This window comes from Streptomyces sp. NPDC051051, from assembly GCF_040682975.1.
Taxonomy (GTDB): Bacteria; Actinomycetota; Actinomycetes; order Streptomycetales; family Streptomycetaceae; genus Streptomyces.
The window spans coordinates 1-56,652 of the sequence record NZ_JBFBCB010000012.1; the positions used below are offsets into that span (position 1 = coordinate 1).

Genomic DNA, 56,652 nt, shown 5'->3' on the forward strand with positions numbered 1-56,652 from the left:
CGCCCGCGCCCCCCGGCCCCCCCGCGCCGGCCGCCCGCCGGGGGGGGCCGGGGGCGCCCCCCCCCCCCCGGCCCCGCGCCGGAGTTCACACCACTGGGACATCTCTCCATGCGCAAGAAGACGTTCGCCGCGGCCGCGCTGCTCGCCGCGGCTACCCTGACCCTCTCCGCCTGCGGCGGTGACGACAGCGGTTCCAGCCCTGTCGCGGTCGTCTCCGAGGACTCCTCGCAGCAGGCCGCGACCGTGCTCGACCAGCCCTTCCCCAAGCCGGACCTGGTCCTGACCGACACCCAGGGCAAGCCCTACGACCTCCGCAAGGAGACCGCGGGCCGCCCGACGCTGGTGTACTTCGGCTACACCCACTGCCCGGACGTCTGCCCGCTGACGATGAACAACATCGCCGTCGCGAAGAAGCAGCTGCCCAAGGCGGACCAGGACGCCCTGCGGGTCGTGTTCGTCACCACCGACCCGGACCGCGACACCCCGGCCGCGCTCGGCGCCTGGCTCAAGGGCATCGACTCCCAGGTGATCGGCCTGACCGGCGACTTCACCACCATCCAGACCGCCGCACGCGCCCTCGGCATCTCCATCGAGCCGCCGCACAAGGACAAGAACGGCAAGGTCGTCTCCACCCACGGCACCCAGGTCATCGCCTTCTCCCCGAAGACCGACGGCGGGTACCTCCTCTACGGCGAGGACGCCAAGGTCGACGACTACATCAAGGACCTGCCCAGGATCGTCAAGGGACAGAACCCGTGAAGCGGCCCGCCGCCCGCGTCGCGGCGCTGACCGGTGCCCTGACCGCCGCCCTGGTCCTCGCGGGCTGCGGTTCCGGCTCCGGCGACTCGGCGGCCGAGCTGTCCGTCAGTGCCGCCTACATGCCGCAGCCGGTCTCCGCGTCCATGGCCGCGGGCTTCCTGACCATCACCAACAAGGGCGGCACGAAGGACGAGCTGACCTCCGTCACCAGCGATGCCGCCGACAGCGTGACCGTCCACGAGACCGTCGGCGGAGCCATGCGGGAGGTCGACTCCCTGGAGGTGCCGGCGGGCGGCCGGCTCCAGCTCTCCAGCGGCGGGAACCACCTGATGTTCGAAAAGCTGAAGCGGAAGCCGCTGCAGGGCGAGAAGGTGACCGTGGAACTGCACTTCGCCGACTCCGGGACCGTCGAGGTCGAGATGCCGGTGGAATCCGCCACCTACACCCCGAACACCGGAAGCTGAGGGAGGGACCGCCTTGCCCACGACCATCGCCCCCAGGATCCGGACGCTGGTGCTGCTGTTCCTGGCCGTCACCGGCGCGCTCCTCGCCGGCGCCGGGCAGGCCTCTGCGCACGCCGCGCTGACCGGCAGCGACCCCGCGCAGGGGACGGTGGTCGAGAAGGCGCCCGCGCAGGTCTCGCTGACCTTCTCCGAGCAGGTCTCCACGGGCGTCGACTCCGTGCGCGTGCTCGACCCGAAGGGCCGACGCGTCGACACCGGCGAGCCGTCCGCCGTCGGCGGCACCACCCACGCCGTCCGGCTGCACTCGGGGCTGCCCGACGGCACGTACACGGTGACCTACCAGGTGGTGTCCGCGGACAGCCATCCCGTCGCCGGCGCCTACACCTTCTCCATCGGTGCTCCCTCCGCGACCAGCGTCTCGGCGACCGCGCGGGAGGCCGGCGGAGGAGTCGTCGGCAGACTGTACGGCTTCGGGCGGTACCTGTCGTACGCCGGATTCATCGTCCTGACCGGCGGGGCCGCCTTCGTCCTGGGCTGCTGGCCGGGCGGTGCGGGTGTGCGGGCCGTGCAGCGGCTCGTCGTCTCCGGCTGGCTCGCGCTCACCTCCGCCACGCTCCTCCTGCTGCTCCTGCGCGGCTCCTACACCGGCTCCGGCAGGATCGGCGACGTCTTCGACCTCGACCTGCTCGGGCAGGTCCTGCAGACCAAGCCGGGCGCCGCGCTCGTCTCCCGGCTGCTGCTGCTCGCCGCGGCCGCCCTGTTCATCGCGGTGCTCTTCGGCGCGTACGACAAGCGGGAGGGCGAGGAGAAGCGGGACCTGACCTTCGGACTCGCCATCGGCGGAACCGTCGTGGCGGCCGGGCTCGCGGCGAGCTGGGCGATGGCCGAGCACGCGTCCACCGGGCTCCAGCCGGGCATCGCGATGCCGGTGGACGTCGTCCACCTGCTGGCCGTCGCCGGCTGGCTCGGCGGACTGTGCGCGCTCCTCGTGGCGCTGTACCGGGGCGACACCCCGGTGGAGGCGTCGGTCGTCCGCCGGTTCTCACGGGTCGCCTTCGGCAGTGTCGTCACCCTCGTCACGACCGGCGCCTACCAGTCGTGGCGCCAACTCGGCTCCTGGTCCGCCTTCACCGAGACCCGCTACGGGCAGCTCCTGCTCGTCAAGATCGGGCTGGTGGCGCTGCTCGTCGGCGTCGCCTGGATCTCGCGACGGTGGACCAACCGGCTGGGGGAGACGGCGGGGGCCGGGGCGGCGACCACGGAGACGACCGCTACGGAGGCGGCAGCCACGGGGACGGCGACCGCGAAGACGGCATCTGTGGAAACGGCATCCGTGGAAACGGCGGGAGCCGGGGCGGCAGGGGCTGCGGCGAAGACGGGTGCCGGGAAGGCGTCCGGGCCCGCGGCCGGGTCAGGGTCCGGTTCCGCGTCGGGGGCCGGGGCCGATGACGCCGAACGGGCCGTCCAGCTCGCGCGACAGCGGGCCGCCGTGGACGCGACGCGGCAGAAGCGGCTGCGTGACGCCGATCCCCACCGGCTCGGCCTGCGCCGTTCGGTGCTCGCCGAGGCGGGCGTCGCCGTCGTCCTGCTCGTCGTCGCCACGGCACTGACCTCCACCGAACCCGGCCGTACGGAACAGGCCGCCACGGCGGCCACGGCGGCCTCGTCGTCCTCACCGGCCACTTCCGGAGCCGTGACCCTCGACATGTCCTTCGACACCGGCGGTACCGACGGCAAGGGCGTCGTCAGCGTCGACATCGATCCCGCGCGAACCGGCGCCAACGAGATGCACGTCTATGTGACCCGGCCCAACGGGCGCGCCTTCGACGTGCCCGAGGTGAAGGTCGCCTTCACCCTCGAGAGCAAGGAGATCGGGCCGCTGCCCGTCACCCCCGACCACATCACCACCGGCCACTGGTCGGCGAACGCGGTCCAGATTCCCATGGCCGGCGAATGGCAGGTCGCCGTGACCGTTCGGACCTCCGACATCGACCAGGTGACCGTCTCCAAGAACGCGCAGATCGGCTGAACGACCCATGTCTGACCAGACCCTTCCGAAGGCCCCGACCCTTCCGGAGGCCCCGGAGAAGCCCCTGTCCCCCGATGCACCCCGGGCGGGCCTGACCCGGCGCAAGCTGCTCGGCACCGCCGGAGCCACCGGACTCGTGGTGGGCGCCGCGGGTGGGGCAGCCGGTTATGCCGCGGCGCCCGCGCAGGCCACCCCGCTGTCCTCGATCGGCTCCGGCCAGGCGATGTTCCACGTGAAACATCAGCCCGGCATCACCCAGGGACTCCAGGCCCGCGGCCATCTCGTCGCCTTCGACCTCGCGGCGGGCGCAGGACGCAAGGAAGCCGCGGCACTGCTGCGCCGCTGGTCGGAGACGGCCCGACGACTGATGGCTGGTGAGGCGGCGGCCCACGACGACACGGACATCGCGCGGGACGCGGGCCCGTCCTCGCTGACGATCACCTTCGGCTTCGGCCACAGCTTCTTCGCGCGCACCGGCCTGGAGAAGCAGCGTCCGGTAGCCCTGGACCCCCTGCCCGACTTCTCCTCCGACCGGCTCGACAAGTCCCGCAGCAACGGCGACCTGTGGGTGCAGATCGGCGCGAACGACGCCCTGGTGGCCTTCCACGCCCTGCGCGCGATCCAGAAGGACGCGGGCAGGGCGGCGAAGGTCCGCTGGCAGATGAACGGCTTCAACCGCACGCCGGGTGCGACCGCCCACCCCATGACGGCCAGGAACCTGATGGGCCAGATGGACGGCACCCGCAATCCGAAACCGGCGGACACCGACTTCGACCGGCGGATCTTCGTACCGGAGTCGGGGTCGAACGACCCGGCGTGGATGGCCAACGGCTCCTACGCCGTCGTACGCCGGATCCGCATGCTTCTCGACGACTGGGAGCAGTTGTCGGTCAAGGCGCAGGAGCAGGTCATCGGGCGCCGCAAGTCCGACGGGGCACCGCTGTCCGGCGGGACCGAGACGACCGAGATGGACCTGGAGAAGACGGACGCCAACGGCGATCTGGTCGTCCCGATCAACGCCCACGCCCGGATCACCCGCCCCGACCAGAACGGGGGCGCGGCGATGCTGCGCCGGCCGTTCTCGTACCACGACGGCATCGATGCCGACGGGGTGCCGGACGCGGGACTGCTGTTCGTCTGCTGGCAGGCCGATCCGTTGCGCGGATTCGTCACCGTGCAGCGCAAGCTGGACCGCGGGGACGCGCTGTCCCCGTACGTCCGCCACGAGTCGAGCGGCCTGTTCGCGGTGCCGGGCGGGGCGCCGGAGGGCGAGTACGTGGGGCAGCGGTTGCTGGAGGGGTGAGACACGCCGGAGGGGTGGGTCACGCCGGTTCACTCGCGTGAGGGGCGCCCATGGGACGTCGGCTCCTCGTTCCGCAAGGCCCATTAGGGTGAGGTCATGCCAGCGAGCTATGCATATCTCGGCCCCGAGGGCACCTTCACGGAGGTCGCCCTGCGCACGCTTCCGGAGGCAGCCACCCGGCAGTTGATTCCGTACGTGTCCGTGCAGTCCGCCCTCGACGCGGTCCGGACCGGCGAGGCCGAAGCCGCGTTCGTGCCGATCGAGAACTCGGTCGAGGGCGGCATCACCACGACCCTCGACGAGCTGGTCGCGGGTACGCCGTTGATGATCTACCGCGAGGTACTGCTGTCGATCACCTTCGCGCTGCTGGTCAGGCCGGGCACGAAGCTGGCCGGGATCAAGACGGTCTCGGCCCACCCGGCCGCGCAGCCGCAGGTGCGCAACTGGCTCAAGGCCCATCTCCCCGACGCCGTATGGGAGTCGGCCGCCTCGAACGCGGACGCCGCTCGCCTGGTCCGCGAGGGCCGTTACGACGCCGCCTTCGCGGGTGAGTTCGCGGCCGCCCGGTACGGCCTCGAGGCGCTGGAGACGGAGATCCACGACGCGGAGAACGCGCAGACGCGTTTCGTGCTGGTGGGCCGTCCGGCCCGGCCCGCCGCGCCGACCGGCGCCGACAAGACGTCCGTCGTGCTGTGGCAGCGTGACGACCATCCGGGCGGGCTGCGTGACCTGCTGGGCGAGTTCGCCACCCGTGGCATCAACCTCATGGTGCTCCAGTCGCGGCCGACCGGCGCCGGAATCGGCAACTACTGCTTCTGCATCGACGCGGCCGGTCACATCTCCGAGCGCAGGATGGCGGAGGCGCTCATGGGCCTGAAGCGCATCTGCCGAGATGTGCGCTTCCTCGGCTCGTACCCGCGTGCGGACGTGACCGCGGCGCAGGTGCGGGCACCGCTGCCGGGTACCTCGGAGGGCGAGTTCATGGCGGCGGCGGAATGGGTCACGCGCTGCCAGGACGGCCGGTTCTGAACCACGTCGGACCGGTCCTACCTGCATATCGTCGTTATCCACAGGGGTTATCCACAGGAAGCCATCTCGACCTGGGGACAAGTCGACACCGAAGCGGCATTCAGTCGATAAATCACCCTGGAGCCTCCCGGCGGGCTCCCCGCGCATCACGCCACTCTCCGTCCACCCGCTTCCTTCGATCAACCCTTTGGGGCGACCTTTTTCCACCCGAAAGTGAGCGCGGAAGGGGTTTGACCAAGGAATTCACCCCGCCGTGACACTTCCTTGGAATGATCGATTCCGATGTCCACAGATCTTTCGCACAGCCTGTGGATAACTTTCCGAGAACACACGCCCCTGTGGACAACCGCCCTCAAGTGCCGCTCCGCAGAAGGAAGTCGAGTCATCCCCAGCCACGGCGCCGCAGCGCCGACCCGTTCGGCCGATACGCGGAAATACACAGGGCATTCGCCTCATAGCGGACCATGAGGCAGGTTCCGCAATAGTGAGTCGTGAGCCGTCACCCCACACCGGTAGCCTTGACCACGTGATTGACCTTCGCCTGCTCCGTGAGGACCCCGACCGTGTGCGCGCGTCCCAGCGCGCCCGTGGAGAGGACGTCGCGCTCGTCGACGCTCTCCTGTCTGCCGACGAGCGGCGCAGGTCGTCCGGCGTCCGCTTCGACGAGCTGCGTGCCGAGCAGAAGGCGCTCGGCAAGCTCATCCCCAAGGCCTCCCCGGACGAGAAGGCCGAGCTCCTGAAGAAGGCGAGCCAGCTCGCCGCCGACGTCAAGGCCGCCGACGCCGAGCGCGACGCGGCCGACACCGAGACCCAGGAACTCGTCCTCCAGCTCAGCAACCTCGTGCACCCCGAGGTGCCCGTGGGCGGCGAGGAGGACTTCGTCGAGCTGGAGACGCACGGCACGATCCGCGACTTCGGCGCCGAGGGCTTCGAGCCCAAGGACCACCTGGAGCTGGGCCAGCTGCTGGGCGCCATCGACGTCGAGCGCGGCGCCAAGGTCTCCGGTTCGCGGTTCTACTTCCTCACCGGCATCGGCGCACTGCTGGAGCTGGCCCTGGTCAACGCGGCGATCGCCCAGGCCACGGCGGCCGGTTTCACGCCGATGCTGACCCCCGCCCTGGTCCGTCCGCAGTCCATGGCGGGCACCGGCTTCCTCGGCCAGGCGGCCCAGGACGTCTACCACCTCGACAAGGACGATCTCTACCTCGTCGGCACCTCCGAGGTCGCCCTCGCCGCGTACCACATGGACGAGATCATCGACGCCGAGCGGCTGCCGCTGCGCTACGCCGGCTTCTCCCCGTGCTTCCGCCGCGAGGCCGGCTCGCACGGCAAGGACACCAAGGGCATCTTCCGTGTCCACCAGTTCGACAAGGTGGAGATGTTCACCTACGTCACTCCGGAGGACTCGCAGGCCGAGCACCAGCGCCTGCTGGAGTGGGAGAAGCAGTGGCTGACCTCGCTGGAGCTGCCGTTCCGCGTGATCGACGTCGCTTCCGGTGACCTCGGTTCCTCGGCCGCCCGCAAGTTCGACTGCGAGGCCTGGATCCCGACCCAGGGCAAGTACCGCGAGCTGACCTCGACGTCGGACTGCACCGAGTTCCAGTCCCGCCGCCTGTCGATCCGCGTCCGCGAGGGGAAGCAGGTCCGCCCGCTGGCCACGCTCAACGGCACCCTGTGCGCCGTCCCGCGCACCATCGTGGCGATCCTGGAGAACCACCAGCAGGCCGACGGCTCCGTGCGCGTGCCCGAGGTGCTGCGGCCCTACCTCGGCGGCCGGGAAGTCCTGGAGCCGGTGGCCAAGTGAGCGACGCCGCCCCGGGGTTCCCGTACCGGCTGATCGCGACCGACCTCGACGGGACGCTGTTGCGCTCCGACGAGTCGATCTCGCTCCGCACCCGTGACGCCCTCGCCGCGGCCACCGCGGCGGGCGCGTCCCACATCGTGGTGACCGGCCGCGGCGTCCCGTGGACCCGGCACATCCTCGACGACCTCGGCTACGACGGCCTCGCGGTCTGCGGTCAGGGCGCCCAGGTCTACGACGCCGGCGCGCACCGCCTGCTGACCTCGGTGACCCTGGACCGGCAGCTGGCCGGGGTGGCACTGGCCAAGATCGAGGCCGAGGTCGGCCCGCTGTACCTGGCGGCGAGCCGGGACGGACTGGACGGGGAGGTGCTGGTCGGCCCCGGTTACGCGGTCACCGAAACACTCCCCTCGACGCCGTTCACCGACGCGTCGGACCTCTGGTCGGCCCCGCTGAACAAGATCTACATACAGCATCCCGAGCTGTCGGACGACGAACTGGCAGAGGCGGCCCGTCAGGCCGCGGGCGGCTTCGTCTCGGTCGCGATGGCCGGCGCGGGGATCGTGGAACTGCTCCCCCTCGGCCTGTCCAAGGCCACCGGCCTCTCCCTGGCGGCCCGCCGCCTGGGCCTGAAGGCCGCCGACACGATCGCCTTCGGCGACATGCCCAACGACATCCCCATGTTCGCCTGGTCCGCCAGGAGCGTGGCCATGGCCAACGCCCACCCGGACCTGAAAGCGGTGGCCGACGAACTGACCACCTCCAACGAGGAGGACGGCATCGCGGTAGTGCTGGAAAGACTCCTGGCGTAGACACGGCAGAGCACCCGACGGGCCGACGGGCCGACGGCAAGGCTCCGTCACACGGAGGCTGCGAGGGGGATCGCCGCAGGCGATCAGGGGCGCGGGGAACTGCGCGACCGGCCACCCCCTACCCGCACCCGACCGGACCACCCGCCCGGCAGCGGCGGTTACGGACTGACCGGGCTGCGAGGCGGCAGCCCACCGAGCTTCCCGGCGTACCCCGGCCCAATCCCTCGGCCCGGTCAAGGTGACAACGTCCTGCGGAGGATGCACGGATCGAACGTGCGCGGGGTTGCCCCCGACCACGGCTTAGCAAGCCGGTGCCTTACCACTCGGCCAATCCTCCGGGTGGGCGGCCCACGCGAGAGCGACATCGCGTGCTCGAAGCGGCCGCCCCGGGCAGCTCCCCGTGTGGGGCGGACTCCATGGAGGGGTAACTACTCCGGAGACCGCCGTCGGCTGCCCTGTCGGGAGCTGGACGTACTGCCGTGCATGGGCATCGCCCCGCTCCTCTCCCAGCGTGTGGCGCCGTTTCCCCCGGCGCTGCGGACGACAACCATCCTGCCCGCACACCGAGTTGAACGCCACCGAATAAAACAACTGTGCGAGCGATGGGATGCGCCGGGACCGGCATCCGGCCGAGCCGTCTCGTCCGGATGTCGCCCTACCGGCGGCGCCACCTGCGCCGGCGCACCTTGCTGAAGAACCACCCCGCCGGTGGCTCGTCCGAGCGCCACGGTTGGGGCTCGGGCTCCTCCGCGCGCCAGCGCGCGGCAAGCATCCGGGCACGGGCGGACGGCTCGGAGGTCTCGGCGGCCCGTATGAAGTCCTCGTCGAGAACGACCTCGCCCCAGTCTCCGTCCGGCCCCTGCTGCACAGCCGGGCCCGAAGCCCGGTCCCGAGGGTGCTGGTCCGACGGGGGTCGCTCCGAGGGCTGGTCCGCAGTCCGGTCGGGCATCCCGCCCTCCGACCGCCCGCGGCCGTCCCCGTGCTCACGACCGCCGAACCGCGCCGACTCGTCCGTCATTCCGACCTCCTGCCGTCCTCACGGCCGTATCCGTCCGCCCAGTGTGCCCGGGCACAGGTCAGGCCCCCGTCAGAGTCCCTTCACGGGCCCTGCGAAGGGCCCGCCGCCTACTCCTCCCCCGCCAGCGTCAGCGCCCGCAGCTTCTGTCCCGCGTACCAGGTGGCCAGCACCGTCACCGCGACCAACAGGACGGTCGCCGTGGTCAGTCCGACGTCCGAGGTGATCAGGTCACCGCCGGCGACCTTGTCGGCGACGGCCAGCGACCACTGCTGGACGCTGAGCGTGCGCGCGCCCGGCACCAGCGAACCGAACAGCGCCTCCCACACCAGGGCGTAGACGAGGCCGAAGACCACCGCGTGCCGGGACACCGTGCCCAGCAGCAGGAACAGCGCCGCGTAGGCGATGGAGGACACCAGCGCGGCGACCGTGTAGGCGACGGCGATCTGCTGTCCGTTGCCGTTGAGGATGAACCCGGCGATCAGAGTGGGCAGTGCCGAGAACACCATCGTCACCGCGATGGCGACGATGAGCTTGGTGAAGATGATCGTCGGCCGCTTCAACGGCTTGGACAAGAGGTACACCACGGAACCGTCGTCGATCTCGGGCCCGATCGCGCCCGTGCCGGCGATGACGCCGATGATCGGCACCATGGTGGCGAGCGCGAGCCCGCCGAGCAGGTCGGACGCGGTCTGGTCATCGGCGCCGGCGAGGCCGCGCACCACCACCGAGATCGCGATCAGCAGCAGGGGCAGCGCGCCCAGGATGAGGGCCCGGCGCCGGCCGAGCAGGGCCCGGTACGTGAGTCGGGCGACTGTGGGGTCGTACATCTTCGGCCTCCTACGCCGCGACCAGGTACGAGAACACGGACTCGAGGGACTCGTCGGACGGCGAGACCGTGAGCAGCCTGATGCCGTGGTCCCTGGCGACGCGCGGCAGCAGCGAGGTGAAGCGGCCGAAGTCGACGGCCTGGATGCGCAACGCCCCCTCGGCGAGATCGACCTCGATGCCGGAGGTCGACGGGTCGGCGATCAGCGCGGCCGCGAGTGCGCGGTCGTCGCTGGAACGCACGAGGTAGCGGTGCGGGCGGTCGGTCATCAGCCGGCGGATCTTGCGGAAGTCGCCGCTGGCCGCGTGGCGTCCGGCGACGACGACTTCGATGTGCCAGGCCAGTTGCTCGACCTCTTCGAGGATGTGCGAGGAGAACAGCACGGTGCGGCCCTCGTCGCCCATGCGCCGCAGCAGGTCCATGAGCTGCATGCGCTGGCGCGGGTCCATGCCGTTGAAGGGTTCGTCCAGCAGCAGCAGCGACGGGTCGTGGACGAGGGCGCTGGCCATCTTCACGCGCTGGCGCATGCCCTTGGAGTACGTCTCGATCTTGCGGTCCTGCGCGTACTCCATCTCGACCGTGGCCAGGGCCTTCTGGGCGGCCTTGGCGCCGAGGCCGTGCAGCTCGGCGTTGGCGACGACGAACTCGCGGCCGGTGAGGAAGTCGTACATCGCCTCCCGCTCGGGGACGATGCCGATGTGCCGGTAGATGTCCTCGTTGCGCCAGACCTGCCGGCCGTCGAGGGTGACGGTGCCGGTGGAGGGCGCGAGGAAGCCGCCCATCATGTTGATCAGGGTGGACTTTCCGGCGCCGTTGGGGCCGAGCAGGCCGGTGACTCCGGGGCCGACGGTCATGGTGATGTCGTTGACGGCGACCACGTTGCCGAACCAGCGGGAGACGTGGTCGAGGGAGAGCGTGGTCACAGTCCCACCTTCTTGTAGCGGCGCATCAGGAGGCCGTAGCACGCGGCGATCAGGCCCAGGCAGACGAGGACGTGGACCGCGCCCTCCGCCTGGGAGGGGCCGATCCCGCCCGGAGCGGCGGAAGCGGCGCCGAGGAACGCCGACTGCACGCCGTCGATGAGGGTGACCGGCGAGAACAGCCCGATCCAGGGGATGGCGCCCGTGCTGCCCTGAGCGTCGGCGATGGCCTGGAGCGTGGAGACGGCACCGTAGGAGATGGTCAGGACGGCGATGACGGCCGCGATGCCGAAGCCGCGGCGCGGGGTGACCGCCGCGATCACCAGCCCCAGGCCGGCGAAGAGCAGCGAGAGCAGTGCCACGGAGACGAGTCCCTGGGCGAATCCCTCGGTCTGGTCGGCGAAGTCGAGCTTGGCCAGCAGGGCGCCCGCGTAGAGCACCAGCAGGGGTGCGGCGGTGAGGATGAACAGGGCCGAGGCGAGCGCGGCGAACTTGGCGCGGACGTAGTCGGCGGTCTCGATCGGCCGGGAGAAGTACAGCGGCACGGTCTTGAAGCGCAGGTCGCGCGAGACGGACTGGGGTGCCTGCGAGGCGACGTAGAGGCTGATGACGGCCTGCATGACGATCGCGTAGCGGGTGTAGTCCAGCGGGAGTTCCTTGGCCTTCGTGGCGACGGCGACGGCGACCATGATGGCCGCGGGCACGCACATCACCACGAACAACAGCATCGGCAGCACCTTGGACTTCACCGAACGGCCGAGGCCGTAGGCGCCGCGCAGGGACTGCGAGTAGAGGGAACGGCGGGCGTAGGCGCGGCCCAGACGGGGGCCGTCGTAACTGCGGTAGCCGATGTTGTGGATGCGGGTCTGGTCGCCCGAGGGGGTGGTCACCGGGTGCTCAACTGCCATGGCCGACGGCCTCCTTCCGCTGCTCGTCACTGTCGTGGAAGACCTCGGAGATGTGGTGCCGGCGCTGTTCCATGCGCACCAGGCCGAGGCCCAGGTCGGCGACCACGTCCCGTACGACGTCGTAGGTGTCCTCGCCCTGCGCGGTCAGCAGCAGGATGTGTCCCGCGCCGGGCAGCCCGCTCTCGGCGTCGAGGACGTCGACCCCGCGCGCGTGCAGCGCCTGGCGGACCGCGCGGGTGCCGTCCGGGTGCTCGTCGGTGTCGGTGACCTCGATCGCGAGGGTGGTGGTGGTCTGGGTGAAGTCGGTGGTGGAGCTGGAGCGCAGGAGCTTGCCGCCGTCGACGACGACCACGTGGTCGCAGGTGCGCTCGAGTTCGCCCAGCAGGTGGGAGGTGACCAGGACCGAGATGCCGAAGTCGGTGTGGATGCGGCGGATGAGGCCGAGCATCTCGTCGCGGCCGACCGGGTCGAGGCCGTTGGTCGGCTCGTCGAGGAAGACCAGTTGCGGGTCGTGGACCAGGGCCTGGGCGAGTTTGACGCGCTGCTTCATGCCCGTGGAGTAGCCGCCGATGGGACGGTAGCGCTCCTCGTACAGCCCGACGTGGCGCAGGGTGTCGGCGGTGCGCTCGCGCGCGGCGGTCGGCGGCAGGCCGGACATGCGGGCCATGTGCACGACGAACTCGGTGGCCGAGACGTCGGGCGGCAGGCAGTCGTGCTCCGGCATGTACCCGACGCGCTCCCGGATGGCGGCGCCCTTGGTCGCGACGTCGAGTCCGAGCACTTCGGCGCGGCCCTCGGAAGCGGGGGACAGACCCAGCAGGATCTTGATCAGTGTGGACTTGCCGGCCCCGTTGGCACCGACGAGTCCGGTCACACCGGGCCCGACGTCCACGGAGAGCCGGTCAAGAGCGGTCACCCGGGGGAACCGCTTGCTCAGGCTTTCGGTCGCGATCACAGTCACGTCTTCGACGATAGTGACGCGGACCACGCCAGTCGTCAGACCGCAGAGCTGTCCTCGTCTCAGACTCGAGATGTACGGGCCCGTAGGGGTTCCCCATCCTGAGGTCTAGACGACACGGGGCCCGGGCGTCCCGTCCACCCTATTGACGCTTTCTCTAACAAGTGCCAGATTCGGCGGGGTCGCGCTACGGACACGTACCGCAGCCGGCGTGAACCGACGGGACGAGGTGGCATGGCGACGGCACGGGCCCGTGGGTCCTACCGTGAGCTGCCGGGATCCCGACGGGTGCAGCGCCCGGCGGACGGGTGCGCCCGGGCCGTGACGGGCCGGTCGGGCCGGTCGGGCCGGGAGTCACGGAGCGTGAGGCCGTGCGGATACGGCGTGGGCGACCGCGCGCGGGGCCGCTCCAGGACGAGCCGACGGAAGTGGAGCGGGTACCGGAACGATCTGCCGCAGGTGCGGCGCCGGACGCAGGGGAAGGCGGAGGCGGAGTGACGATGCTGGAGGGCGCGCGCGAGCGCCGGGTGCGGACCGGCGGGATCGAACTGTGCGTGGTCGAACTGGGGGATCCCGGACGGCCGACGGTCGTCCTGGTGCACGGTTATCCGGACAGCAAGGAGGTGTGGTCCGAAGTCGCGTCCCGGCTGGCCGACCACTTCCACGTCGTCCTCTACGACGTCCGGGGCCATGGCCGGTCCAGCACGCCGCGGCCGCTGCGGGGCGGCTTCACCCTGGAGAAGCTGACGGACGACTTCCTGGCGGTGGCGGACGCGGTCAGCCCGGACCGTCCGGTGCATCTGGTCGGGCACGACTGGGGCTCGGTGCAGTCCTGGGAGTTCGTCACGGTCGAACGCACCAAGGGCAGGATCGCGTCCTTCACGTCGATGTCCGGCCCGTCCCTCGACCACTTCGGTCACTGGATCAACAAGCGTCTCACCCGGCCCACTCCGCGCCGCATCGGCCAACTCCTGGGCCAGGGCGCGAAGTCCTGGTACGTGTATCTGCTCCACACCCCCGCGCTGCCCGAACTCGCCTGGCGGGGACCTCTCGGCAGGCGCTGGCCGGGAATCCTGCGGCGGCTGGAGAAGGTGCCCGGTGGCGAGTACCCCACGCCGTCACTGCCCTCCGACGCCGCCCACGGCGCCTGGCTGTACCGCGACAACGTCCGCTCCCGGCTGCGGCGTCCGCGCCCGGACGCCCACGCGCACGCGCCCGTGCAGCTCATCACTCCCCTGGGGGACGCCTTCCTGTCCGAGCGGCTGTACGACGAACTGGAGCTGTGGGCACCCCGGTTGACGCGCCGGACGCTTCCGGCGAAGCACTGGGTGCCGCGCACCCGCCCCGATCAGCTGGCCTCCTGGATCACGGAGTTCGTGAACTCGACGGAGAGCGGCAGGAACACGCGGGAGGGGGCACCGCGGTCGAGGGCGGCCGGTCAGTACGCCGAGCGCTTCGGTGGGCAGTTGGTGCTGGTCACCGGTGCGGGAAGCGGCATCGGACGGGCGACGGCACTCGCGTTCGCCGAGGCGGGCGCCCGGGTGATCGCGGTCGACCGTGATACCGAAAGTGCCCTCCACACGGCGGAGACTGCCCGTCTCATGGGGGCCGCGGGTGCCTGGGCGGAGACCGTGGACGTCTCCGACGAACAGGCCATGGAGAAGCTGGCGGCGAAAGTGCTCGCCGAACACGGCGTGGTGGACGTCCTGGTGAACAATGCGGGCGTAGGGCTGGCGGGTTCGTTCTTCGACACCACTCCGGAGGACTGGCGCAGAGTCCTGGACGTCAACCTGTGGGGAGTCATTCACGGTTGCCGCCTGTTCGGCAGGCAGATGGCGGAGCGTGGCCAGGGTGGCCACATCGTCAACACCGCCTCCGCGGCGGCCTTCCAGCCCTCCGGATCGCTTCCCGCCTACAGCACGTCGAAAGCCGCGGTGCTGATGCTGAGCGAATGCCTGCGTGCCGAACTCGCCCGACAGGACATCGGAGTGACGGCGGTCTGCCCCGGTCTGGTCAACACCAACATCACCGCGACGGCGACGTTCGTCGGTGTCGACGCGGAGGAAGAGAAGCGTCGGCAGAAGCGTTCGACCCGCTGGTACGCGCTGCGCAACTACCCTCCGGAGAAGGTCGCCGGGGCGATTCTTCGTGCGGTGGCCCGCAACGAGGCGGTGGTCCCGGTGACACCGGAGGCGAGGGTTTCCCACGCTCTGTCGCGTCTCTCCCCAGGGGTGTTGAGGCGACTCGCACGTGTGGAGCCTCGACTTTAAGGGACTTGTCGGCCGGTCACCGTGATGGCGCCGAAGTCGATCGGGATGTCGCCTCGTTCGGGCTCGGCGCATCGAGTCCTTTGGCGTCCGACGATGTTGACGAAATGCCCTCACTGGCAAGGTGGTTGTCCACAGATTCGTCAAGTTGCCTGTGGATAAACGCAGTTGCTTGTGGATCAAACATCGGGTGCAAAACTCCGTGCGTGATCCCCGTCTCTCCCGTCATGCTGACCGGATGGACGAAAGACGCACCGTAAAGGTGTCGAAGTACCTCTCCAAGCACCTGCGCCACCAGCCCGAGCGCATCGGCCTCACCCTCGACGAGGCCGGCTGGGTCGAGATCGAGGCACTCATCGCGGCAGCCGCGGCCCACGGTTTCCCCTTCACGCGGGACGAACTGGATCACGTCGTGGCCACGAACGACAAGAAGCGCTTCGCGGTCGAGGGCACACGGATTCGCGCCAGCCAGGGCCACAGCATCGACGTGGACCTCGCTCTCCCGGCGGCGACCCCACCCCCGTACCTCTACCACGGCACCGTGGCCCGGTATCTGAAGTCGATCCGGACCGAGGGACTGCGACCCATGAACCGGCACGACGTGCACCTCTCCGCCGACCGGGAGACCGCGACCCGGGTGGGCGCGCGCCGGGGACGGCCGGTGGTGCTCGCCGTGGATGCGACAGCCATGCACCGCGACGGACATGTCTTTCACGTGAGCGCGAACGGAGTCTGGCTGACGAAGGCCGTACCACCGCGTTACCTGCGTTTTCCCGGCCCGCACTGAGCTTCGCCGGTCCCTGATCACGCCGCTGCCGCGCGATCACGTGCCGAAGGCCGAGTGAGGACTCACGCTGTGGCTCGTCCGGCACGCACGGTGACGGTTTCACGTGAAACACCGTCGGCCGCATACGCTCGGCGACATGAGTCTGCGACTGAGCACCGTGATCCTCCCGTACCGCCGCTGGCATGAGGGCGGCCGTTCGGCCTGGACACGCGCCGAGCAGCTCGGCTTCCACACCGGGTACACCTACGACCACCTGTCCTGGCGCAGTTTCCGGGACGGCCCTTGGTTCGGCGCGATCCCGACACTGACCGCCGCCGCGTCCGCCACCGAGCGACTGCGCCTGGGCACCCTGGTGACCTCGCCGAACTTCCGACATCCGGTGACCCTCGCCAAGGACCTGATCTCCCTGGACGACATCTCCGGCGGCCGGGTCACCCTCGGGATCGGCGCGGGCGGCACGGGCTTCGATGCCACCGCCCTCGGCCAGGAGCCGTGGACGCCCCGCGAGCGGGCCGACCGGTTCGGCGAGTTCGTGCCTCTCCTGGACCGGCTGCTCACCGAGGACTCGGTGTCCTACGAGGGCAACTTCTACTCGGCTCACGAGGCGCGCAACATCCCCGGCTGCGTGCAGCGCCCCCGACTGCCCTTCGCCGTCGCCGCGACCGGCCCGCGTGGACTGAGGCTCGCCGCACGCCACGGCCAGGCCTGGGTGACCACCGGCGATCCCAAGCTGTACGAGAACGGCACCCCCGAGCAGTCGGTCGAGGCCATCCGCGGACAGGTCGAGAAACTCACGGACGCCTGCGTGGCACTCGGCCGGGACGTGATTACCCTGGACAAAATCCTGCTCACCGGATTCACCCCGGACCGCGGCCGGCCGCTGGAGTCCCTGGACGCCTTCGTGGACTTCGCGGGCCGCCACCAGGCGCTCGGCTTCACGGAGATCGTCATCCACTGGCCCATCCCGGAGTCCGACTTCGCCGCGGACCAGAAGGTCTTCGAGCGGATCGCCATGGAGGCCCCGACGCAGTTGCGCTGACCTCGGTACCGGTCGCCCCCGCCGACCTGCGGTGTCGGTCGGTGTGACTCATCTGTGCGGGCTCTCGCACGGCCGTGCGCATCGATACGGGAGAATGACCGGGTGACCTCAGCGACTCGACAGCCCGAGAACCCGGCCGCCGCCACTCCGCCGCGGCTGATCGCCACCGATCTCGACGGGACCCTGCTGCGCGACGACAAGTCGGTGTCCCCACGCACCGTCGAGGCCCTCGCCGCCGCCGAGGAGGCGGGCATCGAGGTCTTCTTCGTCACCGGCCGCCCCGCCCGCTGGATGGACGTCGTCAGCGACCACGTCCACGGGCACGGCCTGGCGATCTGCGGTAACGGCGCCGCCGTGGTCGATCTGCACGGCGGTCCCGGCACCCACCAGTTCGTGAAGGTACGCGAGCTGGCCCGCGAGAACGCAATGGACGCCGTACGGTTGCTGCGCGAGGCGGCGCCCGGGACCATGTACGCGATCGAGCAGACGTACGGCTTCTACCAGGAGCCGGAGTATCCCAAGATGCATCTGGAGATCCCCGACTCCCTCGCGACCGCCGAGCAGCTACTGGCACCGGACGCCCCGGGAGCAGGTGAGCCGGTCCTGAAGATCCTGGCGTTCCATCCCACGCTCGACCCCGACGCCTTCCTCACGCTGGCCCGGCTGGCCATCGGCGACCGCGCCAACGTCACCCGCTCCAGCCCCAGCGCACTGCTGGAGATCAGCGGTCCCGGCGTCTCCAAGGCCAGCACGCTCGCCCTGTGCTGCGCGGAGCGCGGCATCTCGCACGAGGAGGTCGTCGCGTTCGGGGACATGCCGAACGACGTCGAGATGCTCACCTGGGCGGGCCGTTCGTACGCCATGGGCAACGCGCACCCGGAGGTGATCGCGGCAGCCTCGGGGCAGACGGTGGCCAACAACGACGACGGGGTCGCCGTCGTCATCGAGCGCCTGATCGCCGAGCGGCTCCAGGCCTCCGGCTGAACCAGGTCCCGCGGTGCTACCTCACGGGCGCCCCGCGTGCCGCCAGCCACGGCACCGGGTCGACGGCCGACCCCATGTCCGGGGTGACCCGCACCTCGAAATGCAGGTGCGGGCCGGAGGAGTTGCCGCTGGTGCCCGACTGACCGATCCACTGTCCGGCCGACACGCTCTCGCCCTGGTCGACGGCCACCGACGCCAGGTGGGCGTACTGCGTGTAGTAGCCGCCTGGGTGCTGGAGCACGACCTCGATACCGAAGGCCCCACCGCACGACACCCGCACCACACGGCCCGCGCCGGCCGCCTTCACCGGCGTGCCGATCGGCACCGCGAAGTCCTGACCGGTGTGCCGGCTGGCCCAGCGGGCGCCGCCACTGCCGAAACTCGCGGACAGGGTGTAGCCGTCGACCGGCACGACCCACTCCCGCGGGTCATGGGTCGGCGGCCGGTCGAACCGCTCGGCGCCACGACAGGCACCGGCGGCGACCGAGGCGTCCGCCTGCCCCTGCAACTGCCACCGCGCCTGTTCCAGCTTCTGCTCGATGCCCGTCTTCAGAACGGCGAGTTCGGTGTTGCGCCGCTCCAGCGCCTGCCGTACCCGCGCCGCCCTCGCCTCGTCGGCGGCCAGCCGGGTCTCGGCCCGCCGGCTCTTGCCGATCGCGTTGTCCACCACCAGGTTCGTCCGCGAGAGGATGTGCTGGCCCCGCATCAACGCGTCGGGGCTGCTGGACAGGACGAGCTGCGCGGCGACGGGCAGCCCGCCGCTGCCGCGGTACTGGGCGCGCGCGATCCGGCCCAGGTCCTCGTGCAGCACGGTGATCTCCTGCCGCTCGAGGGCGAGGAGTTGCTCCAGCCGCTGAGCCTTCGCCCGCTGTTTCCCGGCCTCGACGCGCCCCTCCTGGTACCGCTGGGTGGCCACGGCCGCCTCCTCGTACAGCCGCGCCACCTGCGCGCTGAGTCCGGAGCCGGGTCCGCCGGGGCCGTCACCGCCCGGCTCCCCGTCGGCGGTCGTGGGCCGCGCCACCAGCACCAGGGCCGCGCACAGCAGGGCCGGAACCAGCAGCGGAAGACGGCGAGATGAGCGCATGTCAGCGATCCTGTCCCGGCCGACCGCCCCAGGTCTTGTTCTGGTCATACGCCTGGGGGACCAGCGACTCCGAATGGCCGAGTGCGGGCTGTGCCGGGCGCTCGCTCAGGACGGGCAGCCCGCGGCCGCCGCGCCGGCCGCGGGAAGGGGCCGGGGGGTCACCCCACCCGCACCAGCAGCTCCGCCGCCTCCTCGCGCTCGACCATCTCGCGCAGCGGTCCCTCCACGGAGGCCAGTTCCGCGTACGCGCCGCGTTGCACGATCCGTCCCTCGCCCAGGACGACCACCTCGTCCACCGCTTCGAGTCCGGCGAGCCGGTGGGTGATGAGAAGCGTGGTACGGCCTTCGGTGGCGGCCAGCAGGTCCGTCGTGAGCGCGTCAGCGGTCGGCAGGTCGAGATGCTCGGCGGGCTCGTCGAGCACCAGGACGGGGAAGTCGGCGAGGAGCGCGCGGGCGAGGGCGAGCCGCTGGCGCTGCCCGCCGGAGAGCCGGGCACCGTGCTCGCCGACGAGCGTGTCGAGCCCGTCGGGCAGTTCGTCCGCCCACTCCAGCAGCCGGGCTCGCGCCAGCGCGTCGCGCAGGTCGTCCTCGGTGGCGTCCTTCTTCGCCAGCAGCAGGTTCTCGCGGACCGAGCTGTCGAAGAGGTGGGCGTCCTGTGCGCACAGCCCGACCAGTCGCCGCACGTCGTCCCCGTCCAGGGCGTACGCGTCCACCCCTCCGAGCGTGTACGAGCCCGCTCCGGAGTCCAGGAAGCGCAGCAGCACCTGTGCGAGCGTCGTCTTGCCGGACCCGGAGGCTCCGACGACGGCGATCCTCCGACCCTGCTCCACGGTGAGGTCGACGCCGGCGAGCGCGTCCCGATCCTGCCCCGCGTGGCGGGCGGACAGTCCCTTGAGGACGAGCGGGAACGGCGATGCGGGCGCCCGGCGGGGCAACTCCGGCTCCCGTACCGGTTCGGGAAGGTCCAGGACCTCGTACACGCGCTCCGCGCTTCTGCGCACCCGCTGGCGGTACTGGACCGCGAGCGGCAGACCCATGACCGCCTCGAAGGCGGCGAGCGGGGTGAGGACGACCACGGCCATGGTCACTCCGCTCAGCCGTCCCGCATCGACGGCCTGCGCACCCACGAGGGCGGCGCCGGCCACCGTCAGTCCGGAGACGAGCGCGGTCAGCCCGCCGCCGAGCGCGGTGGCGGTCGCGGCGCGCGAGGCGATCCGGGTGAGCGCGGAGTCCGCCGCCCGGACCGCGGCCGTACGGGCGGGCAGGGCGCCCGCGACGGTCAGTTCGGCGGTGCCGGTGAGCAGGTCGGCGGCGCGGACGGCAAGCACCCCTCGTGCCGGGGCGAGCCGGTGCTCGGCCCGGCGTGCCACGGCACCGGTGACCAGCGGGACGCCCACCCCGGCCGCGAGCAACCCCGCGGCGAGCACGGCCCCCGCCTCCGGCAGCAGCCACGCCGTGAACGCGACGGACCCCGCGCTGACGACAGCTGCGGACGCGGCGGGCAGCAGCCAGCGCAGCCAGTAGTCCTGGAGGGCGTCCACGTCGGCGACGAGCCGCGTCAGCAGGTCGCCGCGACGCGTGGTGCGCAGCCCGGCGGGGGCAAGCCGCTCCAGCCGCCGGTAGACGGCGACCCGGGTGTCGGCGAGCATCCGCAGCACGGCGTCGTGCGACACCAGCCGCTCGGCGTACCGGAAGACTGCCCGTCCGATGCCGAAGGCCCTGGTCGCGGTCACGGCCACCATCAGATAGAGAACCGGCGGCTGTTGCGAGGCACGTGAGATGAGCCAGCCGGAGGTGGCCATGAGGCCGACGGCGCTGCCGAGGGCCAGGCTGCCGAGGAGCAGCGCGAGACCGAGGCGTCCACGCCGGGCACCCGCCATGCCCCGGACCCGGGCGAGGACCCCGCCCTCGGCCGGGCCGGTCCGCGTCTCCTCCGGCGCCTGGACGGCGGGCACGGCGTCTTCCCGGACGGCTCGGGAGCCCTGACGTGGAACCGTCACGGGTCCTCGTGTCACCGTGCCCTTCGCCTCGAGCCGCACCACCCGGTCCGCCACCGCGAGCAGCGCCGGGCGGTGCACCACCAGCAGGACCGTCCGGCCGATGGCCAGCCGTCGTACGGCCGCCACGACCTCCGCCTCGGTCTCCCCGTCGAGGGCGGCCGTGGGCTCGTCCAGCAGCAGCACGGGCCGGTCCGCGAGGAACGCCCGTGCCAGCGCGAGCCGCTGACGCTGGCCGGCGGACAACCCGGCCCCGTCCTCGCCCAGCACCGTCTCGGCGCCGTCCGGCAGCGCGTCCACGAACTCCAGCGCACCCGCGTCCCCGAGCGCCCGGCGTACGGCGGCGTCATCGGCGTCGGGACGCGCCAGCCGTACGTTCTCGGCGATCGTGCCGGCGCAGAGGTGCGGGTGCTGGGGCACCCAGGCGATCCGGGACCGCCATTGCTCCAGGTCGATGTCCGCGAGGTCGGCTCCCCCGACACGCACCCGGCCCTCGGCCGGCCGGACGAAGCCCAGGAGGGCGTTCAGCAAGGTCGACTTGCCCGCGCCGCTGGGCCCGACGAGTGCCACCGTCTCTCCGGGAGCGACGGTGAAGGACACGTCCGAGAGGGCATCGACGGAGCGTCCGGCGTAGCGGACCGTCACGCTCTCGAAGGCCACGCCGCCCGTCGGTACCGCGCCCGTGCCCGACACCGGCACCGGGGTCTCCAGGACCTCGAAGATCTCCTCTGCTGCGGCGAGCCCTTCGGCGGCCGCGTGGAACTGGGCCCCGACCTGCCGCAGCGGAAGATACGCCTCGGGCGCGAGCACCAGAATGACCAGGCCGGTGTACAGGTCCATCTCGCCGTGCACGAGCCGCATGCCGATCGTCACGGCGACGAGGGCCACCGAGAGCGTCGCCAGCAACTCCAGGGCGAACGACGAGAGGAAAGCGATCCGCAATGTCCGCATGGTCGCCTGCCGGTACTCACCGGTGATCCGACGGATCGACTCGGCCTGCGCCTTGGCCCGCCCGAACACCTTGAGCGTGGGCAGTCCCGCGACGACGTCCAGGAAGTGCCCGGACAGCCGGGACAGCAGTCGCCACTGGCGGTCCATCCGTGACTGCGTGGCCCAGCCGATCAGCACCATGAAGACGGGAATCAGCGGCAAAGTACCGGCGATGATCGCGGCCGACACCCAGTCCTCGGTCACGATCCGCGCCAGTACCGCCACCGGCACCACCACCGCGAGACCCAACTGCGGCAGATACCGCGAGAAATAGTCGTCGAGGGCGTCCACGCCCCGGGTGGCGAGCGCGACCAGTGAACCGGTCCGCTGCCCGCTCAGCCACCCCGGACCCAGCAGGGCCGCCCGCTCCAGCAGCCGCCCCCGCAACTCCGACTTCACCGCGGCGCTCGCACGGTGTGCGGAGAGTTCGGTGAGCCAGGAGACCACCGCCCGGCCGACCGCCACCGCCACCAACCACATCAGTGGCGTGCGAAGGTCCCCGACCGGCCGGCCCTGCTCGAACGCGCCGACCACCACCTCGGCGATGAGCATCGCCTGGGCGATCACCAGCACCGCTCCGACGGCGCCCAGGCCGACGACCGCCATCAGGAAGAGGCGGGTGGCGCGGGCGTATCGGAGGAGACGCGGGTCGATCGGTTTCACGTGGAACACACCCTTTTCGTCAAGAGGCATGTTTCACGTGAAACGCGCGTTTCACGTGAAACATGCCTCAATTCGGTCTCAGTGCGCGGCCTCAGCGATGTGCTGCGTACCGATCCGCTTGCGGAACACCCAGTAGGTCCACCCCTGGTACACCAGGACGACCGGCGTGGCGAGTCCCGCACACCAGGTCATGATCTTCAGGGTGTACGGGCTCGACGAGGCGTTGGTCACCGTGAGGCTCCAGTCCGCATCGAGCGAGGACGGCATGACGTTCGGGAAGAGCGTCAGGAAGAGCATCGCGACGGCGGCCACGATGGTGAGGCCGGAGAGGGCGAACGACCAGCCCTCACGACCCGCCTGGTTCGCCACGAGTGCCGCGACCAGGGCGGCGACGGCCACCACCAGGGCCACGAGGCTCTTGCCGTCACCACTCTCGATCTGCGTCCACAGCAGGAAGACCAGAGCGGACACGGCGGTCGCCAGACCGACCTTGGTCGCGAGCTGCCGCGCCCGTTCCCGGATGTCACCGACGGTCTTGAGGGCCGTGAACACCGCGCCGTGGAAGGTGAACAGCGTCAGGGTCACCAGACCGCCGAGCAGCGCATACGGGTTGAGCAGGTCTCCGACGCCACCGACGTACTCGAAGTCCTGGTCGATCTTCACGCCGCGCACGATGTTGCCGAAGGCCACGCCCCACAGGAACGCGGGAAGGAGCGAGGTCCAGAAAATGGCGTGCTCCCAGTTGCGCTGCCAGTTCTCCTCGGGCCGCTTGGCCCGGTACTCGAAGGCGACGCCCCGCACGATGAGACAGACAAGGATGAGCAGAAGCGGCAGGTAGAAGCCGGAGAAGAGGGTGGCGTACCACTCGGGGAAGGCGGCGAAGGTCGCGCCGCCCGCAGTGAGAAGCCACACCTCGTTACCGTCCCAGACGGGTCCGACGGTGTTGATGAGCACCCGCCGCTCGGGGCGGTCGCGGGCGAGCAGCTTGGTGAGGATACCGACTCCGAAGTCGAAGCCTTCCAGGAAGAAGTAGCCGATCCACAGGACGGCGATGAGGACGAACCAGACGTCGTGCAGTTCCATGACTGTGCAGCTCCCTCGGCCTAGTAGGAAAAGGCCATCGGCTTGTCGGCGTCACGGGAGTCGCCGCCGATCTTCGTGGGCGGGTTGAGGTCGGCCTCGGTCAGCTCGGGCGGGCCGGCCTTCACGTACTTCACGAGCAGTTTGACCTCGACGACGGCGAGGACGGCGTAGAGCACGGTGAAGGTGATCATCGAAGTGAGGACCTCGGCCTGGGAGACACCGGGGGAGACGGCGTCCCGGGTCTGCATCACGCCGTACACGACCCAGGGCTGGCGGCCCATCTCGGTGAAGATCCAACCCCAGGAGTTGGCGATCAGCGGGAACGCCATGGTCCACAGCGCCAGGAGCCAGTAGAGCCGGGTGAGCCTCGAACCGAGAGGATTCTTCAGCAGGACCAGATGCGGCACCTCGTCCTCCCCGGTCCGCAGGGCGGCCGGCATCAGGAACCGCTTGCGGGTGAGCCACAGCCCGGCCAGGCCGAGGGAGAACGACGCCATGCCGAAGCCGATCATCCAGCGGAAGCCCCAGTAGGCCACCGGGACGATGGGCTTGTAGTCGCCGGGTCCGAACTGCTGCTGGAGCGCTTCGTTGGTGTCGTTGATACCCGGCACGTACGACTCGAAGTCGCTGTGGGCCAGGAAGGACAGCAGGCCGGGGATCTCCAGGGCGACCTTGTTGTGGCCCTCGTCGACGTCCCCGTACGCGAACACGGAGAAGGGTGCGGGCTCCTCCCCGTCCCACAGTGCCTCGGCCGCGGCCATCTTCATCGGCTGCTGTTCGTACATGACCTTGCCGAGGGTGTCGCCGCTGACCGCGGTGAGCAGTCCGCCGACCGCCAGGGTGACCAGGCCGAGCCGCAGGGAGGTCCGCATCTCGGGGATGTGCTTCTTGCGCATCAGGTGGAAGGCGGCGATGCCCACCATGAAGGCACCACCGGTAAGGAAGGCCGCCGAGAAGCTGTGGAAGACCTGGTTGAGAGCGGTGTTCTGCGTGAGGACGCGCCAGAAGTCGGTGAGCTCCGCGCGGCCCTTCGCCTCGTTGATGCGGTAACCGACGGGGTGCTGCATCCAGGAGTTGGCCGCGAGGATGAAGTACGCCGACAACAGCGTGCCGATCGAGACCATCCAGATGCAGGCCAGGTGGATCTTCTTGGGCAACTTGTCCCAGCCGAAGATCCACAGACCGATGAAGGTGGACTCGAAGAAGAAGGCTATGAGGGCCTCGAACGCCAGGGGAGCGCCGAAGACGTCGCCGACGAAGCGGGAGTAGTCCGACCAGTTCATGCCGAACTGGAACTCCTGCACGATGCCGGTGACGACACCCATCGCAATGTTGATCAGAAAGAGCTTGCCCCAGAATTTCGTCGCCCTGAGGTACTTCTCCTTGTCGGTACGCACCCAGGCGGTCTGCAACCCGGCGGTGAGTGCCGCGAGCGAGATCGTCAGGGGGACGAAAAGGAAGTGGTAGACAGTGGTGATGCCGAACTGCCAGCGCGCCAGCGTCTCCGGCGCCAGAGCCAGGTCCACGTCGTCAGTCTCCTTACGTAGCCGCGCGAGCGGCGATTTGCCCCTTGTGTCACACGCACCGTCGGAGCAACCGGACACGCTTGTGAACGCGTTCACATTCACAAGCAATTATGCCGCATGCCCGTTCGATCTCGGATGGGCGGGGGTCCCTAACGTGGACCGGCGGGCCCGCCAGAGGTGGACCACTCGGCCCCTGGCGCAAAAAGGCGTCCCGGTTTCACGTGAAACCGGGACGCCAAACGCTGCGACCTGGGCCGGAGCCTTCCTCCACGCCTCCAGGTAATCCTTCGTGCCTACACGTACGCCTCAGCGCTCGGTCCTAAAAGTGATCCTCGCGGAACGCCTCGGCCGCCTTGAGGAAGATGTCGTTGGCCTCGGTCTCCCCGATCGTGACCCGAACACCCTCGCCCACGAACGGCCGGATCACGACACCCGCCTGCTCGCATGCCGACGCGAAGGCGGCCGTGTGCTCGCCCAGCCTCAGCCACACGAAGTTGGCCTGCGTCTCCGGCACCGTCCAGCCCTGGGCGCGCAGCCCCTCGACCACCCGGTTGCGCTCGCAGACCAGGGAGCCGACCCGGCCGAGCAGCTCGTCCTCGGCCTGCAGCGAGGCGATCGCCGCCTCCTGCGCGATCTGGCTCACCCCGAACGGCACAGCCGTCTTGCGCAGCGCCGCCGCCACCGGCTCATGGGCGATCGCGAAACCGACCCGCAGCCCGGCGAGCCCGTACGCCTTCGAGAACGTCCGCAGGACACAGACGTTCGGCCGCTCCCGGTACAGCACGACACCGTCCGGCACCTCTGCGTCGCGGACGAACTCCCGGTAGGCCTCGTCGAGTACGACCAGGACATCACCCGGCACCCGGTCCAGGAACCGCTCCAGCTCGGCCCGCCGCACTACGGTCCCCGTGGGGTTGTTGGGGTTGCAGACGAAGATCAGCCGGGTCCGCTCGGTGATGGCGTCGGCCATCGCGTCCAGGTCGTGCACATCGCCGGCCGTCAGCGGCACCCGTACCGAGGTCGCACCGCTGATCTGCGTGATGATCGGGTACGCCTCGAAGGACCGCCACGCGTAGATGACCTCGTCGCCCGGCCCCGCCGTCGACTGGATCAGCTGCTGGGCGACGCCGACCGAGCCCGTACCCGTGGCGATGTGCGAGGCCGGCACGCCGAAGCGCTCGGACAACTCCTCCACCAGGCCCGAGCACGCCATGTCCGGGTAGCGGTTGAATGACCCGGCGAGGGCCGTGACGCGCTCCAGCACGCCCGGCAGCGGCGGATAGGGGTTCTCGTTGGAGGACAGCTTGTAGGCCACGGGACCGCCCGCCGCGGCCGGCTTGCCCGGCTTGTAGGTGGGGATCCCCTCCAGCTCGGCGCGCAGCTTGGGGCTTGTCTCGCTCACCGCAGTCCTCCTCGTGACCACCACCGGCTCAATGCTGCTCACCTTATGAGGATTCGGCCCGCATGCGTACAGCTGGAGACGGGCCTCCCTCGGCGAAACCCGTGCGGGGCCACCACGCCCCCTCCACATCAGCGGCATCCCCGCACGAAGGCGGACGAAGGCGTACACGCTGGGGGCGCGCCGTACATATATCTACGCGCCGGTGGCTCGCGCCGTGGCGCGCATCCCTCGTGCAGGTGAGTTGAGACCTCTTCGAAACATCGGTGCCTTGGCAGGTTCATCCCCTCCCACGCGCCGCGTCTTGGCGCAGGAGAAGCCAACTACCTTACTTTCCAAGGCAGTTGACCCCTTCCCGCCATGCAGAAACGTGCCTGTCAATGCGTGCATATGCGTCCGCCCTACCCCACCGGATGAGCCCTACTATCGGCTCGCTATGACAGCAGCAGGGAAGCACCAGGTGAGCCGCGCGGAAACCTCACGCCGAGGCAACCGGCCGGGCCGAGCGGGCATCAGGGACGTGGCCGCCGCCGCCGGAGTCTCCATCACGACCGTCTCCGATGCCCTCAACGGCAAGGGCAGACTCCCGGACGCCACCCGACGCCACGTCCGCGAGGTCGCCGAACGACTGGGCTATCGCCCCTCGGCCGCGGCCCGAACCCTCCGTACCGGCAAGTCGGGCCTCATCGGTCTGACCGTGACCACCTACGGGAATGAACCTTTCACCTTCACCGAGTTCGCGTACTTCGCCGAGATGGCGCGGGCCGCCACCTCCGCCGCGCTCGCCCGTGGCTACGCCCTCGTCATCCTCCCCGCGACCTCGCGCCACGACGTGTGGTCGAACGTCGCCCTGGACGGCACGGTCGTCATCGACCCGTCCGACCAGGATCCGGTGGTCGGGGAACTCGTCCGGCAGGGATTACCCGTCGTCTCCGACGGCCGTCCGGCCGGCCCGCTCCCGGTCACCGCGTGGGTGGACAACGACCACGAGGCGGCCGTCCTCGACATCCTCGACCATCTGGCCGCCGCCGGCGCCCGCCGTATCGGCCTCCTCACCGGCACCACCACCGACACCTACACCCATCTGTCGACCAGCGCGTATCTGCACTGGTGCGAGCGCGTCGGACAGGACCCGGTCTACGAGGCCTACCCCGCCCACGATCCGTGCGCGGGCGCCGTCGCCGCCGACCGGCTGCTGGCCCGGCCGGACCGCCCCGACGCCGTCTACGGCCTGTTCGACCCCAACGGCACCGATCTCCTCGCCGCCGCCCGCCGCTACGGCCTGCGCGTACCGGAGGACCTGCTGCTGGTGTGCTGCAGCGAGTCCACCGTCTACGCCAACACCGAACCGCCCATCACCACGCTGTCGCTGAAGCCCCGGCGCATCGGCACCGCGGTGGTGCAGCTCCTCATCGACGCGATCGAGGGCGTCGAATCCGACCGGCCGGTCGAGCAGGTGATACCGACGGAACTGATCGTGCGTACCTCGTCCCAGCGACGTTCGCCGCGCACGACGGTCAGCCCGCCCCGGGTACCGGACGAGAAATAGGAACATGCGGGCGACCAGCGGGGTGTACGGGCCGGGGAGCCAGGACAGGTCGGACGACCTGATTCCGGTTCTGAACAGGGACCGTAAGGGCGATCTTGCGGTGGCCCCGCCGGCCGGGCGGCCACGAAGGATCCTCGGGCCGCGCGGCCCGTGGAGACAGGGGCGGATGGGATCGACCGCGACCGGCCGGGGCTTGCGGAGGCCGCCGGGGGCGAGCCCGCCGAAGGGACCTGTTCCGCCGGTGGCTGCTTCCCGGCTCGTCGGCCCCGGAACCGGCCGGCGGCAGCCGGGTGAGGTCGATCGGTGCCACCCGGAATCCTTCGGACGGGTGATCGCACCGGGCTCGCGGCCCCACCCCGCTCCGCCACGCAACACGCTCCCGGACGGCGCGGCGACGCCGACGCCACGTGGGCCGAGGGTGTAAGCACGGTGTGCACTGGGTGAGCGAGTACTGCCGAAGCCCGACCCAATCGGGGCGAAAGCCGCGGTGAACAGGAGCCTTGCTCCGATTCACCACCCCTGGGTCATCACACGGCACGATCCGCATTCCTATGATGGGCGCACGGCACCGCGGGCCGTTGCGACCATGCAGTCCGAAGCGGTGCAGATGCGGCGCGATGGTGGAGGGGTCTGATGACTCAGGGGGCCGGTCAGGGACCCGAGGTGGAGCGTACGGCGACGGTGCGCGACTTCCGAGTGCCCGCGTACGTCCACGAGACCGGTCCGTACGCTCACAGCGCGCATCCAGGGAACGCGGTACCACCCCTCGACGACCCCCTCGAACCCCCCGAGGGCTACACGCCCACCCAGCGCGACCTGCCCGTCATCAACCGGGGCGACACCCTTCAGGTGACCGTCGACCCGGCCGCCGCGCAGGCTCCGCAGGCCGCGACCGGTCCCGGTCCGCTGTTCGTCGTGGGCGACGTGCACGGCTATCTCGAAGAACTGGTCGCCGCCCTCCGGGAGAAGGGCCTGGTCGACGCGGCGGGCAACTGGTGCGCGGGCACCGCCCGGCTGTGGTTCCTCGGCGACTTCACCGACCGCGGTCCCGACGGTATCGGGGTGATCGACCTCGTGATGCGGCTGTCCGCCGAGGCCGCCGCGGCCGGCGGCTACTGCAAGGCCCTCATGGGCAACCACGAGCTGCTCCTGCTCGGGGCCAAGCGATTCGGCGACACCCCCGTCAACTCCGGTGCGGGCACCGCCACCTTCCAGGCGGCCTGGCTGCTCAACGGCGGCCAGAAGTCCGACATGGACCGCCTCCAGGACCACCACCTCCAGTGGATGGCCCGCCTCGACGCCATGGAGGAGGTCGACGGCCATCTGCTCGTGCACTCCGACACCACCGCCTACCTCGACTACGGCGACTCGATCGAGGCGGTCAACGACACCGTCCGCGAGACGATCACGCGTAACGACGCGGACGAGGTGTGGGACCTGTTCCGCAAGTTCACCAAGCGCTTCTCCTTCCGCGACGAGGGGGGCTCCGACGCCGTTCGCTCCCTGCTCGATACGTACGGCGGCACCCGCATCGTTCACGGCCACAGCCCGATTCCGTATCTGCTGGGCGAAGTCGGCTCCGAGGACGACGAGGAATCGACCCGTCCCGTGGTCGAAGGGCCGCACGTCTACGCCGACGGGCTGGCCATCGCGATGGACGGTGGCGTGACGATGGCCGGAAAACTGCTGGTCCAGCAACTGCCGCTGCCCGTCTGACCGTTCCCGGGTCCGTCGCCGCCCGCGTCGGACCCGCTCGGCGGCACCGTGGGCCAGGGGCCAATTTCGGCGAACCCCCTGTTACCCCGGGCCGTCGCCGCTCTACCATCGGTTCATCCGTAGCAGGCTCCCCTCCGTTTCTGCCCGACGGCTCGTTGGCATGCGAGCCCCAAGCCCTACGGAGCATCGGGGGATGCACATGAACAGCGTTCCGCAGCACCTGCACAGCGAGGACCGCCAGGAGTACGAGCGGATCCTCGACGAGGCGCTGCGCTCCGCACCACACCACCCGGAACCGATCGCTGCGGGACAGCGGCTCAACTCCGAACAACTGCGCACCATGGCACTCAACGCCTCCGCGCTCATCACGGCGGCCGCGGCGACCGAGTACCAGCACTACGTGAAGGTCCGCGAGGAACTTCGCCATCCGGCGCCGTCCAGCCCCTCCTCGGCCGGCCATGCGCCCGGCTCCGGTGAGCCGGGCGTCACCGGAATGGGATTCGCCACCACCGTGGGGGAGGCGGCCCAGGCCGCCGAGGCCGCCGGAGCGGGCGCCGTCGCCGTCGCCGCCGTCCTCACCCCCGTCCTCGCCGGCACCGCCGCGGTGATCTTCCTGCTCGTCGGCTACATCCTGCGGATGCTCGATCCCGAGCCGGCGTTCGCCACGACGATGCTCACCACCGGATGGACGTTCGGGGCGGTGGCCGCGGCCGCGATCCTCGTCGCGACCGTCGGCCTCCTGCTCACCGCCCTGCGCAACCGCCCCTCCCTGGAGGCCGGCCCGTACGGCGAACTGAGCGAGGAGGTGAACCGCGCCAAGGAGGCCTGGCGGGAAGCCCTGCTGGAGCGGGGCATCCTGCCCTTCCTGCGCGAGGCCCTCGCCGACCCGGGCACGAGCGCCGTGCTCGACCCCGCACCGGCCCCGCAGGCGCCCACCGGCCGTCTACCGAAGATCGGCTACGGCCGTCCGGGCTTCAGCAGCCCGGACGAGGGGACGTCGGGCAGCTCCCGCCCGAGCTTCAGCAGCCCGGACTACACCAGCCCGGACTTCGGAGGCCCCGAGCACCAGCCGGAATAGGCCCTCGGCTTGCGCCCCCGGCCTGGGGAGCGCAAGCCGTACGGAGCAGGGGCGAAGCCCCTGCCGGTCCGCCGATCAGAGGATGCCCGCCTGCCCCGCGGCCGTGAGCCAACGCGGGAACTCGGACAGGAGCCGGTCGTAGAGCTCGGGGTCCGGGACCGTGCTGATGTCGTCGACGGCGAAGAAGCCCACGTTGTCCACGCGTCGGTCGGGCAGCGTGTCGAACCGCTCGAGGACGCCGTAGTTGGAGCGGCCGAGTCCGACGAACTGCCAGAAGATCGGCTCTTCCACCGCGGCGCGCAGTTCCTTCTCGATCGCGGCGTCGCGGTAGACACCTCCGTCGGAGAAGAACAGCACCAGCGTCGGGGCTGCCGCCGGATTCGCCCGGACGAAGTCTCTGACCTGGGCGATGACTTTCTGTTCCTCGTTCTGGATGCCGACCGAGCGCATGTCGACCTGGCCCGGTTGCAGCCCCTTCTGCGGCTTCTTGCTCCGCCGGAACAGGCTGATCTCCCCCACCCGTACATGCAGCCGCAGCCACTCGGGAAGCTCCCCCAGGCGCAGATCCGGCAGCCGGGCCGGGTTCGAGGCGAACGTCCAGGCCTGCATCTCGCCGTCGTCGTCGAGCTGTGCCGCCACCGCGGCCATGCGCTCGACCACGTCCGCCACCACACCGCCGGAGTACAGGAACGACATGGACCCCGATGCGTCGAGCACCAGAACGACCCGCGCGCTGACCCCGGCCGCACCACGCTTGCTCAGGCTGACGGCCACCTGTTGCTTGCGCAGGGACAGCCGCTTGCGCATGTCGACGGGAAGGCGTTCTTCTCCTTTGGTCAGCCGGGCGCCCCCGGAGGACGACGCGGACACGGCGGTGGAGGAAGCCGGAGCGGGAGGCGGCGACGTGGGCACGACCGGAGAGGGCCAGGGCGCGGCCGACGGAGGCGGGGGCGACATGGGCACGACGGGTGGAGGCGGAGGCGTGCGTACGGACGATGCCCCGGGGTCGGCTGCCGTAGCGGCGGGCTCCTCATCGACGCTGATCCCGAAGTCGGTGGCCAGGCCCGCGAGCCCGGAGGCATACCCCTGTCCGACCGCCCGGAACTTCCAGCGCCCCTCCCTCAGGTACAGCTCACCGCCGATGAACGCGGTCTCGCTCTCCCCCCGCATGTCGAACCGCGCCAGCTCCGCCGGGCTCCCGGCGTCGAACAGTCTGAGTGTCAGACCGGCCACCTGCCCGAAGGTGCCGCCGTCGGCGGACGCGCACAGTTCCACACGGGCGACGGCACTCTCCAGCGAATGCAGGTCCACCTCGACCGTGTCGGTGGTGACACCGCCGGTGCTCCGCTTCCCCAGATGCCGCACGGCTCCGGAGGCGTGCCGCGGCTGGTTGTAGAAGACGAAGTCCGCGTCGTCACGCACCTTGCCGGCGGCCGTCAGCAGGAGGGCCGACACGTCCACGTCAGGGCCACCGCCCTGTTCGGACCAGCTGATCTCGACGCGTACGGACGGCACATCGACCGGCAGATTGGCGCCCTTGCTCATGGATTGCGCTGTCATGACACCAGTCTGCCGAGCCGCACCCCAGAAGTACCTCCCCCAACGGACACCAACGGCCGCCCACCCGCGTCCCACCCTCGACCCGACCACCGCCGGCGCCGCCCCCGGCCCTCACAACACCATGGCCCGGCTGCCGTGCCCCCAACCGGCACGGCAGCGGCGCCGTTACCGCGCGTCAGTCCGCGATCGGCAGGTACACCCGATTGCCCGCGGCCGCGAACTCCTTGGACTTCTGCGCCATTCCCTCCTCGACCTCCTCCCGACTGCCTCCGTGCTCACGGCGGATGTCTTGGGAGATCTTCATCGAGCAGAACTTCGGCCCGCACATCGAGCAGAAGTGGGCCGTTTTCGCCGGTTCGGCTGGCAGTGTCTCGTCGTGGAACTCCCGTGCGGTGTCCGGGTCGAGAGCCAGGTTGAACTGGTCCTCCCACCGGAACTCGAAGCGGGCGTCGGACAGCGCGTCGTCCCATTCCTGCGCACCGGGGTGCCCCTTGGCGAGGTCGGCCGCGTGGGCGGCGATCTTGTAGGTGATGACGCCGGTCTTGACGTCGTCACGGTTGGGCAGACCCAGGTGTTCCTTGGGGGTGACATAGCAGAGCATCGCCGTGCCCCACCAGGCGATCATCGCGGCACCGATGCCGGAGGTGATGTGGTCGTACGCCGGGGCGACGTCCGTCGTCAGCGGGCCGAGCGTATAGAACGGAGCTTCATCGCAGATCTCCTGCTGAAGGTCGATGTTCTCCTTGATCTTGTGCATCGGGACGTGTCCCGGGCCTTCGATCATGGTCTGAACATGGAAACGCTTCGCGATGCGGTTGAGTTCCCCGAGGGTGCGCAACTCCGCGAACTGGGCCTCGTCGTTGGCGTCCGCGATCGAGCCGGGCCGCAGCCCGTCGCCCAGCGAGTACGTGACGTCGTAGGCCGCGAGGATCTCGCAGAGTTCCTCGAAGTTCTCGTAGAGGAACGATTCCTTGTGGTGGGCCAGGCACCAGGCGGCCATGATCGAGCCGCCACGGGAGACGATGCCGGTCTTGCGGTTCGCCGTCAGCGGGACGTACGGCAGGCGCACGCCCGCGTGGACGGTCATGTAGTCCACGCCCTGCTCGGCCTGCTCGATCACCGTGTCCTTATAGATCTCCCAGGTCAGCTCCTCGGCCCGGCCGTCGACCTTCTCCAGCGCCTGGTAGAGCGGCACCGTGCCGATGGGCACCGGCGAGTTGCGCAGCACCCACTCGCGGGTGGTGTGGATGTTGCGGCCGGTGGACAGGTCCATGACCGTGTCGGCGCCCCATCGGGTGGCCCAGGTCATCTTCTCGACTTCCTCCTCGATGGAGGAGGTCACCGCCGAGTTGCCGATGTTGGCATTGACCTTCACCAGGAACCGTTTGCCTATGATCATCGGCTCGGTCTCCGGGTGATTGACGTTGGCGGGCAGCACCGCACGTCCAGCCGCGATCTCCTCACGGACGACCTCGGGCTCCACGTTCTCCCGGATGGCCACGTACTCCATCTCCGGCGTGATCTCGCCCCGGCGTGCGTAAGCGAGTTGGGTGACCGCCTGCCCCTCCCGGCCGCGGCGCGGCAGGCGGGGCCGTCCGGGGAAGACCGCGTCGAGGTTACGCAGTCCCCCGCGCGGCGAGGTGTGTTTGATCCCGTCGTCCTCCGGACGGACGGGGCGGCCCGCGTACTCCTCCGTGTCGCCGCGGGCGATGACCCAGTTCTCCCGCAGAGGCGGCAACCCCCTGCGGACGTCCGTCTCGACGAGCGGATCGGTGTACGGGCCGGAGGTGTCGTACAGAGTGACCGACTGCCCGTTGGTGAGGTGCACCTGACGGACCGGCACGCGCAGGTCGGAGCGCGGGCCCTCGACATACGCCTTGTGCCATCCGATGGACTTCCCGGCCTCCCCGTCGCCAGAGACCTCGTCGGAGGCCTGCGCGGAGGCAGGCGTGCGTGCGTCCTTGTTGGTCATGAGAGCTACTCCCTACGCCGGCATTACCCGGTAACAGGTTCAGCGGTCGACGCAGCGGCTTCCGTCTGCCGACGATTCATGTGAAACATCACTCGGTGGAGGTGACGTTCCACGTGAAACATCGCGAAGACAGAGGTCAGCGCCCTCTCAGCCCGGTGCTCCGAGCTCCCGCGTGTGCAAAAGTGCCTCCACGCTAGCGTCCTTTGTGGCGCGGTGAACAGTGGGCCTCGGTCGTTCTTGCGATGATCGGGCGGTGACCACGACACCCCATCCTCCGTTCCCACCGCCCGAACAGCCCCGCGGTCCGGGCGTTCCTCCCGCCGGACGCCCCGGGCGAGGGCAGGGGTACAGCCCCGGGGGCGGTTCCGTTCCCGGATCGGGCCCTCGTCCGGATGCCGGCCCGGGTCTGAGTGCGGGTCCCGGCGGCGAGTACGGCTTCGGCCACGAGGGCGGACACGGCTCCAACGGTGGGCAGGGCTCCGGCAGGAACCACGGACACCTGCCCGGCGACGGTACGCACGCGTCCGGGACCGGTCAGGGCGGTGTTCCCCGTGCGGTTCATGGACGCGGTGCCGGTGAGGGAAACGGAAGCGCCGGCGGAGGCAGGGGCCACGGACACGGCCTCCGCCCCGGCCCCGGTGACGGGCACGGTTCAGATGACGGCCACGGGCATGGACATGGCTCCGGCGACGGGCACAGCGGCGGGCACGGCGGCCATGTCCCCGGTCCGGGCGGCGGCCACGGGCACAGCCACAGTCATGGCCCGGCCGCCCCCGTCTCCAAGCATCTGCGCAAGGTCATCGCGGCCGTCCTCATCCCCTTCGCCGTAGCCGTGCTCGCCGGTCTGGTCGTGCTGTGGCCCGGCGGTGCCCCGGCCCACGAGCGCACCGGCGTCGGCTTCGACCGGCAGACGCAGCGGGCGACGGTCGCCGACGTCGAGAGCATCAGCTGCTCGTCGGCGAACGCCTCGGGCGGCACCCCCACCGGCGACACCTCCACCGCTGAAGGCTCCTCCGCGTCCCAGCAGGCGAACGGCACCTGTAAGAAGGCCACGATCCGCGTGGACACCGGCGCGGACAAGGGCCGTACTTTCACGGAGATCGTCCAGCCGGACCAGTCACGGCAGCTGCACGAGGGGCAGAAGGTCGTGGTCGCCTACGAACCCTCCGCGCCGAAGGACCTTCAGTACTCGGTGACCGACGTGGACCGCCGCGTCCCGTTGACCGTGCTCGCCCTCATCTTCGCCGTCGCCGTCGTGGTCGTCGGGCGGCTGAAGGGTGTCATGGCGCTGGTCTCGCTGGCCATCAGTTTCATGGTGCTGAACTTCTTCGTGCTGCCCGCAATCCTGCAAGGCTCGAACCCGCTCGCGGTGGCGGTCGTGGGGGCGAGCGCCATCATGCTCATCGCTCTCTACCTGTGTCACGGACTGTCGGCCCGCACCTCCGTGGCGGTTCTGGGCACCCTCATCTCCCTGTTGCTGATCGGCGTCCTCGGCTCCTGGTTCGTCGACTGGGCGGCGCTCACCGGCAACACGGACGACAACACCGGTCTGATCCACGGTCTGTACCCGACGATCGACATGAGCGGTCTGCTCCTCGCCGGGATCATCATCGGATCGCTCGGTGTCCTCGACGACGTGACGGTCACCCAGACGTCGGCGGTCTGGGAACTGCACGAGGCCAACCCCACGATGGGCTGGCGGGGGCTGTACCGGGCGGGCATCCGGATCGGTCGCGACCACATCGCGTCCGTGGTCAACACGCTCGTCCTGGCCTACGCCGGCGCCGCCCTGCCACTGCTGCTGCTGTTCTCCATCGCGCAGAGCAGCGTCGGCACGGTCGCCAACAGCGAGCTGGTCGCCGAGGAGATCGTGCGCACGCTGGTCGGTTCGATCGGCCTGGTCGCGTCGGTTCCGGTGACCACGGCACTCGCCGCGCTCGTGGTGTCGGCGGACCGGTCGGATACGGGCTCCCTCACCGCGGCAGCTCCGGCGGCGCCGGGGGCGTCGTCGGCCGGTACGGCGGGCCCGGCCGCGCAGAGCGCTCGGGGCGGCAAGGGCAGGCGCCGCAAACGCTGACGTTCCCGGGTGCGCGAAGGGGTCATCGGACACGTCGCCCTTCGTGCACCCGGGACGTCATCCTGCTCGTGCACGCCAATTCGCCGATCGGGGCGGGCCGATTGCCGAGCGCCTCGTCACCGTTCCAGCAGAAGCGTTACTTCACCGGCATGCCACCAGCCCTCACCAGACCTCACCCGGCGCTCTGTTCCTCCGCCAGGATCCGGTCCAAGGCCTCGTCGAGATGGGCGTCGAAGTCGGCGAACGCGCCCTCCTGCCCCAACGGGACCAGCTTGTCGGTGCGGTCGAGGAAGGCCACGAGCGGAGCCGCCGACGAGCGGAACACCGCCTGTTCACAGCCCACCTGAAGCCGGATCAGCACTTCACCCAGAAGATCCCGGTCGGCCGGCGAGACCCGCACGTCTCCCTCGCCGCACGGTCTGCCCACCCCGTCGATGAGCAGCTCACGCCCGAACGCCCAGGTCACCGGGGCATCACCGGGCAGATGAAACGTGAGCCGTACGGCATACGGATCGCAGGTCTCGTAGCCCAGTTCCACCGGGATGCGGAAAGAGAGCTCCTCGGAGACGAGAAAGCTCATCATGACCTCTGCCTCTACTGCCTGCACGGACTCGCGCATTGCCCTATCCCGTCATCGCCGTCGACTGGCTGGGAATCAACCCTTGATCCTGCTGATATCTTGCTGAAAGTACACAACAGATCACAAGGAGTAAGTTTTCAGATACTGACAGAGACAGCAAACGACCCCAGCATCCGCCCGATTTCGCTCTGCAACTGCCGTACCGCCGTCGGCAGCCGGTCGGCCTGATGAGCGGAGAGAGAAATGGCCATCGTGGCGGCGGTCGTGCCCACGGTGATCGGGATCGCGGCACACACCGTGCCCAGCGCGTACTCCTGCCGCTCGACGACCGTCTCCATCCGCCGCATGCGGGCCAGCCGTCGCAACAGGGTGTGATCGTCCCGCACGGTGTACGGCGTGATCGACCGCACGGGGTAACGGTCCAGGTGGTCGCGGCGGGACGTCTCGTCCAACTGGGCCAGCAGACACTGGCCGATGGCGTGCGCGTGTCCGGTCTCGCGGAAGTCGGCCCATTCCTCGACCGCCGGATTGCCCGGGGTGTCGGAGACGCACAAGACCTCGATCTCGCCGTCCTGGTAGCGGGCGTAGTACACCGGAACACCGATCGAATCGCGCCAGTGCGCGAGGGTGGCGACCACGGTGCTGCGACGTTTCTGCCCGGCTCCGCTGCCGCCCAGGCGCTCGGCCGCCTCACCGAGGAAGAACATCCCCTTGTCGCGCCGCAGATAGCCCTCGTGCACGAGGGTGCGCAGCAGGTGGTACGCGGTGGGCAGCGCCAGGCCGGTCTCGCGGGCGAGTTGCTTCGCCGGAGCCCCGCCGTGATGCCGGGCCACGGATTCCAGCAGCCGCATGGCGCGCTGCACGGACCCGATGAGCGTCGCCGCGGGTTGCGGCTGTTCGGGGACGCCTCTGCCCGCGGGCCGCTGAAGCAGGGGTGTGGTGGAACGCGTGCGGACGGGGGGTGGGTGAGGTGCCGCGAATGCTGCGGTGTCAACCGTGGCCAAGGGTCACTCCCGAAGTTCGAGAGGGCGGTCCGTGCGGGGAACACGGGAGGAAGGGGGCGCCGCTCGCGGGGTGCGACCCCGCGAAGGGTTCCGGACCTTAACGACCCGCCACCGCCGACGGTCCCGCTGTCCGGAAAACTTCCCCCGGCCGAGGGAACCGGCGATCGCTGTTACCGGTGCCCGCTCCCCGCACCGCTCACCAGTCGCCGCGCGAGGAGGAACCCGCCGTGAACTTCCGGACCACGTAGATCAGTCCGCCGACCAGTGCCACGAAGACCAGCAGCTTGAAGAGCAGACCGATGACGAAGCCGACGACGCTCGCTATCAGGCCGCCGAACACGACCAGCGCGATGACGGGCACCGCCACCCACTTCACCCACCACGGCAGTCCCGCAAAGATCTCTCGCATCGTCCTCGTCCTCGTCTGTGCGGTGTCCGGTGCCACCGACGGCCCGGATCTTTCGCTGTCCTGCCGTCGATGCTAGGTCCCGAGGGGGTGCCCGCGGGGGCCGTGCACCCCCGGTCCTCCCCTGACCGATCCCTGAGGGAACCCCGAGGCGGCCCCTCCGCTGCCGGGCGGAGGGGCTCAGCCCTCCGGCGGCGAGAACACCACCAGGACCCGCAAGTCCTCGCTGATGTGATGGAACTTGTGGGCCACTCCGGCCGGCACGTACACGACGCTTCCGCGCGCGACCTGGGTGGTCTCCAGACCGACCGTGAGGGAGGCGCGTCCGCTCACGACGAAGTAGACCTCGTCCTGGTGGTGCGGGTTCTGTGGGTCGTGGGCTCCGGCATCGAGTGCGTAGAGGCCGACCGACATGTTCCGTTCGCGCAGGAATTGCAGGTAGGCGCCGTCGTTGGCGGCTCTCTCCGCCTCCAGTTCATCCAACCGGAATGCCTTCATCGCCCTCGTCCGCCCTCCTGGTCGATCAGTTCTGCCACGATCAGACACATGAAGAATTTCGTAGTCAAGACGATCGCCAACGCAGGCGCCCTGGCGGTCGCCGTCTGGCTGCTCGACAAGATCACATTGACCGGTGCCGACACGGGCGAGAAGGTCGGCACCCTGATCGTGGTGGCGCTGCTGTTCGGCCTGGTCAACTTCTTGGTCAAGCCCGTCGTGAAGGTACTGACCTTCCCCCTCTTCATCCTCACGCTCGGCCTGATAACCCTGGTCGTGAACGCTCTGATGCTGCTGCTCACCTCGTGGCTGGCCGACCGACTCGACGTAAGCTTCCACGTCGAGGGTTTCTGGACCGCGGTCCTGGGCGGCCTGATCATCTCCGTCGTCTCCTGGGCGCTCAACGTCGTCCTGCCCGACGAGGACTGAGCACACGATGGGGTACCGCGTCTGCTTCGTCTGCACCGGCAACATCTGCCGCTCCCCGATGGCCGAGGCCGTCTTCCGCGCGCATGTCGCGGAGGCGGGCCTCGAGGACCTGGTCGAGGTCGACAGCGCCGGCACGGGCGACTGGCACGTGGGCGAGGAGGCCGACCCGCGTACCGTCTCCGTCCTGCAGGAGAACGGCTACGCCGTCGAGCACATGGCCCGCATGTTCGAACGGTCCTGGTTCGCCGGTCTGGACCTCGTGATCGCCCTGGACGCCGGACACCTCAGGGCCCTGCGCCGCCTCGCCCCGACCGACGAGGACGCCCGGAAGATCCGGCTGCTGCGCGCGTACGACCCCGCCGCAGCAGACCTGGACGTTCCCGACCCGTACTACGGGGACCGGGACGGCTTCGAGGAGTGCCTGCAGATGGTGGAGGAGGCGAGCGTGGGCCTGCTCGCCGCGGTTCGCGCGGACATGGAAGGACGAATGGCATGAGTGACTCCAATGCGGCCGGGGGTGTCGTCGCAGGCTCCGGTGAGGGCACGCGCGCGGTGCGGGCGGGTCTTCCGGAGCCGGTCAAGTACGAACCGACCTTGCCGGGCCCGGTGTTCGCCGCGCACTTCCACCTGCCCGGCGAGCCCACGGGGCCGTACACCTACGGCCGTGACGAGAACCCCACCTGGACGCATCTGGAGCGCGCCGTCGGCGAGCTGGAGGCGCCGGGGCAGGACGGTGTCGAGACACTCGTGTTCGCCTCCGGCATGGCGGCGATCTCGTCCGTGCTCTTCTCCCAGCTGCGCACCGGGGACACCGTGGTCCTGCCCAGCGACGGCTATCAGGCGCTCCCCCTGGTCCGCGCCCAGCTGGAGGCGTACGGCATCGAGGTGCGTACCGCGCCGACCGGTGGCGACGCCCAGCTCGGCGCCCTCGACGGGGCGAAGCTGCTGTGGATCGAGTCCCCGTCGAACCCGGGCCTCGACGTGTGCGACATCCGGCGTCTCGTGGAGGCGGCACACGCGCGTGGCGCCCTGGTGGCCGTCGACAACACACTGGCGACACCGCTCGGACAGCGCCCGCTGGAGCTGGGGGCCGACTTCTCGGTGGCGAGCGGCACCAAGCAGCTCACCGGTCACGGCGACGTCCTCCTCGGCCACGTCACCGGACGCTCCGGCGAGCCGATGACCGCCGTGCGGCGTTGGCGCAAGATCGTCGGGGCGATTCCGGGACCTATGGAGGCCTGGCTCGCGCACCGGTCGATCGCCACGCTGCAGATGCGGGTGGACCGGCAGAGTTCCACCGCGCTGGCCGTGGCCCGGGTACTGCGGGGGAGGCCCGAGGTGACCGGCCTGCGGTACCCGGGGCTGCCGGACGATCCGTCGCACCAGGTGGCCTCGCGGCAGATGCGACGCTACGGGTGCGTCGTCTCCTTCACGCTGCCCACGCGTGCGCGTGCCGAGCGTTTCCTCGACAGACTGCGGCTCGTGGACGACGCGACGAGCTTCGGCGGGGTGCGCTCCACCGCCGAGCGCCGTGGGCGCTGGGGAGGGGACGCGGTGCCCGAGGGCTTCATCCGGCTGTCGGTCGGCGCCGAGGACCCGGAGGATCTGGTGGCGGACGTACTGCGCGCGCTGGAGGAGTCGGCGCGATGACCGGCTCACGGATGACCGCCGTGCGCCCCGCGCCGTACAGAGGACGGTCCGAGCCTCCCCCCTCGTGGCTCGGACCGTCAGCGGTTCCGCGCGCGAAGAACCGCGCGAACCAGGCTAGTTGACTCTGTGTCAGTGTCCAATCACCGTAGCGACAGAGACCTATCGACTTATTTATAGTTGGGCCCTGCCTCAAGCCCGGGAGAAAGGCAGGGACAGGGAAGGGGAGCGCGCACTATGGATCTGGCCTTGCTGCGCACCTTCGTGACCGTGCACCGGGCCGGTTCCTTCACCCGCGCCGCCGCCCTGCTGGGCCTGTCCCAGCCGGCCGTGACCTCTCAGATCCGCACCCTGGAGAGGCAGCTCGGCCGACCTCTGTTCCTGCGCCAGGCCCGCGGTGTGACGCCGACGACCATCGGGGACGAGCTCGCCCACAAGGCCGCCCCGCACCTCGACGCCCTCGTGGAGATCACCGAGACCGGCCTGGACGACGAGTCCTCCGTACGGACCCTGCACCTCGCCGGGCCACCCGAGTTCACCGCCGAACGGGCCCTTCCCGCCCTCGCCGGGCTGACCGGCGAGGACGGACAGGGGCTCACCCTGCGCACCTCCTTCGGAACCGCCGAGGAGGTTCTGGACGGATTGGCAGCCGGTCACCACGACCTCGCCATCACCACGGCCCGGCCGCGCGGCGCCCTGCTCAGCGCCACCCCGCTGTGCGACGAGGAGCACGTTCTGATCGCCGCGCCGGGCCGGGTCGGGCCGGTCGACACCGAGAAGCGGTACCGCACGGAGGCGGCCACCCTGGAAGGCCTTCCCGTGGTCGAGGTCCATGAGTCGCTACCCTTCGTCTCCCGCTACTGGGCGTCCGTTTTCGACTCCCGGCCCGCGGCCGCCGGTGCAGTCATCGTTCCCGACCTGCGCGCCGTCCTGGCCTGTGTGACCGCGGGCGCGGGTCTGGCGGTACTGCCTCGCTATCTGTGCGCAGCCGCCCTGGACCGCGGGGACGTCGTCGAACTGCACCGTCCACCGGTGCCGCCGCTGCGGACCTATGTTCTGGTGGTGCGCACCGGCACGCTGGCGGTGCCGCTCATCGCACGGGCACATGACTGGCTGCTGAGGGCGGCGGCCGACTGGTGCTGAACCGACTCGTCCAGGCATCACGGAACGGGCTCACGTGGTGACGATACGGGATGTTTCACGTGGAACCAGCTGGGCCACATTCCTCCCATGACCGTCCGACCTGTGGTCAAGCGCACCGCGCGTGCCGTTCTGCTGGACGGCGACGACCTGATCCTGATCAAACGCAGCAAGCCCGGCCTCGATCCGTACTGGGTCACGCCCGGTGGCGGAGTCGAGCCCGAGGACACGACCGTCGTCGACGCCCTGCACCGTGAGGTGTACGAGGAACTCGGCGCCAAGATCACCGACGTTGTCCCCTGCTTCGTCGACACCGTCGAGCACATCGGCGAGGACGGAGGCGCGACCGGCGTGAAGGTACAGCACTTCTTCGTCTGCCGACTGGAATCCATGGACCCCGCCCTGCGACACGGCCCCGAGATCGACGAACCCGTCGGGGAGTACGAGATCGTCCACGTGCCGTTCACCCGAGTCGGTATCGCCTCCGTCCACCTCGTCCCACTGTCTCTTCGGCACTACCTCGACGGCAACATCGAGGGAGTGCGCGCCATGCACGCACCCGACCTGGGGTGAGGACCTGACATTCCAGGTCGGCTTCCGTCGGCCGCCCGGACTACCGACAGGTTGCCCACGCCCCAGGCGTTTCACGTGAAACGACGTCTGGCTGTCCACATGCTGTGCAGTGGGCCACGGGTTGGCCAAAAGCACATACGACTGTGGGGAAACAGGTGGACGTCAGAGGTGCCGGTCGGACAGCCTGACCTGCGTGCCGACTCCTTCTCTCGCCGCTCTCCCCATCCGCCGTCTGACGCACCGTGACCTCATCGCCTGCGCCGACTTGTCCGAGGACAGGGGGTGGCCACGCGAGGAACACAAGTGGGGCCTCCTCCTCACCGCTGGAAAGGGCTACGGCATCGACGACCCGGACGGGGGCCTCGTCAGCGCCTGCGTGGTCACCGAGTACGGCCCTCATGGCCAACCGGCCTTCGGTGCCGTCGGCATGGTGCTGGTCGCTGAACGACATGCCCGGCAGGGCGTCGGTCGCCGGCTCATGCGGCACATCGCCTCCGTGATGGGCACGACGCCGCTGACGCTGCACGCGACGCCGAACGGCCGTCCGCTGTACGAGGAGCTGGGGTTCAAGGCCACGGGCCACGCCGAGATGGTGGCAGGCCGCTTCACGCCCGTCGGGCCGGGACCCGGCGTCATGACGCGTGCGGCCACGGCGGAGGACCTCACCACGATCCTCCGCCTGGACGAGGAGGTTTTCGGCGCCGACCGCACCCCCGTGATCGCCCGGCTGCCCGCCTTCGCCGACCAGGTGCGGGTCGCCGAGGACGGCGGCCGGATCGTCGGCTACGCGGCCGCCTGGCCCAACATGGACACCTATGTCGTGGGACCGCTGATCGCCCGCGACACCGAAACGGCGAAAGCACTCCTGGCGTCCCTGGCCGAGCATTCCGACCGGCCGCTGCGCACCGACATCGACGTCCGGCACGAGGAGCTGCTGGCCTGGGTCAAGGAGCGGGGCCTGTCATCGGTCACCTTCAACACCGTCATGACTTACGGCTTCAACGAACTGCCCGGCGACTGGAGACGGCGGTTCGCTCCACTCACGGTGGCGGCCGGCTGAGGCAGGGGAGACGCGGAAGCCGGTGTCCGAGATGCCTCGGACACCGGTGTACATCCACATTGCGAAAGGGTGCAGGCCCTCCTTCATGAAGGGGGAGGTCAGGTCAGCGCCTCCACGGTCGCGGTGGCGAAGCCGTGGTCCTGCTCCGGTGCACCACCACCCACGCCCACGGCCCCGATCAGGCGTCCGTCACGGTGGACCGGCACGCCGCCCGCGATGAACAGCAGCGGCCTGTCGAGTGCGGTGGGCAGGGTGTGGAACAGACCGCCGGGCTGGACCGCGTCGACGAGATCGGCGGTGGGGGCGTCCAACTGGAGCGCCGTGCAGGCCTTGCGTGTGCTCGTCTCGCCGGAGATCAGCACCGCGCGGTCGTCCCGGCGGAAGGCCAGCAGGTGACCACCCGCGTCCAGGACGGTGACGCTGACCGCGACCCCGGCGGCTTCAGCCGCGCGGCGGGCGGCCATGAGGAGGACGTCGGCATCCTGGACGGTCAAGGGCGCGAAGGTGGTGGTCATGGGGGATTTTCTCCTCGGGGAGGTATCTCCCACGGGAATTCCCGAAGGGCATTGCCGCCGGCATTTCTCAGGAAAGCGGTGAATCAAAAGGTGCGGGAACGGCCCTGGCTCCGCACCTTGGAGCGGCTCAGTGGTGAACGGCTGTCGGCTGTTCGGCCGGGGTCCGTCCGGTGACGACGGCACTGGCGGTGCTGTCGCGGCGCTCCAGCGCGGCCGAGACGAGAGCGAGAGCAAGAGCCGCCGCGGCAAGGGCGGCGCCGACCCAGTTCGGGGCGGTGTAACCGAGGCCCTCGGCGATGACAAGGCCGCCGAGCCAGGCGGAGAGGGCGTTCCCGAGGTTGAAGGCACCGATGTTCATCGCCGAGGCGAGCGTCGGAGCACCGTGCGCCTGGTCGAGGACCCGTTTCTGGAGCGGCGGGACGGTGGCGAAGCCAAGGGCACCGATCAGGACGATCGTGACGGCCGCGAGGATCTTGTTGTGCGCGGTGAGGGTGAACAGGACCAGGACAACTGCCAGGCTGCCGAGGGAGACGTACAGCATCGGCATCAAAGCGCGGTCGGCGTACTTACCGCCGACGAGGTTGCCGCCGACCATGCCGAGCCCGAAGAGGACGAGCAGCCAGGTGACGGAGCCCTCGGCGAAGCCCGCGACGTGGGTCATCATCGGGGCGATGTAGGTGATGGCCGCGAAGACACCGCCGAAGCCCAGGACGGTCATCGCCATGGCGAGCAGGACCTGTGTGTTCTTGAACGCGGCCAGTTCGTGTCGCAGGCGCACGCCCTCCACGCGGGGCAGCTCGGGCACCAGCCTGGCGATGCCCGCCAGTCCGAGAACGCCGAGAAGGGCAACGATCCCGAAGGTCACGCGCCAGCCGACGGTCTGCCCGACGAGCGTGCCCAACGGTACGCCGACGACGTTGGCGACGGTGAGACCCGTGAACATCATCGCGATGGCGCCGGCCTTCTTGTCCGGGGCGACCAGGTCCGCCGCGACGACCGAGCCGATGCCGAAGAACGCGCCGTGGGCGAGTGAGGCGACGACCCGGCCGATCAGCATGACGGCGAAAGCCGGGGCGACGGCCGACAGGAGGTTGCCGACGACGAACAAGCCCATCAACAGCATCAGCATCCGTTTGCGGGACACCTTGGTGCCGAGGACGGTCATCAGCGGGGCGCCGAGCACGACGCCGAGCGCGTAACCGGTCACCAGGAAGCCGGCCGTGGGAATGGAGACACCGAAGTCGCCTGCGACCTCGGGCAGCAAGCCCATGATCACGAATTCGGTCGTGCCGATGCCGAAGGCCCCGATCGCGAGGGCCAGTAGCGCGAGAGGCATGGTGGGGTAGACCTTCCAGACGATTGCATGAGCTCTTAACGTGCACCAACAATAGTTGCAGACGCGGACTACAGGCAACAGCAGTCTATTGCAGCATTGCTCTATCCTGGGATCCAGCCGCACCGGGACGGAGGAGAACACCCATGACTGCGACGGACCCCGCACTCACCGCTCTCGCTCAGGGCTGGTGCGCCCTCTCCCTGCTTCACGGCAGGATCGAGGCTCATATCGAGCGCGCCCTCCAGACCCGACACGACCTGAGCGTGCGCGAGTACTCCCTCCTCGACGTGCTCAGCCGCCAGCACGACGGTGACGGGGGACACCTGCAGATGAAGCAGGTCGCCGACGCCGTCGTCCTCAGCCAGAGCGCCACCACCCGACTGGTCACCCGCCTCGAGGACCGTGGCCTGCTCGAGCGGTACCTGTGCCCCACCGACCGCCGCGGCATCTACACGAACGTCACCGAGGCAGGCGTGAAGCTGCTGGACGAGGCCCGCCCCACCAACGACGCAGCTCTTCGCAAGGCCCTCGACGAGGCGGCGAAGAACCCGGAGCTGGCTCCGCTGGTCCGGGTCGTGGAGTCCCTGAAGGCACCCGCAGCTGCATAGGGTGCGGCCATGGGAGATCTTGAAATACGCGCTGCCGTGGCAGAGGACATTCCCGCGATCGTCGGCATGCTCGCGGACGACCCTCTGGGTGCGCGGCGCGAGTCGCCGGACGACCTCACCCCTTACCTGAGCGCGCTGGAGCGAATCAGCATCGATGCGAACCAGCGCCTGGTCGTGGCCGTACGCGAGGGACGTGTCGTGGGCACCCTCCAACTGACGATCGTGCCCGGCCTCTCCCGGCGCGGGGCGACCAGGTCGATCATCGAGGGCGTACGTGTCCACGCCGACGAGCGCGGCGGCGGCCTTGGCACCCGGTTCATCGAGTGGGCGATCGAGGAGTCCCGGCGGGAGAACTGCCGACTGGTCCAGCTGACCTCCGACAGTGCGCGCACCGACGCCCACCGCTTCTACGAGCGGTTGGGTTTCGAAGCCTCGCACGTCGGCTTCAAGCTCCAGCTCTGAACGGCGGAGGTCAGGACCCGGATCTCACGCGGACAAGGTGTCGTGTTTCACGTGAAACACGACACCTTGCCTCCCTCCGCAGGGCGCTAGCCGATCCCCCGCCACCCCTCCGCGTCCACGCCGCCGGGCACGTCGGCCTCATCGTCGTACGGCCGGCGGGTGAACACGAACGATCCGAGGTCGAGATGGTCCACGGTGCCGTCCGGTCGCCGTACGGCCCGCAGAGTCTCGCCGGCGAAGTACCCCTCCAGACCCGACCACGTCCCGTCGCCGTTCGGACGGAAGCGCGAGCGTCGCCCACCGCCGGAAAGCGGCCCGAGCGAGACGTGGCCGTCAGCGGTGACCCGTAGGGCGAACGGACTGGTCCCCCAGTACCACTGGCCCGCCAGCTCCAGAACGGACCGATCGACGTCCCGCAGCGGCCGCCAGGGTTCGGGGATCCGCGGCTCGGCCTCGGCCACGATGCGTACGAGGTCGGCGGCCACCTGAGTCACCATCGGGCCCGACGTGCAGTTGGCCAGGACCACAGCGGCGACGTCGTCGGCCACACTGATCGTGAGACCGGCCAGAAAACCCGGCACCGACCCCGAGTGCCCCACGAGCACCCGTCCGCCCAGGTTCTCGATCCGCATCCCGAGCCCGTACGTGCCGCCGTCCGCCAGGCCGGTGGCTTCGGCCGGTGCCGCGGGCGTCCGCATCTCCTTGAGGGTCTCCGCGCTCAGCACCCTGTCGTCCCCTCGGACCAGGAAGGTGGCGAACCGCGCGAGATCGCCGCTCGTGGACCAGAGTTGACCGGCCGCGGCCATCCGGCCGAAGTCCTCGGTGGGTTCGGGAAGCATCACGTCGGCCCAGGGATGCACCGCCCAGCCACCCGCATGGGGAGCGTTCGGTCGCACACTCGTACGCTCAAGACCCAAGGGTTCGAGCACTTCTCGCCGTAGCACCTCGTCCCACGGAGCACCGCGGAGTTGTTCGACGAGAGCGCCGAGGACGCTGTAGCCAGGGTTGGAGTAGTGGAAACGACGACCCGGCGGGTGCAGGGCGGCCTGGTCACCGAGGACATCGGGGAGGCGGGGACGCAGCGAGCCAGGAGTTCGCTCCCACCATGGGCCGGGCGACTCGGCCGCCAAGCCGCCCGTGTGCGCGAGAAGCTGGAGGACGGTCGCCTCCCCGGCGCCCGAGCCCGGAAGGTACTTCTCGAGCGGGTCCTCGAGGACGAGCGCCCCTTCGTCGCGCAGCCGCAGCACGAGAACGGCGGTGAAGGTCTTGGTGATCGAGCCGATCCGGTACTGCACCGTCTCGTCCGGAGCGTGCCCGTCGACCGAGGTCCGCGCCCCGTGCCACACGGCTCGCCCGTCCCGCACCACCGCGGCGACGAGTGAGGGCGCCCGTCCTTCGGACTGGGCCACGGCGATCCGGTTCAGCAGCGCCCGCCGGGTGCCGGGAAGCAGCTCTTCCAGAGGTGTCGTCATGGCCCCAGTCCACCCGGCGGTCCGGCCCGCGTCGAGCCCATTTCGCCGAGGGCGCTGCAGGGCCTCGAATCGCATGACATGTCGATCTCGGCTGACAGCGGCTCCCTGGGTTGTCTCAAGGGATGTGATGCGGCTCGCACCTCAGCTTCAGGGCATTTCTTCAGTTTCCGCGCGCTTGGTGAGGTTTCGCCGTCTCCACGCATCAGCGCCGACCTGGTGCTATCGGCGGTACCGGTCCGGTCCTTCGACCGCACGTCACCTGGAGATGCGGGCCTCGATGCCGTCGAGCAGGAAGTCCAGGCCGATCCGGAAGGTGTGGTCGGCGTCCAAGCGAATTCCCGCGTCCGCGCGCAGCTCACCGACGCCCGACCGACGCACATAGACCAAAACATCATCGAGCTCGGCATTCCCGATATCGACCGCACCCACCCCGGCCTCGCGACGATGGTCGGGCGCGGCAACTACTGGGTGCTCGGCAACGGACAATCCTTGGCGGCGCAGCGCAACGGTGACGGCCGCGTACGCGTCTACCTCAGCTTCTACAACTCCGCCGAGGACTGGTTCGCAACCAGCGGGATCCCGTTCGACGAGCCGGCCGCCGCCCGGATGCGGCTGATCGACCTGTTCACCGGCTGGGACTCACGGTTCACCGCACTGATCGCCGCCTGCGACGACACGATCCTGCCACGGCCGATCACCACTCTCCCGATCGGCCTGATCTGGCCGTCGACACCAGGCGTCACGCTGCTCGGCGACGCCGCCCACCTGATGCCGCCGGTGGGCCAGGGCGCCAACATGCCCCTGCTCGACGGAGCGCTGCTCGGCCTCGCGCTGGCCGCGCACCCGGACGACTTTGCCACCGCCGTCAAAGAGTACGAACACGAGATGTTCGAACGCACCAGCGCCACCGGCCGGCAGTCCGCGCACATTCAGAAAATCCTGATGCGCCGGACGCCAGCCGGAAAATGCTCGCGTTCTTCCAACCTGACGGAATCCGAGACCCCACAGGCATGTGATCAGGTCTGCGCCATGTCCACGAAGCGCGAGTAGTGCCCCTGGAAGGCCACCGTGATCGTGGCCGTCGGGCCGTTACGGTGCTTGCCCACGATGATGTCCGCCTCGCCCGCGCGCGGCGACTCCTTCTCGTACGCGTCTTCGCGGTGCAGCAGGATCACCATGTCGGCGTCCTGCTCGATGGAGCCGGACTCACGCAGGTCGGACACCATCGGCTTCTTGTCCGTGCGCTGCTCGGGACCACGGTTGAGCTGGGAGAGCGCGATCACCGGGACCTCGAGCTCCTTGGCAAGGAGCTTGAGGTTACGGGACATGTCCGAGACCTCCTGCTGGCGGCTCTCGGAGCGTTTGGAGCCGCCGGCCTGCATCAGCTGGAGGTAGTCGATGATCACGAGCTTGATGTCGTTGCGCTGCTTGAGCCGTCGGCACTTCGCGCGGATCTCCATCATCGACAGGTTCGGCGAGTCGTCGATGTAGAGCGGCGCGGACGACACCTCGGGCATCCGGCGGGCCAGACGGGTCCAGTCCTCGTCCGTCATCGTGCCGGAGCGCATGTGGTGCAGGGCGACACGGGCCTCGGCGGACAGCAGGCGCATCGCGATCTCGTTGCGCCCCATTTCCAGGGAGAAGATGACACTGGGCAGGTTGTGCTTGATCGAGGCCGCGCGGGCGAAGTCGAGGGCGAGCGTGGACTTGCCCATGGCGGGCCGGGCGGCGATGACGATCATCTGGCCGGGGTGCAGCCCGTTGGTGAGCGAGTCGAGGTCGGTGAAGCCCGTGGGCACACCGGTCATCTCGCCACTGCGCGAGCCGATCGCCTCGATCTCGTCGAGGGCGCCCTCCATGATGTCGCCGAGCGGGAGGTAGTCCTCGCTGGTGCGCTGCTCGGTGACGGCGTAGATCTCGGCCTGGGCGCGGTTGACGATCTCGTCGACGTCGTCGTCGCCCGCGTATCCCATCTGGGTGATGCGGGTGCCGGCCTCGACCAGGCGGCGCAGGACCGCGCGCTCGTGCACGATCTCCGCGTAGTACTCGGCGTTCGCCGCCGTCGGCACGGTCTGGACGAGCGTGTGCAGATAGGAGGCACCACCGACTTTGTTGATCTCGCCGCGCTTGGTGAGTTCGGCGGCGATCGTGATGGGGTCGGCCGGTTCGCCCTTGGCATAGACATCGAGGACGGCCTGGTAGATCGTCTCGTGCGCCGGTTTGTAGAAGTCGTGGCCCTTCAGGATCTCGACGACGTCGGCGATGGCGTCCTTCGACAGGAGCATGCCACCGAGCACGGACTGCTCGGCGTCTAGGTCCTGCGGTGGCACCCGCTCGAAAGGCGTCCCGCCACCGTCCCAATCGCCGCTGTCCCGGCCCCGGTCGTGCTGTTCGTCGCGTCCGCGGCCTCCGTCACGTCGGCGGGAGGAGGGCAGACGATCGCTGGGACCGCTGTCGGCCCACGGATCGTCCAAGGGCTCGGAAATGCTCAACCGAGCCACCTCCTCCCGTCCGCGGAGCGGACCTCGCCGCGCCCCACATTTCTACGGCACGGCACTGACAACTAAGAGGCCCAACTCCGGTTCAAGTGCGTCGGTTTTGCGGGACTTTCACAGCCGAGGAACGGAGCGGGCGCCGGACCACGGTAGGCCCGACGGCGACCTCAGCCAATCTGGTTATCCACAGGCCATGTGGACGACGACCCCGATGCTGTGGAGAACTGCTCAAAACCTGTGCACGACCCGGTGGACAGCCCTGTGAACAAGCCCTCTTCTTCTCCCCTCCGACCTCGCTGACCAGCACCTTTGCCATCCACCGGCTGTGCAGAAGAAAAACTTCCCCAGTCGGATCAAGTTCGCAGCGAAGGGTGCAGGTAAGCACGCACAGTGAGTCACCAAGTAAGGGTCACTGGCCGATTGCATCTCTTACCTGTGGACGATTAGATTGGTGGCCATGACACCGGCTCCCACGATCCCCAAGGCCACCCGGCGACAGCACGATCGGGAGATCGTCGCACTGGCCGTTCCGGCCTTCGGCGCGCTCGTCGCCGAGCCCCTCTTCGTCCTGGCCGACAGCGCCATCGTGGGCCACCTCGGCACCGCGCAGCTCGCCGGCCTCGGCGTGGCCTCCGCCCTGCTGACCACAGCCGTCAGCATCTTCGTCTTCCTCGCCTACGCCACCACGGCGGCCGTCGCCCGTCGCGTGGGCGCCGGTGATCTCCCAGCAGCCATCCGCCAGGGTATGGACGGGATCTGGCTGGCACTGCTGCTCGGCGCAGCCGTGATCGTCTTCGTCCTCCCCGCCGCTCCCTCCCTCGTGGAACTGTTCGGCGCCTCGGAGACGGCCGCCCCGTACGCGATCACCTACCTGCGCATCTCCGCACTGGGTATCCCCGCCATGCTGGTCGTCCTCGCCGCAACAGGCGTTCTGCGCGGACTCCAGGACACGAGGACGCCTCTCTACGTCGCCGTCGCCGGCTTCATGGCCAACGCCCTTCTGAACGTCGGTCTCGTCTACGGCGCGGATCTCGGCATCGCCGGCTCCGCCTGGGGCACCGTCATCGCCCAGTGCGGCATGGCGGCGGCCTACCTCGTCGTGGTGATCCGAGGAGCCCGCCGGCATGGTGCGTCGCTGCGCCCCGACGCCGCCGGCATCCGGGCGTCGGCCCAGGCGGGCGTGCCCCTGCTGGTGCGCACCCTGTCCCTGCGAGCCGTGCTGATGATCGCGACCGCTGTCGCCGCCCGCCTCGGTGACGCGGACATCGCCGCCCATCAGATCGTCCTGTCACTGTGGAGCCTGCTGGCCTTCGCCCTCGACGCCATCGCCATCGCCGGACAGGCGATCATCGGGCGCTACCTCGGTGCCGACGACCCCCGCGGTGCCCGGGCCGTCTGCCGCCGCATGGTGGAGTGGGGCCTCGCCGTGGGTGTCGTACTGGCCCTGCTCGTGGTTCTGGCCCGTCCGTTGTTCCTGCCCCTGTTCACCGGGGACCCGGGTGTCAAGGACGCCGCGCTGCCCGCCCTGCTGGTGGTGGCCCTGTCCCAGCCGGTCTGTGCCGTCGTCTTCGTCCTGGACGGCGTGCTGATGGGCGCGGGCGACGGCCCCTACCTGGCCTGGGCGATGGTTCTCACCTTGGCGGTCTTCGCTCCGGTCGCGCTGCTGGTTCCCACCCTCGGTGGCGGCCTCACCGCACTGTGGGGGGCCATGACCCTGATGATGGCGGTCCGGATGCTGACCCTCTGGCTGCGCACCCGCTCGGGGCGCTGGCTGGTCACCGGCGCGGCCCGCTGACCGCGGCACACGAAACCGGCGTTTCACGTGAAACACCACGATTCCGATACTTGCGGATCGGCTGAGGCAAGCGGAAGGGGCCGCACCCTGGAGGGTGCGGCCCCTTCTCAGCTCTACAAGCCGAGCGCAGCGATCAGGCCGCGACGACCTCGAGGCTGACCTTGGCGGCAACCTCGGGGTGCAGACGCACGGACGTCTCGTGGGTGCCCAGGGTCTTGATCGGCGAACCGAGCTCGATGCGGCGCTTGTCGACCTCGGGGCCACCGGAAGCCTTGATCGCCGAGGCGATGTCGGCCGGGGTGACGGAGCCGAAGAGACGACCGGCGTCGCCGGAGCGGACGGCCAGGCGGACCTTGACACCCTCGAGCTGGGCCTTCACAGCGTTGGCCTGCTCGATGGTCTGGATCTCGTGGATCTTGCGAGCACGACGGATCTGCTCGACGTCCTTCTCGCCGCCCTTGGTCCAGCGGATCGCGAAGTTCCGCGGGATCAGGTAGTTGCGAGCGTAGCCGTCCTTGACGTCGACGACGTCGCCCGCGGCACCGAGGCCGGAGACCTCGTGGGTGAGGATGATCTTCATTTTTCGGTCACCCTTCCCTTATCGCGCCTGGGCGGTGTAGGGCAGCAGCGCCATCTCACGGCTGTTCTTCACGGCCGTGGCGACGTCACGCTGGTGCTGGGTGCAGTTGCCGGTCACGCGGCGGGCACGGATCTTGCCGCGGTCGGAAATGAACTTCCGCAGCATGTTCGTGTCCTTGTAGTCCACGTACGTGACCTTGTCCTTGCAGAAAGCGCAGACCTTCTTCTTCGGCTTGCGCACAGGCGGCTTCGCCATGGTGATTCTCCTGTGTGATCAAGAAGTTGGGATACGACCCGCCTTCGGCCTACACCGGCCCGGAGAACCGGGCCCGAAGGCCTAGAAGGGGGGCTCGTCCGAGTAGCCGCCACCGGCACCGCCGCCGCCGGAGTTTCCACCCCAGCCGCCGCCACCGCCGCCGCCCTGGTTGCCAGCGGCGGGAGCGCTGGTCGCCCACGGGTCGTCGGCAGGAGCGCCGCCGCCCTGCTGACCGCCGCCGGGGCCACCGCCCCAGCCGCCGCCCTGGGCGCCACCGCCACCGCCGCCGAAGCCACCGCCGCCACCCTGGCCACCGCGGCCGGTGGTCTTGGTGACCTTGGCCGTGGCGTTGCGCAGGCTGGGGCCGACTTCCTCGACGTCCAGTTCGTAGACCGTGCGCTTGACGCCCTCGCGGTCCTCGTAGGACCGCTGCTTCAGCCGGCCCTGCACGAGGACGCGCATGCCTCGCTGGAGCGACTCGGCGACGTTCTCCGCCGCCTGACGCCAGACCGAGCAGGTCAGGAACAGGCTCTCGCCGTCCTTCCACTCGTTGGTCTGACGGTCGAAGGTGCGGGGAGTGGACGCGACACGGAACTTCGCGACCGCCGCACCGGAGGGGGTGAAGCGCAGCTCGGGGTCGTCGACAAGATTGCCGATGACCGTGATGACGGTCTCGCCTGCCATGGGGGAACCTCTCGGCGGGTTTGCTGCTGCTGGCTGCTGGTGCTGCTACTCGAATCCCGAGACCAGTTGAGCGGGGAAGCTCAGTGGGTCTCGGGGCGGAGGACCTTGGTCCGGAGGACCGACTCGTTCAGGTTCATCTGGCGGTCGAGCTCCTTGACGACCGCAGGCTCGGCCTGCAGGTCGATGACCGAGTAGATGCCCTCGGGCTTCTTCTTGATCTCGTACGAGAGACGACGACGGCCCCAGGTGTCGACCTTCTCCACCTTTCCGTTGCCCTCACGGACGACGGAGAGGAAGTTCTCGATCAGCGGGGAGACAGCGCGCTCCTCGAGATCGGGGTCGAGGATGACCATCACTTCGTAGTGACGCATGTGGAACCCACCTCCTTTGGACTCAACGGCCACGGTCGTTCCGTGGCAGGAGGGTTGTGATGCGTACGCAACGGTATCGGCCGCCACTGACAATCGGGGGTCGCGTAGCGACGTTCCCGCTCTGAGCTGGGCGGACTCCCTGGCTGTGCCTGGGCAGACACCGGTGCAGACGGTACAGACTACCTGCACACCGGCTTCCGGTTGAAATCCGGCCCCGGAGGCCGTCAGTCTGTACACGTCGGGTGTGTATGGCGCTACGATGCGCCGCTTTCCGCAGGAGGTGCCTCATGGCACAGGCATTGCGACCCAACACCGCCGGTTCTCTCCTCGCCACCGACGGCAGGCCCCATCCGCTCCAGGACACGCTCATGGCCGTCACCCTGGTCCTGGGCACGGTGGCCTTCGTCACGGCGATGTTCCACAGCCTCCACCTGCTCAGCTCGTGGGCCGGCCTGGTGGGGATCTTCACCGGCGCGTACGGACAGTGGATCTCCGAGACCACCCGTGAGCGCTTCGGCCTGATCCTGGGGCTCGGTGCCTCCGGCGTCGGCTTCTTCCTCGGCATGGCCCACGGCGGCCTCTTCGGCGGCCTCTGGTGACCTGACCGGCGTCGGCCCGGCACCTTCCGCCGGTGTCGGCTTCCGGAGCCGCAGAGCACCGGCGGAACGCCCCGGCCGTCCACTGGCCGGGGCAAAGGTGCCGTACGCCCAGTCGGGGCGCTCGCACGGCGCAGTAGGCTTCGGCGCGAGAGCCGGAGCCCCTGTACCCATGGGGACACACCAGCCCGAGGAGCGCCCCGAATGAGCCTGACCCTGAGGACGATCAGCCGCGAGCAGCATCTGGCGTACATCCAGAGCCTGCCTGCGGCGAGCCACATGCAGGTTCCGGCCTGGGCAGACGTCAAGGCCGAGTGGCGGTCGGAGAGCCTCGGCTGGTTCGACGGCAGGACCGGTGAACTCGTCGGTGCCGGTCTCGTCCTCTACCGCCAGCTCCCCAAGATCAAGCGCTACCTCGCCTACCTGCCCGAAGGGCCGGTCATCAACTGGTACGCGCCGAATCTGACCGAGTGGCTGGAACCGATGCTCGCGCACCTCAAGCATCAGGGCGCCTTCTCCGTGAAGATGGGTCCGCCGGTGATCATCCGGCGCTGGGAGGCCTCCTCCATCAAAGCGGGCATCCAGAACCCGGACGTGAAGCGACTGCGGGACGTCGAGGCCGACTTCATCGAACCGCGGGCCTTCGAGGTGGCGGACAAGCTGCGGCGCATGGGCTGGCAGCAGGGTGAGGACGGCGGCGCCGGCTTCGGCGACGTCCAGCCGCGCTACGTCTACCAGGTGCCGCTGGCGAACCGTTCCCTCGAAGAGGTCCACAGGAACTTCAACCAGCTCTGGCGCCGCAACATCAAGAAGGCCGAGAAGGCCGGCGTCGAGGTCGTCCAGGGCGGCTACCACGACCTCGAGGAGTGGCAGCGGCTCTACGAGATCACGGCGGTGCGCGACCACTTCCGGCCACGCCCGCTGTCGTACTTCCAGCGCATGTGGACGGCCCTCAACACCGAGGACCCCAACCGCATGCGGCTGTACTTCGCCCGCCACAACGGCGTGAACCTCTCGGCGGCGACCATGCTGATCGTCGGCGGGCACGTCTGGTACTCCTACGGCGCCTCCGACAACATCGGCCGTGAGTTCCGCCCCTCGAACGCGATGCAGTGGCGGATGCTGCGCGACGCCTACGCGCTCGGCGCGTCCGTGTACGACCTGCGCGGCATCTCCGACTCGCTGGACGAGTCGGACCACCTGTTCGGCCTGATCCAGTTCAAGGTCGGCACGGGCGGGCAGGCCGCCGAGTATCTGGGCGAGTGGGACTTCCCGCTGAACAAGCTGCTCCACAAGGCGCTCGACATCTACATGTCGCGCCGCTGATCACCCGTCAGCTGCTTCGATGACGTCCTACGTCTCGACAGCTCCCCACCTCTGACACACCGCAGCCACGAGAAAGGTTCCAGGTCCGGCCATGGCGCTCACGCTCTACGTCGACACCGCGCGCTGGCGGGCGCACCACAAGCACGTGCAGGAGCAGTTCCCGGGACTCGTCCCGGTCTGCAAGGGCAACGGCTACGGCTTCGGGCACGAGCGGCTGGCGGAGGA

Annotated in this window: 52 protein-coding genes, 1 tRNA gene and 1 riboswitch (1 of these 54 only partly in view); of the genes, 28 read left to right on the forward strand and 25 right to left on the reverse strand. The window is 69.7% G+C overall.

Annotation, left to right across the window (positions count from 1 at the left end; genetic code table 11):
• Positions 1 to 108 precede the first annotated feature (108 nt).
• The 7 genes from AB0N31_RS11870 (at position 109) to AB0N31_RS11900 (ending at position 8,197) form a co-directional block, all read left to right on the forward strand.
• Positions 109 to 759, forward strand: coding sequence for an SCO family protein (locus tag AB0N31_RS11870; RefSeq protein WP_366058220.1), 651 nt, complete (start codon positions 109 to 111; stop codon positions 757 to 759).
• Positions 756 to 1,223 carry a copper chaperone PCu(A)C gene (locus AB0N31_RS11875; protein ID WP_366058221.1) on the forward strand — a complete coding sequence of 156 codons (468 nt, stop codon included), beginning with the start codon at positions 756 to 758 and terminating at the stop codon, positions 1,221 to 1,223. Before AB0N31_RS11870 ends, AB0N31_RS11875 begins: the two co-directional genes overlap by 4 nt.
• A gap of 13 nt (positions 1,224 to 1,236) precedes the next feature.
• Positions 1,237 to 3,252, forward strand: a complete 2,016-nt coding sequence (locus AB0N31_RS11880) for a copper resistance protein CopC (protein WP_366058222.1) — start codon at positions 1,237 to 1,239, stop codon at positions 3,250 to 3,252.
• Between the two features lie 7 nt (positions 3,253 to 3,259).
• On the forward strand, positions 3,260 to 4,555 hold the full coding sequence (gene efeB, locus AB0N31_RS11885) for an iron uptake transporter deferrochelatase/peroxidase subunit (protein ID WP_366058224.1): 1,296 nt from the start codon (positions 3,260 to 3,262) through the stop codon (positions 4,553 to 4,555).
• Between the two features lie 96 nt (positions 4,556 to 4,651).
• A complete protein-coding gene (gene pheA / locus AB0N31_RS11890) occupies positions 4,652 to 5,584 on the forward strand; it encodes a prephenate dehydratase (protein ID WP_366058225.1) in 933 nt (310 codons plus the stop codon).
• Between the two features lie 526 nt (positions 5,585 to 6,110).
• Complete coding sequence (serS, locus tag AB0N31_RS11895; RefSeq protein WP_366058226.1) at positions 6,111 to 7,388, forward strand: serine--tRNA ligase; 1,278 nt, start codon at positions 6,111 to 6,113, stop codon at positions 7,386 to 7,388.
• A complete protein-coding gene (locus tag AB0N31_RS11900) occupies positions 7,385 to 8,197 on the forward strand; it encodes an HAD family hydrolase (protein WP_366058227.1) in 813 nt (270 codons plus the stop codon). The genes serS and AB0N31_RS11900 overlap by 4 nt, the downstream gene beginning before the upstream one ends.
• Positions 8,198 to 8,449: 252 nt before the next feature.
• On the opposite strand, the gene AB0N31_RS11905 is transcribed toward AB0N31_RS11900, so the two are convergent.
• The 6 genes from AB0N31_RS11905 to AB0N31_RS11930 all read right to left on the reverse strand — a co-directional run bounded on the left by AB0N31_RS11905 (position 8,450) and on the right by AB0N31_RS11930 (position 12,824).
• Positions 8,450 to 8,534 (reverse strand) — tRNA-Ser (locus tag AB0N31_RS11905).
• 318 nt (positions 8,535 to 8,852) lie between these two features.
• Complete coding sequence (locus AB0N31_RS11910) at positions 8,853 to 9,065, reverse strand: hypothetical protein (protein WP_366058228.1); 213 nt, start codon at positions 9,063 to 9,065, stop codon at positions 8,853 to 8,855.
• Between the two features lie 257 nt (positions 9,066 to 9,322).
• Positions 9,323 to 10,042 carry an ABC transporter permease gene (locus AB0N31_RS11915; RefSeq protein WP_356569963.1) on the reverse strand — a complete coding sequence of 240 codons (720 nt, stop codon included), beginning with the start codon at positions 10,040 to 10,042 and terminating at the stop codon, positions 9,323 to 9,325.
• A gap of 10 nt (positions 10,043 to 10,052) precedes the next feature.
• A complete protein-coding gene (locus AB0N31_RS11920) occupies positions 10,053 to 10,964 on the reverse strand; it encodes an ABC transporter ATP-binding protein (protein ID WP_363092356.1) in 912 nt (303 codons plus the stop codon).
• On the reverse strand, positions 10,961 to 11,869 hold the full coding sequence (locus tag AB0N31_RS11925; RefSeq protein ID WP_366058229.1) for an ABC transporter permease: 909 nt from the start codon (positions 11,867 to 11,869) through the stop codon (positions 10,961 to 10,963). Before AB0N31_RS11925 ends, AB0N31_RS11920 begins: the two co-directional genes overlap by 4 nt.
• A complete protein-coding gene (locus AB0N31_RS11930; RefSeq protein WP_366058336.1) occupies positions 11,859 to 12,824 on the reverse strand; it encodes an ABC transporter ATP-binding protein in 966 nt (321 codons plus the stop codon). Before AB0N31_RS11930 ends, AB0N31_RS11925 begins: the two co-directional genes overlap by 11 nt.
• A gap of 503 nt (positions 12,825 to 13,327) precedes the next feature.
• On the opposite strand from AB0N31_RS11930, the gene AB0N31_RS11935 reads away from it, so the two are divergent.
• The 4 genes from AB0N31_RS11935 (at position 13,328) to AB0N31_RS11950 (ending at position 17,904) form a co-directional block, all read left to right on the forward strand.
• Positions 13,328 to 15,097 carry an SDR family oxidoreductase gene (locus AB0N31_RS11935; protein WP_366058337.1) on the forward strand — a complete coding sequence of 590 codons (1,770 nt, stop codon included), beginning with the start codon at positions 13,328 to 13,330 and terminating at the stop codon, positions 15,095 to 15,097.
• Between the two features lie 235 nt (positions 15,098 to 15,332).
• Positions 15,333 to 15,881, forward strand: a complete 549-nt coding sequence (locus AB0N31_RS11940; RefSeq protein ID WP_366058230.1) for an RNA 2'-phosphotransferase — start codon at positions 15,333 to 15,335, stop codon at positions 15,879 to 15,881.
• A gap of 136 nt (positions 15,882 to 16,017) precedes the next feature.
• A complete protein-coding gene (locus AB0N31_RS11945; RefSeq protein WP_366058231.1) occupies positions 16,018 to 16,920 on the forward strand; it encodes an LLM class flavin-dependent oxidoreductase in 903 nt (300 codons plus the stop codon).
• 102 nt (positions 16,921 to 17,022) lie between these two features.
• Entirely contained in the window at positions 17,023 to 17,904 is an 882-nt protein-coding gene (locus AB0N31_RS11950; protein ID WP_366058232.1) for a Cof-type HAD-IIB family hydrolase, read from the forward strand.
• A gap of 16 nt (positions 17,905 to 17,920) precedes the next feature.
• Here the strand turns inward: AB0N31_RS11950 and AB0N31_RS11955 are convergent, their stop codons facing one another.
• From AB0N31_RS11955 to hisC, 5 genes are all read right to left on the reverse strand, one after another.
• Complete coding sequence (locus AB0N31_RS11955) at positions 17,921 to 18,988, reverse strand: M23 family metallopeptidase (protein ID WP_366058233.1); 1,068 nt, start codon at positions 18,986 to 18,988, stop codon at positions 17,921 to 17,923.
• A 158-nt stretch (positions 18,989 to 19,146) separates the two neighbouring features.
• A complete protein-coding gene (gene cydD / locus AB0N31_RS11960) occupies positions 19,147 to 22,638 on the reverse strand; it encodes a thiol reductant ABC exporter subunit CydD (protein ID WP_366058338.1) in 3,492 nt (1,163 codons plus the stop codon).
• Positions 22,639 to 22,716: 78 nt separating this feature from the next.
• Positions 22,717 to 23,721 (reverse strand): cytochrome d ubiquinol oxidase subunit II, encoded by a 1,005-nt coding sequence (gene cydB / locus AB0N31_RS11965; RefSeq protein WP_366058234.1) that lies wholly within the window; start codon positions 23,719 to 23,721, stop codon positions 22,717 to 22,719.
• A 20-nt stretch (positions 23,722 to 23,741) separates the two neighbouring features.
• The gene (locus AB0N31_RS11970; protein WP_366058235.1) at positions 23,742 to 25,247 is read right to left on the reverse strand and encodes a cytochrome ubiquinol oxidase subunit I; all 1,506 of its coding nucleotides are present in this window, start codon (positions 25,245 to 25,247) and stop codon (positions 23,742 to 23,744) included.
• A 319-nt stretch (positions 25,248 to 25,566) separates the two neighbouring features.
• Entirely contained in the window at positions 25,567 to 26,649 is a 1,083-nt protein-coding gene (gene hisC / locus AB0N31_RS11975) for a histidinol-phosphate transaminase (protein WP_366058236.1), read from the reverse strand.
• 433 nt (positions 26,650 to 27,082) lie between these two features.
• On the opposite strand from hisC, the gene AB0N31_RS11980 reads away from it, so the two are divergent.
• From AB0N31_RS11980 to AB0N31_RS11990, 3 genes are all read left to right on the forward strand, one after another.
• Positions 27,083 to 28,195, forward strand: coding sequence for a LacI family DNA-binding transcriptional regulator (locus AB0N31_RS11980; protein WP_366058237.1), 1,113 nt, complete (start codon positions 27,083 to 27,085; stop codon positions 28,193 to 28,195).
• A 633-nt stretch (positions 28,196 to 28,828) separates the two neighbouring features.
• The gene (locus AB0N31_RS11985; RefSeq protein WP_366058238.1) at positions 28,829 to 29,911 is read left to right on the forward strand and encodes a metallophosphoesterase; all 1,083 of its coding nucleotides are present in this window, start codon (positions 28,829 to 28,831) and stop codon (positions 29,909 to 29,911) included.
• A gap of 193 nt (positions 29,912 to 30,104) precedes the next feature.
• Entirely contained in the window at positions 30,105 to 30,989 is an 885-nt protein-coding gene (locus AB0N31_RS11990; protein ID WP_366058239.1) for a hypothetical protein, read from the forward strand.
• A gap of 75 nt (positions 30,990 to 31,064) precedes the next feature.
• Here the strand turns inward: AB0N31_RS11990 and AB0N31_RS11995 are convergent, their stop codons facing one another.
• Complete coding sequence (locus tag AB0N31_RS11995) at positions 31,065 to 32,549, reverse strand: VWA domain-containing protein (RefSeq protein WP_366058240.1); 1,485 nt, start codon at positions 32,547 to 32,549, stop codon at positions 31,065 to 31,067.
• Between the two features lie 175 nt (positions 32,550 to 32,724).
• Positions 32,725 to 34,521 (reverse strand): phosphomethylpyrimidine synthase ThiC, encoded by a 1,797-nt coding sequence (gene thiC / locus AB0N31_RS12000; protein WP_366058241.1) that lies wholly within the window; start codon positions 34,519 to 34,521, stop codon positions 32,725 to 32,727.
• Positions 34,514 to 34,703: riboswitch (TPP riboswitch) on the reverse strand. Its footprint overlaps the gene before it by 8 nt.
• Positions 34,704 to 35,020: 317 nt before the next feature.
• Between thiC and AB0N31_RS12005 the strand changes: the two genes are divergently transcribed.
• Positions 35,021 to 36,598 (forward strand): YibE/F family protein, encoded by a 1,578-nt coding sequence (locus AB0N31_RS12005; protein ID WP_366058339.1) that lies wholly within the window; start codon positions 35,021 to 35,023, stop codon positions 36,596 to 36,598.
• Between the two features lie 172 nt (positions 36,599 to 36,770).
• On the opposite strand, the gene AB0N31_RS12010 is transcribed toward AB0N31_RS12005, so the two are convergent.
• The 4 genes from AB0N31_RS12010 to AB0N31_RS12025 all read right to left on the reverse strand — a co-directional run bounded on the left by AB0N31_RS12010 (position 36,771) and on the right by AB0N31_RS12025 (position 39,086).
• On the reverse strand, positions 36,771 to 37,217 hold the full coding sequence (locus AB0N31_RS12010) for an SsgA family sporulation/cell division regulator (RefSeq protein WP_366058242.1): 447 nt from the start codon (positions 37,215 to 37,217) through the stop codon (positions 36,771 to 36,773).
• A gap of 98 nt (positions 37,218 to 37,315) precedes the next feature.
• Positions 37,316 to 38,041, reverse strand: a complete 726-nt coding sequence (locus AB0N31_RS12015) for an IclR family transcriptional regulator C-terminal domain-containing protein (RefSeq protein ID WP_366058243.1) — start codon at positions 38,039 to 38,041, stop codon at positions 37,316 to 37,318.
• 337 nt (positions 38,042 to 38,378) lie between these two features.
• Complete coding sequence (locus AB0N31_RS12020) at positions 38,379 to 38,591, reverse strand: DUF5326 family protein (protein WP_366058244.1); 213 nt, start codon at positions 38,589 to 38,591, stop codon at positions 38,379 to 38,381.
• 177 nt (positions 38,592 to 38,768) lie between these two features.
• Entirely contained in the window at positions 38,769 to 39,086 is a 318-nt protein-coding gene (locus tag AB0N31_RS12025) for a cupin domain-containing protein (RefSeq protein ID WP_363092337.1), read from the reverse strand.
• 48 nt (positions 39,087 to 39,134) lie between these two features.
• Between AB0N31_RS12025 and AB0N31_RS12030 the strand changes: the two genes are divergently transcribed.
• From AB0N31_RS12030 to AB0N31_RS12055, 6 genes are all read left to right on the forward strand, one after another.
• On the forward strand, positions 39,135 to 39,512 hold the full coding sequence (locus tag AB0N31_RS12030) for a phage holin family protein (RefSeq protein WP_366058245.1): 378 nt from the start codon (positions 39,135 to 39,137) through the stop codon (positions 39,510 to 39,512).
• A 7-nt stretch (positions 39,513 to 39,519) separates the two neighbouring features.
• Entirely contained in the window at positions 39,520 to 40,008 is a 489-nt protein-coding gene (locus tag AB0N31_RS12035) for a low molecular weight protein-tyrosine-phosphatase (RefSeq protein ID WP_366058246.1), read from the forward strand.
• Positions 40,005 to 41,162 (forward strand): cystathionine gamma-lyase, encoded by a 1,158-nt coding sequence (locus AB0N31_RS12040; protein WP_366058247.1) that lies wholly within the window; start codon positions 40,005 to 40,007, stop codon positions 41,160 to 41,162. Before AB0N31_RS12035 ends, AB0N31_RS12040 begins: the two co-directional genes overlap by 4 nt.
• Positions 41,163 to 41,396: 234 nt before the next feature.
• Complete coding sequence (locus tag AB0N31_RS12045; protein ID WP_366058248.1) at positions 41,397 to 42,302, forward strand: LysR family transcriptional regulator; 906 nt, start codon at positions 41,397 to 41,399, stop codon at positions 42,300 to 42,302.
• An 87-nt stretch (positions 42,303 to 42,389) separates the two neighbouring features.
• Positions 42,390 to 42,872 (forward strand): NUDIX hydrolase, encoded by a 483-nt coding sequence (locus AB0N31_RS12050; protein ID WP_363092333.1) that lies wholly within the window; start codon positions 42,390 to 42,392, stop codon positions 42,870 to 42,872.
• A 193-nt stretch (positions 42,873 to 43,065) separates the two neighbouring features.
• On the forward strand, positions 43,066 to 43,932 hold the full coding sequence (locus tag AB0N31_RS12055; protein ID WP_366058249.1) for a GNAT family N-acetyltransferase: 867 nt from the start codon (positions 43,066 to 43,068) through the stop codon (positions 43,930 to 43,932).
• 98 nt (positions 43,933 to 44,030) lie between these two features.
• On the opposite strand, the gene AB0N31_RS12060 is transcribed toward AB0N31_RS12055, so the two are convergent.
• Positions 44,031 to 44,447, reverse strand: coding sequence for a heme-binding protein (locus tag AB0N31_RS12060; protein WP_366058250.1), 417 nt, complete (start codon positions 44,445 to 44,447; stop codon positions 44,031 to 44,033).
• 127 nt (positions 44,448 to 44,574) lie between these two features.
• Positions 44,575 to 45,783: an MFS transporter gene (locus AB0N31_RS12065; protein WP_366058251.1), complete on the reverse strand. Its 1,209-nt coding sequence runs from the start codon at positions 45,781 to 45,783 to the stop codon at positions 44,575 to 44,577.
• Positions 45,784 to 45,926: 143 nt separating this feature from the next.
• On the opposite strand from AB0N31_RS12065, the gene AB0N31_RS12070 reads away from it, so the two are divergent.
• On the forward strand, positions 45,927 to 46,391 hold the full coding sequence (locus AB0N31_RS12070) for a MarR family transcriptional regulator (RefSeq protein WP_366058252.1): 465 nt from the start codon (positions 45,927 to 45,929) through the stop codon (positions 46,389 to 46,391).
• A 9-nt stretch (positions 46,392 to 46,400) separates the two neighbouring features.
• Positions 46,401 to 46,853 (forward strand): GNAT family N-acetyltransferase, encoded by a 453-nt coding sequence (locus AB0N31_RS12075; RefSeq protein ID WP_366058253.1) that lies wholly within the window; start codon positions 46,401 to 46,403, stop codon positions 46,851 to 46,853.
• 86 nt (positions 46,854 to 46,939) lie between these two features.
• Here the strand turns inward: AB0N31_RS12075 and AB0N31_RS12080 are convergent, their stop codons facing one another.
• Entirely contained in the window at positions 46,940 to 48,325 is a 1,386-nt protein-coding gene (locus tag AB0N31_RS12080) for a serine hydrolase domain-containing protein (protein WP_366058254.1), read from the reverse strand.
• A 78-nt stretch (positions 48,326 to 48,403) separates the two neighbouring features.
• On the opposite strand from AB0N31_RS12080, the gene AB0N31_RS12085 reads away from it, so the two are divergent.
• A complete protein-coding gene (locus AB0N31_RS12085) occupies positions 48,404 to 49,375 on the forward strand; it encodes a hypothetical protein (RefSeq protein WP_366058255.1) in 972 nt (323 codons plus the stop codon).
• Here AB0N31_RS12085 and dnaB read toward each other — a convergent pair.
• Complete coding sequence (dnaB, locus tag AB0N31_RS12090) at positions 49,342 to 50,817, reverse strand: replicative DNA helicase (RefSeq protein WP_366058256.1); 1,476 nt, start codon at positions 50,815 to 50,817, stop codon at positions 49,342 to 49,344. The genes AB0N31_RS12085 and dnaB overlap by 34 nt on opposite strands.
• A gap of 460 nt (positions 50,818 to 51,277) precedes the next feature.
• On the opposite strand from dnaB, the gene AB0N31_RS12095 reads away from it, so the two are divergent.
• A complete protein-coding gene (locus AB0N31_RS12095) occupies positions 51,278 to 52,615 on the forward strand; it encodes an MATE family efflux transporter (RefSeq protein WP_366058257.1) in 1,338 nt (445 codons plus the stop codon).
• Between the two features lie 133 nt (positions 52,616 to 52,748).
• Here the strand turns inward: AB0N31_RS12095 and rplI are convergent, their stop codons facing one another.
• The 4 genes from rplI to rpsF form a co-directional block, all read right to left on the reverse strand.
• Positions 52,749 to 53,195: a 50S ribosomal protein L9 gene (gene rplI / locus AB0N31_RS12100; protein ID WP_366058258.1), complete on the reverse strand. Its 447-nt coding sequence runs from the start codon at positions 53,193 to 53,195 to the stop codon at positions 52,749 to 52,751.
• A gap of 18 nt (positions 53,196 to 53,213) precedes the next feature.
• A complete protein-coding gene (gene rpsR / locus AB0N31_RS12105; protein ID WP_020130672.1) occupies positions 53,214 to 53,450 on the reverse strand; it encodes a 30S ribosomal protein S18 in 237 nt (78 codons plus the stop codon).
• Positions 53,451 to 53,531: 81 nt separating this feature from the next.
• Entirely contained in the window at positions 53,532 to 54,134 is a 603-nt protein-coding gene (locus AB0N31_RS12110) for a single-stranded DNA-binding protein (RefSeq protein ID WP_366058259.1), read from the reverse strand.
• Between the two features lie 80 nt (positions 54,135 to 54,214).
• Positions 54,215 to 54,505 (reverse strand): 30S ribosomal protein S6, encoded by a 291-nt coding sequence (rpsF, locus tag AB0N31_RS12115; protein ID WP_006604399.1) that lies wholly within the window; start codon positions 54,503 to 54,505, stop codon positions 54,215 to 54,217.
• Positions 54,506 to 54,792: 287 nt separating this feature from the next.
• On the opposite strand from rpsF, the gene AB0N31_RS12120 reads away from it, so the two are divergent.
• The 3 genes from AB0N31_RS12120 to AB0N31_RS12130 form a co-directional block, all read left to right on the forward strand.
• Positions 54,793 to 55,104, forward strand: a complete 312-nt coding sequence (locus tag AB0N31_RS12120; RefSeq protein ID WP_366058261.1) for a hypothetical protein — start codon at positions 54,793 to 54,795, stop codon at positions 55,102 to 55,104.
• A gap of 201 nt (positions 55,105 to 55,305) precedes the next feature.
• Positions 55,306 to 56,427 (forward strand): peptidoglycan bridge formation glycyltransferase FemX, encoded by a 1,122-nt coding sequence (gene femX, locus AB0N31_RS12125; RefSeq protein WP_363092320.1) that lies wholly within the window; start codon positions 55,306 to 55,308, stop codon positions 56,425 to 56,427.
• Positions 56,428 to 56,518: 91 nt separating this feature from the next.
• Positions 56,519 to 56,652, forward strand: the beginning of a protein-coding gene (locus AB0N31_RS12130; RefSeq protein WP_366058263.1) for an alanine racemase. Its footprint extends 898 nt past the window's final position; the window shows 134 of its 1,032 coding nt (coding positions 1-134); its start codon is at positions 56,519 to 56,521; the stop codon falls past the right edge of the window.

Bases quoted from the DNA above. Each gene is read 5' to 3' on its own strand.
- AB0N31_RS12120 (WP_366058261.1), top strand. From the start codon at position 54,793: ATGGCACAGGCATTGCGACCCAACACCGCCGGTTCTCTCCTCGCCACC.
- efeB (WP_366058224.1), top strand. From the start codon at position 3,260: ATGTCTGACCAGACCCTTCCGAAGGCCCCGACCCTTCCGGAGGCCCCG.
- AB0N31_RS12075 (WP_366058253.1), top strand. From the start codon at position 46,401: ATGGGAGATCTTGAAATACGCGCTGCCGTGGCAGAGGACATTCCCGCG.
- AB0N31_RS12050 (WP_363092333.1), top strand. From the start codon at position 42,390: ATGACCGTCCGACCTGTGGTCAAGCGCACCGCGCGTGCCGTTCTGCTG.
- rpsR (WP_020130672.1), bottom strand. From the start codon at position 53,450: ATGGCGAAGCCGCCTGTGCGCAAGCCGAAGAAGAAGGTCTGCGCTTTC.
- AB0N31_RS11990 (WP_366058239.1), top strand. From the start codon at position 30,105: ATGCACATGAACAGCGTTCCGCAGCACCTGCACAGCGAGGACCGCCAG.
- rplI (WP_366058258.1), bottom strand. From the start codon at position 53,195: ATGAAGATCATCCTCACCCACGAGGTCTCCGGCCTCGGTGCCGCGGGC.
- AB0N31_RS11915 (WP_356569963.1), bottom strand. From the start codon at position 10,042: ATGTACGACCCCACAGTCGCCCGACTCACGTACCGGGCCCTGCTCGGC.
- pheA (WP_366058225.1), top strand. From the start codon at position 4,652: ATGCCAGCGAGCTATGCATATCTCGGCCCCGAGGGCACCTTCACGGAG.
- AB0N31_RS12010 (WP_366058242.1), bottom strand. From the start codon at position 37,217: ATGCGCGAGTCCGTGCAGGCAGTAGAGGCAGAGGTCATGATGAGCTTT.
- thiC (WP_366058241.1), bottom strand. From the start codon at position 34,521: ATGACCAACAAGGACGCACGCACGCCTGCCTCCGCGCAGGCCTCCGAC.
- AB0N31_RS11870 (WP_366058220.1), top strand. From the start codon at position 109: ATGCGCAAGAAGACGTTCGCCGCGGCCGCGCTGCTCGCCGCGGCTACC.
- AB0N31_RS11925 (WP_366058229.1), bottom strand. From the start codon at position 11,869: ATGGCAGTTGAGCACCCGGTGACCACCCCCTCGGGCGACCAGACCCGC.
- femX (WP_363092320.1), top strand. From the start codon at position 55,306: ATGAGCCTGACCCTGAGGACGATCAGCCGCGAGCAGCATCTGGCGTAC.
- AB0N31_RS12080 (WP_366058254.1), bottom strand. From the start codon at position 48,325: ATGACGACACCTCTGGAAGAGCTGCTTCCCGGCACCCGGCGGGCGCTG.
- AB0N31_RS12065 (WP_366058251.1), bottom strand. From the start codon at position 45,783: ATGCCTCTCGCGCTACTGGCCCTCGCGATCGGGGCCTTCGGCATCGGC.
- AB0N31_RS12025 (WP_363092337.1), bottom strand. From the start codon at position 39,086: ATGAAGGCATTCCGGTTGGATGAACTGGAGGCGGAGAGAGCCGCCAAC.
- AB0N31_RS12035 (WP_366058246.1), top strand. From the start codon at position 39,520: ATGGGGTACCGCGTCTGCTTCGTCTGCACCGGCAACATCTGCCGCTCC.
- AB0N31_RS11985 (WP_366058238.1), top strand. From the start codon at position 28,829: ATGACTCAGGGGGCCGGTCAGGGACCCGAGGTGGAGCGTACGGCGACG.
- AB0N31_RS12045 (WP_366058248.1), top strand. From the start codon at position 41,397: ATGGATCTGGCCTTGCTGCGCACCTTCGTGACCGTGCACCGGGCCGGT.
- AB0N31_RS11940 (WP_366058230.1), top strand. From the start codon at position 15,333: ATGGACGAAAGACGCACCGTAAAGGTGTCGAAGTACCTCTCCAAGCAC.
- AB0N31_RS11935 (WP_366058337.1), top strand. From the start codon at position 13,328: ATGCTGGAGGGCGCGCGCGAGCGCCGGGTGCGGACCGGCGGGATCGAA.
- cydB (WP_366058234.1), bottom strand. From the start codon at position 23,721: ATGGAACTGCACGACGTCTGGTTCGTCCTCATCGCCGTCCTGTGGATC.
- AB0N31_RS11995 (WP_366058240.1), bottom strand. From the start codon at position 32,549: ATGACAGCGCAATCCATGAGCAAGGGCGCCAATCTGCCGGTCGATGTG.
- AB0N31_RS11955 (WP_366058233.1), bottom strand. From the start codon at position 18,988: ATGCGCTCATCTCGCCGTCTTCCGCTGCTGGTTCCGGCCCTGCTGTGC.
- AB0N31_RS12085 (WP_366058255.1), top strand. From the start codon at position 48,404: ATGTCGATCTCGGCTGACAGCGGCTCCCTGGGTTGTCTCAAGGGATGT.
- AB0N31_RS12070 (WP_366058252.1), top strand. From the start codon at position 45,927: ATGACTGCGACGGACCCCGCACTCACCGCTCTCGCTCAGGGCTGGTGC.
- AB0N31_RS11980 (WP_366058237.1), top strand. From the start codon at position 27,083: ATGACAGCAGCAGGGAAGCACCAGGTGAGCCGCGCGGAAACCTCACGC.
- AB0N31_RS12040 (WP_366058247.1), top strand. From the start codon at position 40,005: ATGAGTGACTCCAATGCGGCCGGGGGTGTCGTCGCAGGCTCCGGTGAG.
- AB0N31_RS12110 (WP_366058259.1), bottom strand. From the start codon at position 54,134: ATGGCAGGCGAGACCGTCATCACGGTCATCGGCAATCTTGTCGACGAC.
- AB0N31_RS12020 (WP_366058244.1), bottom strand. From the start codon at position 38,591: ATGCGAGAGATCTTTGCGGGACTGCCGTGGTGGGTGAAGTGGGTGGCG.
- rpsF (WP_006604399.1), bottom strand. From the start codon at position 54,505: ATGCGTCACTACGAAGTGATGGTCATCCTCGACCCCGATCTCGAGGAG.
- AB0N31_RS12030 (WP_366058245.1), top strand. From the start codon at position 39,135: ATGAAGAATTTCGTAGTCAAGACGATCGCCAACGCAGGCGCCCTGGCG.
- AB0N31_RS12095 (WP_366058257.1), top strand. From the start codon at position 51,278: ATGACACCGGCTCCCACGATCCCCAAGGCCACCCGGCGACAGCACGAT.
- AB0N31_RS12060 (WP_366058250.1), bottom strand. From the start codon at position 44,447: ATGACCACCACCTTCGCGCCCTTGACCGTCCAGGATGCCGACGTCCTC.
- AB0N31_RS11945 (WP_366058231.1), top strand. From the start codon at position 16,018: ATGAGTCTGCGACTGAGCACCGTGATCCTCCCGTACCGCCGCTGGCAT.